Annotated in this window: 45 protein-coding genes (2 of these 45 only partly in view); 25 read left to right on the forward strand and 20 right to left on the reverse strand. The window is 48.5% G+C overall.

The annotated features are described in order from the left end of the window. Positions 1-905 carry the 3' portion of an HTH-type transcriptional regulator CysB gene (gene cysB / locus ACJJIR_RS08915; protein ID WP_282932493.1) on the forward strand. The gene continues 67 nt to the left of window position 1, outside the view, so 905 of the gene's 972 nt are visible here — the last part of the coding sequence; the start codon falls outside the window, past its left edge; it ends in the stop codon at positions 903-905. A 45-nt stretch (positions 906-950) separates the two neighbouring features. Here the strand turns inward: cysB and ACJJIR_RS08920 are convergent, their stop codons facing one another. From ACJJIR_RS08920 to ppsR, 3 genes are all read right to left on the reverse strand, one after another. Beyond that, positions 951-1244 (reverse strand): hypothetical protein, encoded by a 294-nt coding sequence (locus tag ACJJIR_RS08920; protein WP_444908068.1) that lies wholly within the window; start codon positions 1242-1244, stop codon positions 951-953. A gap of 175 nt (positions 1245-1419) precedes the next feature. Further along, complete coding sequence (gene pabB / locus ACJJIR_RS08925) at positions 1420-2751, reverse strand: aminodeoxychorismate synthase component I (protein WP_444908069.1); 1332 nt, start codon at positions 2749-2751, stop codon at positions 1420-1422. 73 nt (positions 2752-2824) lie between these two features. Beyond that, a complete protein-coding gene (gene ppsR / locus ACJJIR_RS08930; protein WP_444896986.1) occupies positions 2825-3652 on the reverse strand; it encodes a phosphoenolpyruvate synthetase regulatory kinase/phosphorylase PpsR in 828 nt (275 codons plus the stop codon). Positions 3653-3841: 189 nt separating this feature from the next. Here ppsR and ppsA point away from each other — a divergent pair, with 189 nt between their 5' ends. The 3 genes from ppsA (at position 3842) to rraA (ending at position 7820) form a co-directional block, all read left to right on the forward strand. Next, positions 3842-6205 carry a phosphoenolpyruvate synthase gene (gene ppsA / locus ACJJIR_RS08935; RefSeq protein ID WP_444896987.1) on the forward strand — a complete coding sequence of 788 codons (2364 nt, stop codon included), beginning with the start codon at positions 3842-3844 and terminating at the stop codon, positions 6203-6205. Positions 6206-6641: 436 nt separating this feature from the next. Next, entirely contained in the window at positions 6642-7205 is a 564-nt protein-coding gene (locus tag ACJJIR_RS08940; RefSeq protein ID WP_444896988.1) for a L,D-transpeptidase family protein, read from the forward strand. 135 nt (positions 7206-7340) lie between these two features. Continuing rightward, positions 7341-7820, forward strand: coding sequence for a ribonuclease E activity regulator RraA (rraA, locus tag ACJJIR_RS08945; RefSeq protein ID WP_413662263.1), 480 nt, complete (start codon positions 7341-7343; stop codon positions 7818-7820). Positions 7821-7889: 69 nt separating this feature from the next. Here rraA and ACJJIR_RS08950 read toward each other — a convergent pair whose 3' ends face one another. Beyond that, positions 7890-9329, reverse strand: coding sequence for a di-heme oxidoredictase family protein (locus tag ACJJIR_RS08950; RefSeq protein WP_444896990.1), 1440 nt, complete (start codon positions 9327-9329; stop codon positions 7890-7892). Between the two features lie 153 nt (positions 9330-9482). On the opposite strand from ACJJIR_RS08950, the gene ACJJIR_RS08955 reads away from it, so the two are divergent. From ACJJIR_RS08955 to ACJJIR_RS08965, 3 genes are read left to right on the forward strand one after another with little or no spacing between them, the layout of a single operon-like run. Further along, positions 9483-9722, forward strand: a complete 240-nt coding sequence (locus tag ACJJIR_RS08955; RefSeq protein ID WP_413662261.1) for a hypothetical protein — start codon at positions 9483-9485, stop codon at positions 9720-9722. Beyond that, positions 9670-11904, forward strand: coding sequence for an acyl-CoA dehydrogenase (locus tag ACJJIR_RS08960; protein WP_413662260.1), 2235 nt, complete (start codon positions 9670-9672; stop codon positions 11902-11904). The genes ACJJIR_RS08955 and ACJJIR_RS08960 overlap by 53 nt, the downstream gene beginning before the upstream one ends. Positions 11905-11926: 22 nt before the next feature. Beyond that, positions 11927-14134 carry an acetyl-CoA hydrolase/transferase C-terminal domain-containing protein gene (locus tag ACJJIR_RS08965; protein ID WP_444908070.1) on the forward strand — a complete coding sequence of 736 codons (2208 nt, stop codon included), beginning with the start codon at positions 11927-11929 and terminating at the stop codon, positions 14132-14134. Between the two features lie 6 nt (positions 14135-14140). Here the strand turns inward: ACJJIR_RS08965 and pta are convergent, their stop codons facing one another. The 3 genes from pta to ACJJIR_RS08980 all read right to left on the reverse strand — a co-directional run bounded on the left by pta (position 14141) and on the right by ACJJIR_RS08980 (position 19354). After that, positions 14141-16315, reverse strand: a complete 2175-nt coding sequence (gene pta, locus ACJJIR_RS08970; protein ID WP_444908071.1) for a phosphate acetyltransferase — start codon at positions 16313-16315, stop codon at positions 14141-14143. Between the two features lie 2 nt (positions 16316-16317). Further along, positions 16318-17472: an acetate/propionate family kinase gene (locus ACJJIR_RS08975; RefSeq protein ID WP_444908072.1), complete on the reverse strand. Its 1155-nt coding sequence runs from the start codon at positions 17470-17472 to the stop codon at positions 16318-16320. A 283-nt stretch (positions 17473-17755) separates the two neighbouring features. Continuing rightward, positions 17756-19354: an isocitrate lyase gene (locus tag ACJJIR_RS08980; RefSeq protein WP_282932507.1), complete on the reverse strand. Its 1599-nt coding sequence runs from the start codon at positions 19352-19354 to the stop codon at positions 17756-17758. 114 nt (positions 19355-19468) lie between these two features. On the opposite strand from ACJJIR_RS08980, the gene ACJJIR_RS08985 reads away from it, so the two are divergent. The 11 genes from ACJJIR_RS08985 (at position 19469) to ACJJIR_RS09035 (ending at position 34564) form a co-directional block, all read left to right on the forward strand. Then, positions 19469-20404, forward strand: a complete 936-nt coding sequence (locus ACJJIR_RS08985; protein WP_108733532.1) for a LysR family transcriptional regulator — start codon at positions 19469-19471, stop codon at positions 20402-20404. A 176-nt stretch (positions 20405-20580) separates the two neighbouring features. Beyond that, positions 20581-22755 carry a malate synthase G gene (locus tag ACJJIR_RS08990; protein WP_444908073.1) on the forward strand — a complete coding sequence of 725 codons (2175 nt, stop codon included), beginning with the start codon at positions 20581-20583 and terminating at the stop codon, positions 22753-22755. A 406-nt stretch (positions 22756-23161) separates the two neighbouring features. Beyond that, a complete protein-coding gene (locus ACJJIR_RS08995) occupies positions 23162-24010 on the forward strand; it encodes a right-handed parallel beta-helix repeat-containing protein (protein ID WP_444896996.1) in 849 nt (282 codons plus the stop codon). An 86-nt stretch (positions 24011-24096) separates the two neighbouring features. Beyond that, positions 24097-24945 (forward strand): NosD domain-containing protein, encoded by an 849-nt coding sequence (locus ACJJIR_RS09000; RefSeq protein WP_444896997.1) that lies wholly within the window; start codon positions 24097-24099, stop codon positions 24943-24945. 322 nt (positions 24946-25267) lie between these two features. Further along, positions 25268-27448 carry an FUSC family protein gene (locus tag ACJJIR_RS09005; RefSeq protein WP_444908074.1) on the forward strand — a complete coding sequence of 727 codons (2181 nt, stop codon included), beginning with the start codon at positions 25268-25270 and terminating at the stop codon, positions 27446-27448. A gap of 17 nt (positions 27449-27465) precedes the next feature. Continuing rightward, the gene (locus ACJJIR_RS09010) at positions 27466-27678 is read left to right on the forward strand and encodes a DUF1656 domain-containing protein (protein ID WP_353057030.1); all 213 of its coding nucleotides are present in this window, start codon (positions 27466-27468) and stop codon (positions 27676-27678) included. Positions 27679-27719: 41 nt separating this feature from the next. Then, complete coding sequence (locus ACJJIR_RS09015; RefSeq protein WP_444893662.1) at positions 27720-28802, forward strand: HlyD family secretion protein; 1083 nt, start codon at positions 27720-27722, stop codon at positions 28800-28802. A 40-nt stretch (positions 28803-28842) separates the two neighbouring features. Then, positions 28843-30303 carry an efflux transporter outer membrane subunit gene (locus ACJJIR_RS09020; RefSeq protein ID WP_444908075.1) on the forward strand — a complete coding sequence of 487 codons (1461 nt, stop codon included), beginning with the start codon at positions 28843-28845 and terminating at the stop codon, positions 30301-30303. Between the two features lie 172 nt (positions 30304-30475). Further along, positions 30476-31477 (forward strand): aspartate/ornithine carbamoyltransferase family protein, encoded by a 1002-nt coding sequence (locus ACJJIR_RS09025; RefSeq protein ID WP_444908076.1) that lies wholly within the window; start codon positions 30476-30478, stop codon positions 31475-31477. A gap of 41 nt (positions 31478-31518) precedes the next feature. Then, a complete protein-coding gene (gene asnB / locus ACJJIR_RS09030) occupies positions 31519-33558 on the forward strand; it encodes an asparagine synthase (glutamine-hydrolyzing) (protein ID WP_444908077.1) in 2040 nt (679 codons plus the stop codon). 535 nt (positions 33559-34093) lie between these two features. Continuing rightward, entirely contained in the window at positions 34094-34564 is a 471-nt protein-coding gene (locus tag ACJJIR_RS09035; RefSeq protein WP_444908078.1) for a hypothetical protein, read from the forward strand. Positions 34565-35173: 609 nt separating this feature from the next. Here the strand turns inward: ACJJIR_RS09035 and ACJJIR_RS09040 are convergent. The 5 genes from ACJJIR_RS09040 to ACJJIR_RS09060 all read right to left on the reverse strand — a co-directional run bounded on the left by ACJJIR_RS09040 (position 35174) and on the right by ACJJIR_RS09060 (position 41960). Further along, positions 35174-35623 carry a PaaI family thioesterase gene (locus tag ACJJIR_RS09040; protein ID WP_444908079.1) on the reverse strand — a complete coding sequence of 150 codons (450 nt, stop codon included), beginning with the start codon at positions 35621-35623 and terminating at the stop codon, positions 35174-35176. Between the two features lie 24 nt (positions 35624-35647). Beyond that, a complete protein-coding gene (locus ACJJIR_RS09045) occupies positions 35648-36577 on the reverse strand; it encodes a DMT family transporter (protein WP_444908080.1) in 930 nt (309 codons plus the stop codon). A gap of 82 nt (positions 36578-36659) precedes the next feature. Beyond that, complete coding sequence (locus ACJJIR_RS09050) at positions 36660-38762, reverse strand: 3-hydroxyacyl-CoA dehydrogenase NAD-binding domain-containing protein (protein ID WP_444908081.1); 2103 nt, start codon at positions 38760-38762, stop codon at positions 36660-36662. A gap of 62 nt (positions 38763-38824) precedes the next feature. Further along, positions 38825-40027 carry a 3-oxoadipyl-CoA thiolase gene (locus ACJJIR_RS09055; RefSeq protein WP_444908082.1) on the reverse strand — a complete coding sequence of 401 codons (1203 nt, stop codon included), beginning with the start codon at positions 40025-40027 and terminating at the stop codon, positions 38825-38827. A 55-nt stretch (positions 40028-40082) separates the two neighbouring features. Continuing rightward, positions 40083-41960 (reverse strand): acyl-CoA synthetase, encoded by a 1878-nt coding sequence (locus ACJJIR_RS09060; protein ID WP_444908083.1) that lies wholly within the window; start codon positions 41958-41960, stop codon positions 40083-40085. Positions 41961-42428: 468 nt separating this feature from the next. Here ACJJIR_RS09060 and ACJJIR_RS09065 point away from each other — a divergent pair, with 468 nt between their 5' ends. From ACJJIR_RS09065 to ACJJIR_RS09075, 3 genes are all read left to right on the forward strand, one after another. After that, positions 42429-43628, forward strand: a complete 1200-nt coding sequence (locus ACJJIR_RS09065) for an acyl-CoA dehydrogenase family protein (RefSeq protein ID WP_444908084.1) — start codon at positions 42429-42431, stop codon at positions 43626-43628. A 27-nt stretch (positions 43629-43655) separates the two neighbouring features. Next, complete coding sequence (locus ACJJIR_RS09070) at positions 43656-44783, forward strand: acyl-CoA dehydrogenase family protein (RefSeq protein ID WP_444908085.1); 1128 nt, start codon at positions 43656-43658, stop codon at positions 44781-44783. Between the two features lie 64 nt (positions 44784-44847). After that, the gene (locus ACJJIR_RS09075; protein ID WP_444908086.1) at positions 44848-46278 is read left to right on the forward strand and encodes a coniferyl aldehyde dehydrogenase; all 1431 of its coding nucleotides are present in this window, start codon (positions 44848-44850) and stop codon (positions 46276-46278) included. A 35-nt stretch (positions 46279-46313) separates the two neighbouring features. Here the strand turns inward: ACJJIR_RS09075 and ACJJIR_RS09080 are convergent, their stop codons facing one another. Further along, a complete protein-coding gene (locus ACJJIR_RS09080; RefSeq protein WP_444908087.1) occupies positions 46314-47114 on the reverse strand; it encodes an IclR family transcriptional regulator in 801 nt (266 codons plus the stop codon). Between the two features lie 367 nt (positions 47115-47481). Here ACJJIR_RS09080 and ACJJIR_RS09085 point away from each other — a divergent pair, with 367 nt between their 5' ends. Next, a complete protein-coding gene (locus tag ACJJIR_RS09085; protein ID WP_444908088.1) occupies positions 47482-48195 on the forward strand; it encodes a hypothetical protein in 714 nt (237 codons plus the stop codon). A 166-nt stretch (positions 48196-48361) separates the two neighbouring features. On the opposite strand, the gene ACJJIR_RS09090 is transcribed toward ACJJIR_RS09085, so the two are convergent. Continuing rightward, on the reverse strand, positions 48362-49318 hold the full coding sequence (locus ACJJIR_RS09090; protein ID WP_444908089.1) for a ribonuclease Z: 957 nt from the start codon (positions 49316-49318) through the stop codon (positions 48362-48364). A gap of 192 nt (positions 49319-49510) precedes the next feature. Here ACJJIR_RS09090 and ACJJIR_RS09095 point away from each other — a divergent pair, with 192 nt between their 5' ends. Next, positions 49511-50356: an arylamine N-acetyltransferase family protein gene (locus ACJJIR_RS09095; RefSeq protein ID WP_444908090.1), complete on the forward strand. Its 846-nt coding sequence runs from the start codon at positions 49511-49513 to the stop codon at positions 50354-50356. Next, positions 50353-50940: a flavodoxin family protein gene (locus ACJJIR_RS09100; protein WP_444908091.1), complete on the forward strand. Its 588-nt coding sequence runs from the start codon at positions 50353-50355 to the stop codon at positions 50938-50940. Before ACJJIR_RS09095 ends, ACJJIR_RS09100 begins: the two co-directional genes overlap by 4 nt. Here ACJJIR_RS09100 and ACJJIR_RS09105 read toward each other — a convergent pair. After that, on the reverse strand, positions 50902-52230 hold the full coding sequence (locus tag ACJJIR_RS09105; protein ID WP_444908092.1) for an MFS transporter: 1329 nt from the start codon (positions 52228-52230) through the stop codon (positions 50902-50904). The two genes, ACJJIR_RS09100 and ACJJIR_RS09105, sit on opposite strands and share 39 nt — an antisense overlap. 462 nt (positions 52231-52692) lie before the next feature. Between ACJJIR_RS09105 and ACJJIR_RS09110 the strand changes: the two genes are divergently transcribed. Next, positions 52693-53298, forward strand: a complete 606-nt coding sequence (locus ACJJIR_RS09110; protein WP_444908093.1) for a TMEM175 family protein — start codon at positions 52693-52695, stop codon at positions 53296-53298. A gap of 48 nt (positions 53299-53346) precedes the next feature. Here the strand turns inward: ACJJIR_RS09110 and ACJJIR_RS09115 are convergent, their stop codons facing one another. The 5 genes from ACJJIR_RS09115 to mnmA form a co-directional block, all read right to left on the reverse strand. After that, positions 53347-53769 carry a GNAT family N-acetyltransferase gene (locus ACJJIR_RS09115; RefSeq protein ID WP_444908094.1) on the reverse strand — a complete coding sequence of 141 codons (423 nt, stop codon included), beginning with the start codon at positions 53767-53769 and terminating at the stop codon, positions 53347-53349. Between the two features lies 1 nt (position 53770). Continuing rightward, complete coding sequence (locus ACJJIR_RS09120) at positions 53771-54925, reverse strand: JmjC domain-containing protein (RefSeq protein ID WP_444908095.1); 1155 nt, start codon at positions 54923-54925, stop codon at positions 53771-53773. A 128-nt stretch (positions 54926-55053) separates the two neighbouring features. After that, positions 55054-56427 (reverse strand): adenylosuccinate lyase, encoded by a 1374-nt coding sequence (purB, locus tag ACJJIR_RS09125; protein ID WP_444908096.1) that lies wholly within the window; start codon positions 56425-56427, stop codon positions 55054-55056. Positions 56428-56442: 15 nt separating this feature from the next. Continuing rightward, positions 56443-57081 (reverse strand): high frequency lysogenization protein HflD, encoded by a 639-nt coding sequence (gene hflD, locus ACJJIR_RS09130; protein ID WP_413665869.1) that lies wholly within the window; start codon positions 57079-57081, stop codon positions 56443-56445. A 6-nt stretch (positions 57082-57087) separates the two neighbouring features. Continuing rightward, positions 57088-57671, reverse strand: the 3' portion of a protein-coding gene (mnmA, locus tag ACJJIR_RS09135) for a tRNA 2-thiouridine(34) synthase MnmA (protein WP_444908097.1). The gene runs 562 nt beyond the window's last position; 584 of the gene's 1146 nt are visible here — the last part of the coding sequence; its start codon lies beyond the right edge, outside the window — the gene reads right to left on this strand; the stop codon is at positions 57088-57090.

Here is a 57671-nt window from a genome sequence, read left to right on the forward strand (position 1 = left end):
CGCAGAGCCTCTATACCTCCCAGCCGGGAATTAGTAAGCAAATCCGACTTTTGGAGGATGAGCTTGGCGTAGAAATCTTCGCACGCAGCGGCAAGCATCTCACAAGGGTGACCCCGGCAGGGGAGGCAATCTTAAAGACTGCCGGCGAAATTATGCGCAAAGTGGAGAATATCAAACAGGTTGCGCAAGAGTTCAGCAATGATAAAAAAGGTAGTCTCGCTGTAGCTACCACTCACACCCAGGCGCGCTATGCCTTGCCCCCGATTATTAAGTTGTTTATAGGCCGTTATCCTGAGGTTTCCCTGCATATGCACCAGGGAACCCCTATGCAAATTTCTGAGATGGCGGCAGATGGCACTGCAGACTTTGCTATTGCTACTGAAGCTCTGGAGCTTTTCAGCGACTTGGTGATGATGCCTGTCTACCGCTGGAACCGCTGCATCCTGGTACCGAAAGATCACCCGCTTTGCCAAGTGAGCAAGCTATCCCTTGAGGACGTGGCGAAGTACCCGATAGTTACTTATGTATTTGGGTTTACCGGCCGCTCCAAGTTAGATGAAGCTTTCTTGGAGAAAGGGTTGTCACCTAAGGTAGTCTTTACCGCCGCCGATGCTGATGTAATCAAAACTTACGTGCGTCTGGGATTGGGAATTGGCATTGTGGCTGATATGGCCGTTGATGGCGAAGATGAGGACCTTGTGGCTCTCGATGCCAGTGATCTATTTGAATCGAGTGTTACGAAAATCGGCTTCCGTAAGGGGATTTTCCTGCGGGGCTTTATGTATGAGTTTATCCAGCAATTTGCCCCCCATCTCAGCCGTGAGCTGATTGACCAGGCGGCACAGGCGACATCCCGTTCTGAGGTCGATGCGCTGTTCGCCGATATGGAGTTGCCCGTTTACTAGAGGTGCTGCTGAATGGAAGTGCCGAATAAAGCTAAGGGATGGAGGCTATGAAGCCTCCATCTCGATCAGGGGGCGCAGTACTTCTTTGGCGAACTTGAAGTAAACAGTGAAAATCTCTGCTTCCTTACCTTCGCGCTCTACGACAAAGAAGGGCGCTCGCTCTACCTTGTACTGCTGAGCCAGCAGTAAGCCCGGGCTTTGCGGGTCACGCACGTCGGCGATAAGTGTCTGGTCGATAAATTGCATTTGGCCATTTTCTTCCAGCTTTTCTTCAACGTCGCGACACTTGGCGCAGGGCGAGCCGTCGGCGAGAATTTTCTTGACCAGTGTGATCTTCACGATAATTTCCTTGATCCAGTGCAATGCTATTAAAGGCAAGATGGACTGAATCTATCAGAACCCCTAATAACTTTGAAATATCAATCGCCGATACCTTTATAACTGAAATTTGTAGTGATGCTACAAAAGGCGCCAAAATAGGCTAATTTTTAGTCGTTTTTCGGCGATTTGATGCCTACTGCAAAAATTGTTCAGTTGTTTCCAGTAGTAAGCGCACCTTGGCCAAGCACTCCTGATGTTCTGAAGTGGGATCGGAATCTGCAACGATCCCACCACCTGCCGCGCAGGTTAGATGTCCATCGTTGGCACTGAAGGTCCGGATGGCGATATTGGTGTCAGCGCGGCCACAGCTGCTGATGTAGCCAATACTGCCGCAATAAATCCCCCGGGGACTGGATTCCAGCTCCCGGATCACTTCCATTGAGCGTCGCTTTGGAGCACCTGTGATAGACCCGCCGGGGAAACAAGCTTCGAGTAATTCGCTATAAACTGACTCTTCGGGTAGCTCACCAGTTACTACGCTGACCAAGTGGTGGACATTGGCAAAACTCGCCAATTGGAATAGCTCGGGAACACGTACGGTGCCACTGCGACACAGCTTGCTCAAATCATTGCGCAGTAAATCGACGATCATCAGGTTTTCCGCCCGGTCCTTGGGGCTTCTCTGCAGCGAGAAGGCGGCACGCTGATCGGCCATCTTATCAGCGTGTCTTGCTGCAGTGCCTTTAATCGGTTCCGTGCGCAAACTGGCGCCGTCAGCTCGGATAAATCGCTCCGGCGACATACTGAGCAGGCTGCCATGGGGCAGGGCCATATAAGCAGAAAAGGGACCGGCAGCTTGAGAGCGCAATGCCAGGTAAGCTGTTAGCAGATCGCCGCTATAAGGGGCCCTGAAACGCTGGGTAAAGTTTGCCTGATAGATATCGCCAGCGGCGATATATTCCAGTATCTGCTCAATTTGTGCCCGATAATCATCTGCACTCAGTTCGTGCTCAAATGGTGAATGCAGCCGGAAGTCCCCAGGCGTAAGCGTGGTCTCCCAGTTGATAGCTTTAAATCGCTGTATCAATTCGCGAACTTGCTGGGGGGGGCAGGCGGGGTGGAAAACCAGGTGGTTGCTGCCCAGTTGGTGGTCGGCAATAAAGGCCCATGTGTAGAGACCAAAAAAGCCTGCGGGCAAGTCCGTAGGGCGCATATCTGCCGGTAGATAATTGCCCTCTACACCGAGTTCATAGCCAGCGTAACCAATAACCCCGCCGCAAAAAGGCAGTTGTGAGTCCCTGTCCTGAGGGCAGAGTTCGCACACGAGGTCATCCAGCCGGGCAAATGGCTCGGGCGTGTCGGCACTTAACTCGAGGGTATTTATCGGGTCGGCACTAATGATGTCATAGCGCCCACCCTCCGCGAGAGGTCGACCGCTGTCGAGCCAAACGGGGATAGGTAAATCCGCTATCGCCGCAAATGCGGCGGGCGTGTTTAATGAGTAGGGCAGAGAGACAATTTGCATATCAAGCTACAGCAGTCCGGAAGACGGCGCACACTACACATTTTGCGGCGGCAATTAAAGGGTGTGTGGCTCTTTAGTCAATCCTGCGCTCAATACCGGCCTGAGACATCAGGCGGGTGGCGAGTTCCTCCACCGAAAGTTGGGTTGCATTGAGGAAAGGCACCTGGGCCCGCCTCAGCATTTGCTCAACTTGGCGCACCTCGAATTCACATTGTTCCTTAGAAGCGTAGCGGCTGTTGGCGCGCCTTTCCTGTCTAATTTGCATCAGGCGCTCAGGCTCGATTGTCAGGCCAAACAGCTTGTTGCGAAACGGGCGCAGGATCTTGGGCAGGGTGGTGGAGTCCATATCCTCTTCGGTGATGGGGTAGTTTGCCGCGCGCAGGCCAAACTGGAGTGCCAGGTACAAGCAGGTAGGCGTTTTGCCGGAGCGGGAAACGCCCAGCAGGATTACATCGGCTTGCTGGAATTCGCTGACTCTGCGGCCATCGTCATTGTCCATGGCGAAATGCACTGCTTCAATCCGGTCGGTGTAGCGGCGGTTGTCGTCAATGCCGTGAGAGACGTTGACCATCTGTGCCGGATCCCGGTTAAACAGATTGGCCAGTGGCGTGAGGTAGTTCTCGAAGATATCGAGCATCAGCGCAGAGCTTTGGTGCAGCTGTTCCCGGATCTTGTCGGAAACAATGCTGGTAATAATGATTGGCTGTAAACCGGATTCATCGGCAGCTTTTTCTATGCGTTGCAGGGCCTGTTTAACTTTTTCGGTGGAGTCGATATAGGGAAGCGTGACCTGCTCAACTTGTTGATCGCGGAATTGTGCGAGTAGGCTGTGGCCAATCGCTTCGACGGTGAGACCGGTTCCGTCGGAGATAAAAAAAGCCGTGCGCTTGTCTTTTGCCATGTTTGTTCTCAGTTTGTCGGCGTGAGGGGGCTATTGTAGGGGAGGAATGGGGCAAAGGTCTTTTATTCTGGCGTTTTGCAATTTTTGTAGAAAATTTACAACATTTTGGCCAATTTTTACGGGCTATTTTTTACAAAACTCATCCTTATAATCTGCCGCCACTCAACCTGAATTTTAGAGGGCCTTCACTTGACGAACTTCACGATCGACTTCGCAAAACTGGGCATGGCCGATGTCGACAAAGTCGGCGGCAAGAACGCATCACTGGGCGAGATGATCTCCTCTCTCGCCGGTGCCGGTGTGAGCGTACCCGGTGGCTTCGCTACCACCGCAGAAGCCTTTAGGGCTTTCCTGGCTCACGAACAGCTGGAGCAGCGTATAGCCGAGCGTTTGCAAGGATTGGATGTTGGTAATGTCACCGAGCTGGCCCAGGCGGGAGATGAAATCCGCAACTGGATTTTACAGACTCCGTTCCCCGAGCAGCTGGAAAAAGAGATTCGCGAGGGCTATGAGGCCCTGGGTGGTGCGGAAACTGCTGTTGCAGTTCGCTCCTCTGCAACCGCCGAAGACTTGCCGGATGCGTCCTTCGCCGGTCAGCAGGAGACCTTCCTGAATATCCGCGGTATCGAGGCTGTATTGAAGGCAGTAAAAGAAGTTTTTGCTTCCCTCTACAACGACCGTGCTATCGCCTACCGCGTGCACACCGGTTATGCGGATGTGGGCGTTGCCCTGTCTGCCGGTATCCAGCACATGGTGCGCAGTGAGACTGGTGCAGCGGGTGTGATGTTTACCCTGGACACAGAGAGTGGCTTCCGCGATGTGATCTTTATCACCGCCGCCTTTGGTTTGGGCGAAACCGTTGTTCAAGGTGCGGTTAACCCGGACGAATTTTACCTCTACAAGCCAGCCCTGGATGCGGGCCGTCCTGCGATTCTGCGCCGCAATCGCGGCAGTAAAGCGATCAAGATGGTTTACGACGAGAGCGGTGAATGTGGTCGTTCCGTAAAAACTATCCCGGTGGCAGACGAAGACCGCCAGCGCTTTGCCCTCAACGATGAGGAGCTGACAGACCTGGCAATCCAGGCTCGCAAGATTGAAGAGCACTACGGACGCCCGATGGATATCGAGTGGGCCAAAGACGGCGACAGCGGTAAGTTGTTTATCGTACAGGCACGCCCGGAAACTGTACGCTCCCGCGATCAGGGAACCAGCATCGAGCGCTACAGCTTGCAGGAGCGCAGTGACGTATTGTGTGAAGGTCGCGCAATCGGCCAGCGCATTGGCGCGGGCCCCGTTCGCAAGCTTGAATCCGTAGAAGATATGGCGCTGATGCAGGATGGTGAAGTCCTGGTTACCGACATGACCGACCCGGATTGGGAGCCGGTCCTGAAGAAAGCGAGTGCTATTGTTACCAATCGCGGCGGCCGTACTTGTCACGCGGCAATTATCGCCCGTGAGCTGGGCATCCCCGCAGTTGTAGGTTGTGGTAATGCAACCGAGCTGCTGGAAACCGGCACCCCGGTGACAGTTTCCTGTGCGGAAGGCGATACCGGTTTTGTAATGGCTGGTGAACTGGAATTCCAGCGCGAGGAAACTGAAGTTGCAGAAATGCCGGAGCTGCCGTTCAAAATTATGTTGAACGTGGGCAACCCGGATCGAGCATTTGCTTTCAGCCATCTGCCGAACCAGGGCGTTGGCCTTGCACGCCTCGAGTTTATCCTCAACCGCATGATCGGTATTCACCCGAAAGCACTGCTCGAACTGGATAACCTGCCGGAAGATCTGCAGCAGAATATTCGCGAGCGTATCGGCGGATACGATTCTCCAGAAGACTTTATTGTCGAAAAACTGGTGGAAGGTATCGCTACCTTGGCTGCGGCCTTCGCACCGAATCGCGTCATCGTACGCTTGTCCGACTTTAAATCTAATGAGTATGCGCACCTTGTGGGTGGCCAGTTGTACGAGCCAAGCGAAGAAAACCCAATGCTTGGCTTCCGTGGTGCAGCTCGCTATCGCTCTGAAGATTTCCGCCAGTGCTTTGCCCTGGAGTGCCGTGCACTGAAGAAAGTCCGCGATGAAATGGGACTGACCAATGTGGAAATCATGGTGCCCTTCGTCCGCACCCCGGAAGAAGCTGAGGAAGTAGTCGGTCTGCTGGCTGAAAACGGCCTGCGCCGTGGAGAAGGTGGCCTTAAGGTCATTATGATGTGCGAACTGCCGTCCAACGCTTTGCTGGCGGAAGACTTCCTGCAGCACTTTGATGGTTTCTCCATCGGTTCCAATGACTTGACCCAGCTAACGCTTGGTCTGGACCGCGACTCCGGCCTGGTTGCCGATTTGTTTGATGAGCGCAACCCAGCGGTCAAGGCTCTGCTTTCCAGGGCAATCCAAGCCTGTAAGAAAGCGGGTAAATATGTAGGTATTTGTGGTCAGGGTCCTTCTGACCATAAAGACTTCGCCCGCTGGTTGATGGATGAGGGGATCGACAGTGTGTCCCTGAATCCGGATACCGCAGTAGATACCTGGCTATTCCTGGCCAACGAGGAAGGTTAATTTTCCTCTTTAAGCGGCCCAATTGTGGGCCGCTTTCCCAATTTTTCCCCCGCTATATTTAATTGTAATTTTTCTGCTGAAGCGATGTTTGCCTTGGTGGAAAATGAGTCCGTTGTTGCGGTTAAACCCGGAAACATCTGATTTTGTTCTGCTAATTGTGTTTGAAAAATTTAAACGACACATTAACCAAAAAATACAAACCTCTATCAGCTGATCCGCACAGAAGAATTCATTCTAAATCTTTCCGCTCGCCTCAATAGAATCGGAAGAGTCTTAAGGTTGCGTGTAAATCGAAAAACAGATTGCGCAATGTGCTCCGTAAAAATGTTCGCCGTGGGCCCTGGCCCCACTGGCGTGCACCTGAAAATTACCGACAGACTGTTTATCTGTTGGATTCAGGGCAGGGTACCCAGACTCGGTGAGGTGAGCTATGCAAATGAGTAGACAGTTTCAAATCCCCATACTTCATGTCTTTTTGATGGTGTGCCTTATGGCTTTAATGGCAGCGCCACCGGCAGATGCAAAGCCACGCGCATCTAATTGGTTTGATGATCGCGCTGCAGCCAGGGGTGGTAGTCCATCAATTAGAATTGATTTAAGTGAGCAGCGCGCATATCTGTATAAAGGTGGGAAATTAGTTGGTGTCTCCCGTATTTCTTCGGGGAAGCGCGGTTACAGCACACGCCCCGGACATTTTCGTGTGTTGTCCAAACACCCTTATCACCGCTCGTCTATTTATGGCAGTTTTGTTGATAGACGCACTGGCAGAGTCGTGAGATCTAATGTAAATACTCGAAAGCATCGTCGCCCTGCGGGTACTGTGTATCGCGGTGCAAAAATGAATAATTACATTCGTTTTAATGGCGGTATCGGTCTGCATGCCTCTGGCCACGTGCCCGGCTATCCCGCTTCTCATGGCTGTGTGCGTATGCCCCCACATATGGCGAGAAAGTTCTATCAGCATGTGCGTGTAGGCACGCCGGTTCGTGTAACACACTAGTTTCAATTTCGTGGCAGCGAAGGCTTGGCCGGGTATTATCCATCGTGGTGATACCCGGTATTTATTTGCCTCTTAGCTCTTCTACTTTTTTCCCGCTATTATTCTTCTCTTCCATAGATTGCTGCGAGAATATTGATGCTCAAGTCAACCCCCGATTTATGTGATGCCTACCCTGATGAGGTGCGAGTAGTTGATCCTATGTTTATCAATTACGGTGGCCGAGATCGTTTTGGTGGGCAGATTGTCACTATCAAATGTTTTGAAGATAACTCCCTGGTGCGAGAACTGGTGGCTGAACCGGGGCAGGGCAAGGTTTTGGTAGTCGATGCCGGTGGATCTATGCGGCGGGCTTGTCTTGGCGATATGCTGGCAGAAAAGGCGGTTGCTAACGGTTGGGAAGGTATCCTGATGTATGGCTGCATTCGCGATGTAGATGAAATCGCGGAACTGGATCTGGGGGTGCAGGCACTTGGTAGCCATCCAATGAAAACAGAAAAAAAGGGAATTGGTGAAAGAGGCCTGGCGGTGAGCTTTGCCGGTGTGGATTTCCGCCCGGGGGAATACCTCTACGCGGATAACAACGGTGTAATTGTGGCGGGTAAGGCACTGACCTAAAAACACCAGTAAGTCCATTAGGTCTGGAAACTGGCAGCCCAAAAGCGCTGCCAGTTGTTGAGAATCAACTCAGCGGGGATCAATTAGATCTTCAGCGGGGTTCTCCGGCATTCTCAGGGACATCAAAAATGCCAAGATCTTATTCTGATCATTTTCACTTAAATACTTGAAATTCTGTGCTGCGTTACTGGCCTCGCTTCCGGGGCTGTCGTGGAGAAAAATGGCTTCTGCCAACGTAGTGGCTCTGCCGTCGTGTAAATAGGGCGCGGTATCGGCCACTCCCCAAAGGCGTGCGGTAATAAACTCACGGTTTTGCTGGTCCGTTTGGAAGAAGGCGTTCTCAGCCAGCCCCTCGCCCATGTCGTGGCGCTTGAGATCAGAGAACATCGCGACCTCTATTCCGCCATTGCGGGTTTGGCGAAAACTTGTCGGTTGCTTGGTGAGGTCCACTTCGTAAAAAATGTCTTCAAAGGGAGTTTCTGGAGAGCCGGTAAGTTTATAAGGGAGGGTCCTTCTCTGGGTGACCATCGTTGGGCGGTGGCAGTCGGCGCAGCCAATATCGGAGAAAAGCCTCCGGCCGTCACGGTGTTCTCTGTCATCGACATCGAATGGTGGTTCCAGGGTGGTAATAAAGATACTCAGTGCGGATAAGTCCCCAACGGTGATTTCGTTGACGACTCCGTCGTTATCAGCATCTGCTGTTGCTCCGCCAAAGGCTTCCGAGGCCTGCATCCCCATATGAAATGCCAAGGCGGAGACATCGAACTCCCTGACTGAGGCGTTGTCACCTTTTCGACCAAAGGGCCTGACAACCAAATCGTGCTCGACGCCTTCGACATTGGTTGTATCCAAATTGCCGTACTCGTCCGCAATGATGCTCCCAAAACTGACTGATTTTGTTTCCAGTTCAACGATGGTGCCGGGGTTATTGAGGGCGTGTTGTTTAAGATTTTGTAATTCATGGGTCATCTCACGACCAACCAATTCAATCCCCCCAGCGCCAAATAAAAATACCGGATTAATCAGCCGCCCATCAAACTCTGCGATACCGTCAAAGTTTTCATCGATAACATCGATATTGGCGGGACGGAATAATACGCTGGTTCCGAATCCTCCACCTCCGCCAATGCCCAATCTGGGTGGCGTTGTTCGATTGCTGATAACGGTGTGGCACTCCAGGCAATTTTGCGCATCAAGGCCATTGACCCGTAAAAATGTGCCATTACCTTGCAGGGTGGGCCTGTTACCTCCGGTGGGGGAATGGTTGTCCGGTTCAGAAAAATCGTGGGGGCCATCACCAAAACCGTCGTAACGATTGAAAGGCGTGCTGAAAATAATCAGCCCCGCTTCACGTATTTCGTCGAGGTGGAGTTGTCCTTGGGAAATTTCATCCTGGCTAATCCTATCTGCAGGGTCTAAGCGCGGTGCTTCGCCGATAAGATCGGCGTAAATTAATGAAGGGAGCATCAGGCTGATGCTGGTGAGAGATATTGCCGTTAATCGCTTCATGTCAAAATCCTTGTTTATTTTTCTTTCCCTTTCAAAAAGTTATAAGGCCAAGTCCCTGGAAAAATGGTTATTTAATTGAAAGGGGGTGAGGGAGTCTCACAATACGAATTGCTGTGGACGGAGTGAGAAAAAGCTAATCTCAATAACTTTTCAATGGCCCTAAAAAAAACAACGCCGGTTTTGTTGAAAAATAAAATGTCTATCCGGGTAGGGGCATGGATTTCTTCTGTGAATTCTTACCTGCAATCAAACGTCTCCTATTATTGTGCATTGATGACTCTCTCGACCCTGCGGGAATTGGCAGTGTTTGTTGCAACGGCTGCCGCTATGGAAGGTGAAAATGAGCGAATTGCGCAAAAAATTCTTTACCGCGCCTCTTTTAAAAATTATTAAACGGGTACTTCCGCCAATTTCTGAAACAGAAAGGGAGGCGATGGAAGCGGGTGAGGTTTGGTGGGACGCTGAGTTATTGTCAGGTAAACCACATTGGGATCAATTGTTGGGGATGGGTCCACCTGCGCTCAATGAAGAGGAGCAGGCTTTCCTGGAGGGGCCAGTCGAAGAGCTGTGCCGAATGATCAACGATTGGCAAATTAGCTATGTGGATCGCAATATTCCGGAGCATGTTTGGGATTTCCTTCGGAAAAATCGCTTTTTTGGCATTATTATTCCCAAGAAATATGGCGGCCTTGGCTTTTCCCCGACAGCTCATGCGGAGATAGTGACCAAAATTACCACCCGCAGTACCTGTGTGGGTGTCACAGTAATGGTGCCTAACTCATTGGGCCCGGGAGAGCTGCTACTGGCTCACGGTACGCAAGAGCAAAAGGACTACTATTTGCCACGTCTGGCAGATGGCACTGATATTCCCTGCTTTGCGCTGACCAGTCCGGAGGCCGGATCTGATGCGGCATCCATGATTGACCGTGGCGTAGTCTGTTACGGCGAATATCAAGGCGAAAAGGTCCTTGGTATGCGTGTTAATTGGCACAAGCGCTATATCACCTTGGGCCCGATAGCCACGGTGTTAGGTTTGGCCTTCAAGCTCTATGATCCCGACCATATTCTCGGCGATGAAGAAGAGCTGGGTATTACGGTTGCCCTGGTGCCCACAGATACACCGGGAGTTTCCATTGGTCAGAGGCATCTCCCAGCGCTGCAAGCATTTCAGAACGGGCCCAACTGGGGAAAAGATGTTTTTATGCCGATGGATTGGATTATTGGCGGCGAGGAGAATGTCGGCAAAGGTTGGGAGATGCTGATGAGTGCCCTTGCCGCAGGCCGAGGAATTTCTCTGCCATCCCTGTCTACCGGTGGGGCAAAAATGGCCGCGCGCATGACCGGCGCTTACGCCCGGGTTCGAGAGCAATTTAATGTGCCTGTTGGCCGCTTTGAAGGCGTGCAACGCCGCTTGGCTGAAATTGCTTCTATCGCATTTGTATTGGACAGCGCCCATAAAACGACTACCCGTGCTCTGGATGAGGGGCGAAAACCAGCGGTGATCACCGCAATTATGAAAGCCAATGCTACTTGTGGTCTACGCCAGGCCATTATTGATGCAATGGATATTCATGCGGGCAAGGCAATTATGGATGGTCCATTAAATTACCTGGGTAATGTTTATCGAGCGATACCGGTAGCAATTACGGTAGAGGGGGCCAATCTTCTCACTCGCAGTTTGATGATCTTTGGTCAGGGCGCAATTCGCTGTCACCCCTATATCTTGCAGGAAATGTTGGCGGCAGAAAATCCGGATCATGAAGCGGGTTTGGATGAATTGGATAAGTTGCTGCCCAAACATATGTGGTTTCAATTCAAAACCCTCTGTCGGGGTATTTTTCACGGCTGGACGGTGGGCTTGTTTGCCAGCAGCCCTCGCAACGTAGGGCACGCTGCCAAGTACTATCGGCAATTGAATCGGTATTCGGCGGTGCTATCTCTGGTCACCGAATTTTCCTTGATGACTCTGGGAGGAGAACTCAAGCGAAAAGAATTAATTTCTTCCCGATTGGGCGATGTCTTGAGTCAGCTGTATCTGCTCAGCTGCACCCTGAAGCGCTTTTATGATGATGGCAACCCTAAGGATGACCTCCCTCTGCTGGAATTTGCCATGCGAGATGGATTGCATAAGATCGAAGTCAACTTGTTGGAGGTGTTTCAAAATTTCCCCCGGCCATTTATTGGCCAAGTAATGCACTTCCTCACCATGCCTTGGGGCCACAGTGTCCACACCGCATCGGATCGGCAAGCCAAAGCCTGCGCGGAATTACTGTTGACGCCGTCGGCGACTCGCGACCGGCTGACCAGTGGAGTTTTTCTCGGAACTCCCGGGGATGGAGTGGATATTGTTGAGCAGGCGTTTGATCGGGTATGCGCTTCCGAGCGGGCTCGAGAAAAATTAAAAAAAGGCGGTATTCGCAACCTGAGCAGGGATAGCGTGGAAGAAGGGTTAAAGAAAAATCTAATCAGCGATGAAGAGGCTGAGATACTCTACGATGCAGCGGATGCTGTGGAGAAGGCAATTCAGGTGGATCACTTCGAGCACTTGGGTGGGTGTGCGGGCACAGTCCAATAGGGTTTGAGGAAAGCTACCTCCGATGGAATCTGCGCACAAGAATTCTCCAGAGAGCTTTACCAGTGCCGAGGAATGTGTCGATAAGCTTTTAGAAGTCGTCGGCAAGAAAATAGTTCTGGCATTACCGCTGGGGCTTGGTAAGGCAAACCATTTCGCTAATACGCTATACGCTCGAGCGGCAGAAGATCATACGATTTCTCTGACGATATTTACGGCCCTGACGCTGGAGCGCCCCCGTGGGGATAGTGATATTTCCCGGCGCTTTATCCAGCCACTTCTGGATACCCATTACAGTCAATACCAAGACCTTGCTTATGTTCCCGCGAGGAGGAAAGGGCACCTGCCAGGTAATATCCAGGTTATTGAATTCTTTATGGAGCCCGGTTCGCTGCTCGGCAACAACTATGCGCAGCAACACTACGTGAGTGCAAATTATACCCAGGTACCCGGTGAGCTGATCAGTCGGGGGGTTAACGTTATTGCGCAAATGGTGGCGCCTTCAGAGTGTGGAGGTAAGTTCAGTTTAAGTTGCAACCCAGACCTGACACTGCCTGTTCTAAAGCTGGCTGCTCAGCGCAAGGACTACCCCCTGTTTTTATTGGGTGAAGTAAATACACAGCTGCCCTATATCCATGGAAGCAGTGAGCTACCGGCCAGTGCTTTTGACTTTTTGCTGAAAGGCGAAACTTTTGATACGCCGCTGTTTGCGGCTCCGGCCCTGCCAGTAACCTTTACCGAATACAGCATCGCCTACCATATCGCCAGTCTGGTTGAAGATGGAGGAACCCTTCAAGTAGGTATCGGCGCCCTGGGAGATGCGGTTTGCCATGTACTGCGCTTGAGGCATAAGGAAAACGCCCTCTTTTGCCGGATTCTGGATGACTTGGTGGAAGAGGATGCTAAGCGCTACCGAGAGGAACTGCCTTTATGCACTGGCACCTTTAAGCGGGGCCTTTATGGGGCCAGTGAAATGGTGCCCCACGGTTTTCTCCATCTGCGCAGAGCGGGGGTTCTGACCCGCAAAGTCTACGCTGATGCGACAATTCAACATCTGCTCGATAGCGATCAGATTACTGATACTGTGCAGGAAGAAACGCTGCTGGCATTAAAGAATGCTGGCCGTATCAGTTGCCCTTTAACCGTGGCAGATACAAATTTTTTACAGCAGCTTGGCATTGTGGACCCCAGCTACAGTTGGCGGGGCCATAAGTTGCTGACTCCTGATGGTGAAGAAGAGGAGTGTGATCTTCACAGTGAACATGGGCGCCGCCGTCTAATTGGTAGTTGCCTGAATAAAAAGATCGCTGGGGGGATCTGGTTACATGGCGGCTTCTATCTGGGGCCGGAACTTATGTATCGAGAGTTGCGGGATCTGGATCCTAAGGAGGGTGCAGGTCTCGATATGATTGACATCAGTTTTACCAATGACCTCCAATCCCAAAGAGACCTAAAGCTGGCGCAGCGACAGCATGCGCGCTTTGTAAATTCGGCCATGATGGTGACTCTTGGGGGAGCGGTTGTCTCGGATGCCTTGGTGGATAACCACGTGGTGAGTGGGGTGGGAGGGCAATATAACTTTGTCGCCCAGGCTTGGGACTTGCCTGGGGCCCGATCCATTATTGCACTCCCAAGTGTGCGAATGCGCGATGGTATCTGCGAGAGTAATATTGTGTGGGAATATCCTCACACGACAATTCCCCGGCATTTGCGCGATGTGGTTGTGACGGAATATGGCGCAGTCGATTTGCGTGGTAAAACAGACCGGGATGTAATGGTGGCTATACTCAGTATCTGTGATACCCGCTTTCAAGCTGTATTGCTAGAGCAGGCCAAGCACGCGGGGAAGATAGAAAAAAGCTTTTCGATTCCCGAGAGTTTTAATAACAACACACCTGAACATCTCGCCAGTGTATTCAATGACGAAAAATGCCTGGCGGAACTGCCTCACTATCCACTGGGTACTGATTTCTCTGATGAGGAAGCCCTGCTAGCGGTGGCCCTACAGTACTTGCGCTCTGCTGATAAAAGCTGGTGGAAAGTGTTGGCCAATATTTTTAAAGGCCGCCGGGTCTGGCACGATAAATCCTCAAGTGCCGACTATATCCAACGCTGCTTACAGCGAATGGGGTACGATCATACAGAGACCTATGAGCACAGGCTGGAAGCCTATACCGTTGCGGCCGCGTTACAAGAGTATATCGACCAGCGAAGGCCCCTGCGCCGTGAGTAAATAAAATCAGTGAAGTTTGCCCTGGGCCTGGATGGCGGTGAGGGCAATGGTATACACAATATCATCCACGAGTGCGCCCCGTGATAGGTCGTTAACCGGCTTGCGCAATCCCTGCAACATTGGCCCAATACTCACTAAGTCAGCGCTGCGTTGAACGGCTTTGTAGGTAGTGTTGCCGGTATTCAGGTCGGGAAAGATAAAAACTGTGGCCCTGCCGGCCACGGGACTGTGCGGGGCTTTTTGGGCAGCGACATTGCGGATTAAGGCGGCATCGTATTGAAGGGGGCCATCAATATTTAGCTGCGGTCTCTTCTGTTTGGCCAGCTGGGTGGCCTCGCGGACTTTATCGACATCGCTGCCGCTGCCGGATGTGCCGGTGGAGTAACTGATCATTGCGACTCGGGGTTCTATACCAAATGCCGCTGCGGAATCTGCTGATTGAATGGCTATAGCGGCGAGTTGCTGTGCATCGGGATCGGGATTGATCGCGCAATCTCCGTAGACCAGTACCTGTTCAGGGAGCAGCATAAAAAATATCGAGGAAACCAGCTCTTCATCCGGGGCGGTTTTGATCAGTTGCAGGGCGGGCCGAATGGTATTGGCTGTTGTGTGAATAGCTCCGGACACCAGTCCATCCACTTCACCCAATGCCAACATCATGGTTCCGAGAACCACATTATCCTGTAGCTGCTCAAGTGCCACTACTTGAGTAAGTCCCTTGTTTTTACGCAGGGCAACCATGGGCTCCACATAGTGTGCCCTCACCGCCTTGGGATCGACAATTTCCAACTTTTTATTGAGCTTTAACCCCTGCTGCTCAGCAATTTTGAAAATATCTTTTTCTTCGCCCAGTAAAACCGGGTGTGCAATCTCTCTATCCAGGCAGAGCTGGGCGGCGCGAATGGTGCGGGGTTCGGTTCCTTCGGGTAGGACAATCCGCATAGTGCGGCGCCGGGCCAGTTCCGTGAGGTGGTAGCGGAATGCCGGGGGTGAAAGGCGTTTGGGGATTTCACTTTGTTGGCTCAGTGATTCCACCCACTCCTCATCCAGGCGACTGGCGAAAAATTCCTGCACCCGGTCCACGCGATTTCTGTCATCTGATGGGGTGCGCAAATTAAAAGTCTGCAGTGACATCACCGTGTGCCAGGTATTGGAAGGCACCAGTAAAATGGGTAGGCCTGTTTCCATGGCCGGGGTGCACAGCTTCAAAATGGCTTTGTCCAAATGGTAGCCGCCGGTTAATAGCAGGCATCCAATTTTGACTCCATTCATCACGGCTAAACATGCGCCCACAACCACATCGGGCCTATCGGCAGAAGTTACCAGCATGGCCCCGGGCTTAAATCTTCTCAACATATTGGGCAGTGAGCGGGAGCAGAAAGTGACGGTATGCAACCTGCGAGTTTCCAGCTCCCCTTTATTGAGTACCTTTGCATTAAAGTGCCGCGCCAGGTCGAGTGCACGGGGGGAAAGCAGTTCTGCATTCCAGGGAATAAAACCGACAATACGCAGTGGAATCTGCTTTGAAAGTATCTCAGGGGTCAGGCTAGGGGGGCTTTCTTTGCTAGATTCCAGTTGTGAATGCAGTCCAATTAAATGAGCTCCGGGAGTATCCATAATTTCCGCTGGCAGACCCACTTTATTGATGATGCAGCCCACTACGCGCTTTGCATCCTCGCCGCCATAAAGACGAACGGCAAATTCCAGTCTCTCGCGAAGTTGCTTGATTGAATCGCTGGCACCGGGAGATGGACAGGCGACGAGTACCACTTCCGCATCTAGGGTTTTGGCAATTTGATAATTCAGTTGGTTAGTCACGGGATTGTCGCGGCTGGGTAGTACACCTTCGATCACGTTAACCTCAGCCTTCGCCGAGATTCGTCTGAAGCGGGCGAGAATCTCTTCCAGTAAATCCGCCATTTTTCCGGTAGATACCATCGAGTCCGCATATTCGGCACTCAGTGAGCTGGGGATGGCTAGGTTGGATGTTTGTCGCAAGATTTCAGTGGTGCGCTCTATAGTGCCGTCTGGGGGTGGGGGCTCGGCAACAGGTTTAAAAAATTGAAGCTCAATACTTTTTCGGTCTAACGCCCGAATTAAACCCAGGCTTACAGAGGTGATGCCGGCTCCCGCTTCCAGGGGAACCAGCATCAGGGTTCTGGCGTTGCTGTGTCGCAGCATGTTTAAGACTGCACCAAGCGCGATGTATCCCGGGCAATAATCCAGTCTTCCTTAGTGGGGATTACCAGGATGTTGGGAGTTTCCTGGGCAGAGATTAACCCCTCTACTTGCGACTTGGTTTTCTGATTGGCTTCAGGGTTGAGCTGGTAGCCTAAGGGTTTGAGCCATTCGATGGTCCGGCTTCGCACCCCGGAGGAGTTCTCCCCGATACCGCCGGTGAATACCAAAGCATCGACGCTACCCAAGGGGATGGTGTAGGCAGCGACATATTTGGCCAGGCGGTAACAGAATATTTCCAGGGCGAGTTTGGCTCCCTGATGATCTTTCTCGGCAGCTTGCTCCAGTGCGCGGCAATCACTGCTCAGGGTGGATATGCCCAACATACCGCTTTCTCTATTTAGCAGCTGCTCTAGTGAGGCTTGGGTATATCCTAGCGATTGCTGTAAGTAGAGGAGTATTCCCGGGTCCAGATCACCGCAGCGACTCCCCATTACCAGTCCTTCAAGAGGTGTAAGCCCCATGCTTGTATCTACACTGCGCCCCTGTTTGATGGCGCAAATAGAGGCGCCGCCACCGAGGTGGGCAGCAATGATATTGAGTTCAGCCGTCTGTTTTCCCAGTAGTTCGGCGCACCGCTCGCCAATGTACTGATAGCTACTGCCATGCATGCCATAGCGGCGGATCTTGTGCTCTTCGTACAGTGGGTAGGGGAGCCCGTATAGATACGCATACTTCGGCATTTGCTGATGAAAGGCGGTATCAAAAACGGCGACTTGGGGTAGTTGGGGGAAGGCATCGAGGGAGGCGTAGATCCCCTTGAGAGCAGCGGGGTTATGCAAGGGGGCCAAGTCACAGCACTCTTCGATACAGGCCATCACTTTCTGATTGATCAAAACGGAGCTGGAGAAATGCTCGCCGCCATGGACGACTCGGTGACCTATCGCTTTTAACCCATCCTGTAACTGTGACCAGGATCGGTCAAACTGTGTTACCAGCTCATTAATTACCGCCGCATGGTCGCTATCCAGCGCAAGTCGGTGGGAATCAGCCGTCCCTTGGTATTGCCACTTAAGCTTGGCCTTGGGGGTGCCCAAAGCCTCGGCGATACCAGCAAGATGTTCTGCACCCGAATCTGGGTCCAGCACGGAAAACTTCACTGACGAGCTGCCGCAATTGAATATCAGAATTAAATTTTGATCGCTCATGGTGCGCGAATTTCAACGAGGGTGCTTTAAGGCTAGCCGAGGAGTTGTCTTTGCGAGGGAAAGAACCGGGGTAGTTCAGTTTCGGAATAAAAAAGGGCCGCAGTAGCGGCCCAAGTAATAAAAATTGCAGAGATCAAAGCGTAGGCAAGCTTGCGGTGCTTTGAGATGAACCCAATGGGTTCAAAAAAAGAGGCGGCAAGTGCCGCCTCAAATTTACTGAAACCGTACCGGTCGATTAACCGAACTGGTTCATGGTGTTGTCTTTACCACCAGCCTTCAGGGCAGCATCACCAGCAAAGTATTCTTTGTGGTCGTCGCCGATGTCGGAACCAGCCATGTTCTGGTGCTTAACGCAGGCGATGCTCTGACGGATCTCTTTGCGCTGTACGCCTTTCACATAGCCCAGCATACCTTGCTCACCGAAGTACTCTTTGGCCAGGTTGTCGGTAGACAGGGCCGCAGTGTGGTAAGTCGGCAGAGTGATCAGGTGGTGGAAGATACCAGCTTCGCGAGCCGCGTCGGCCTGGAAGGTACGGATCTTCTCGTCGGCCGCTGCAGACAGCTCAGAGTCGTCGTATTCGGCGCTCATCAGGTTGGCGCGGTCGTATGCGGATACGTCTTTACCCTCTTCAGACCAAGCATCGAATACCTGCTGACGGAAGTTCAGGGTCCAGTTGAAGGACGGGCTGTTGTTGTAAACCAGCTTCGCATCGGGAACGACTTTGCGGATTTCGTCCATCATGCCGCCGATCTGGCGAACGTGAGGCTTCTCGGTTTCGATCCAGATCAGGTCTGCACCGTTCTGCAAAGAGGTGATGCTGTCCAGGATGCAGCGCGCTTCGCCAGTGCCCTTGCGGAACTGGAACAGGTTGGAAGCCAGACGCTTAGGACGCAGCAGCTTGCCTTCGCGGTTGATGATTACGTCGCCGTTGGCCAGCTCGGAAGCATCGATTTCTTCGCAATCCAGGAAGGAGTTGTACTGGTCACCCAGGTCACCCGGCTTATTGGTTACAGCGATTTGCTTGGTCAGGCCAGCGCCCAGGGAGTCGGTACGGGCAACGATAACACCGTTGTCTACGCCCAGTTCCAGGAACGCGTAGCGAACTGCGCGGATCTTGGCCAGGAAGTCTTCGTGAGGAACGGTTACTTTACCGTCCTGGTGACCACACTGCTTCTCGTCAGAAACCTGGTTTTCGATTTGGATACAGCAAGCACCCGCTTCGATCATTTTCTTGGCCAGCAGGTAAGTTGCTTCGGCGTTACCAAAACCTGCATCGATGTCGGCGATGATCGGTACAATGTGAGTCTTGTGGTTGTCGATCTTGTCCTGGGCAGCTTTCTCAGCTTCTTTATCGCCAGCTTCGCGAGCGGCGTCCACTTCGCGGAACAGGTCGTTCAATTCGCGGGCATCAGCCTGGCGCAGGAAGGTGTAGAGCTCTTCGATCAGAGCAGCTACGGAAGTTTTTTCGTGCATGGACTGGTCGGGCAGAGGACCGAATTCGCTGCGCAGAGCGGCGACCATCCAGCCGGACAGGTACAGGTAGCGGCGGTCAGTGTTGCCTTCGAAGTGCTTCTTAATAGAAATCATCTTCTGCTGACCGATGAAACCGTGCCAGCAACCCAGGGACTGGGTGTACTTGGACGTGTCCTTGTCGTAGTTTTCCATGTCGGCGCGCATGATATCAGCGGTGTACTTGGCGATATCCAGGCCGTGCTTGAATTTGTTCTGGGCACGCATACGGGCAACAGATTCGGGATCGATGGCGTCCCAGGAGCTGCCATGACTTTCACGGAGCTTTGCTACCGCGTCGATGTCTTGAGTGTAAGTGGACATGACTGTAAATCCTTAAACGGTGACTGCGATTAGGTGTTGAGTATCTTAGGAGGAGTGGCATAATTTGCCTAATTTATTGATTTTATTTTCACTATCGATTTGGCGAATAGATGTATGCAACTGGAAAGAGCTGACCTGAACCTGCTGGTTTACCTCGATGTGCTACTGCGCGAACGCAATGTGACCCGTGCAGCCAATTACCTGGGACTGTCCCAGCCGGCCATGAGTAATGGCCTGAAGCGTCTGCGGGAACTGTTTGACGATCCGTTGCTGGTGCGCACCCGTGAGGGCATGATGCCCACGGAAAGGGCTTTGGAATTGCAGCCGATGGTGCGCGAAGCACTCTCTTCCATTGATCGGGTTATCCAGCCAAATCGGGATTTTGACCCCGCCAATACCCGCCGCACCTTCCGCATCATGGCCAGTGACTACGCCGAGTCCACCCTGATACCGCCGCTGTTAAAGCAGCTGCGGGATGACGCCCCGGGTATCAGTCTGGATATCATGACGCCCAGTGATGTGAGCTTTGTGGATGTAGAGCAGGGCAAAGTGGATATGGTGATCAACCGCTTTGACAGTATGCCGCAGAGCTTTCACCAGGCCACCGTATGGCGCGATAGCTTCTCCTGTGTGATGCGCGCTGATAACCCGATACTCCGGGATTACAATCTGCAGAGTTATCTGGAAGCCCAGCATATCTGGGTGAGCAAGACCGGTATGGGGGTGGGTGTCGGGGTTAACCCGGAAGATGTACAGCGCTTGGGCTGGGTAGATGAGGCCATAGGTCGTTTGGGAGAGAAGCGGGATATCTCCGTTTTCACCCGTCACTACCAGGTAGCTATGCTGCTGGCTGAACAGAGCGATCTGATCGTAACGGTGCCCACTCGCCTGGCTCAATTGGCCAGTGATAATCCCCGCGTGGTGAGGCGTGACCCGCCCCTGGATATTCCCAATTTGGAGTTGAAAATGGCTTGGAGCCCACTGTTGCAACAGAGCGCCCCGCACCGCTGGCTGCGCCGTTTAATTCTCGATATTGGCCGCGCTTTGTAACGATGTTGCAGGTGGGCGCTGTGTCTGCGCGGTTCTGTCCGGGCAAACACACATCAACTGCTTTGTCATAAAAATTCGATCTATGAATAGTGGGAATTGTGTCTATAAATTAGCGGTATGTGGAAATGGCTGTTTAGAATGCCGCTATTCCAACAATCTGATGAGAGGCCCTGGGTATGACGGAACGAGTCCAAATCGGCGATCTGCAAATCGCACCAGAACTTTACAACCTGGTTTGCGAGGAGGTGATTCCAGGAACTGGAGTTAGCGCCGAAGCTTTCTGGGCCAAATTGGAATCTATTGTCCACGATCTGGCCCCGGTAAATCGCGCCTTGCTGGAAAAACGCGATGAACTGCAGGAGACCCTGGATCGCTGGCACACGGACAACCCCGAGGGTTTCCGCGATCTGGAAGGCTACCAGACTTTCCTGCGAGAGATCGGCTACCTCGCCGACGAGCCTGCTGAATTTAGCGCAACTACCGAAAATGTCGATGAAGAGATCGCCATCCTGGCGGGACCTCAGCTGGTTGTGCCGGTAATGAACGCACGCTACGCCCTCAATGCGGCAAACGCGCGCTGGGGCAGCCTTTACGACGCACTCTACGGTACAGATGTGATCAGTGAAGAGGGTGGCGCGGAAAAAGGTACGGAATACAACCCGGTTCGCGGCGCTAAAGTGATCGAATATGCACGCAACTTCCTCGATCAGTCAGCCCCGCTTACCTGCGGTAGTCACGCTGAGGCGGTGCAATACCGCATCAATGGTTCACTGCTGGAAGTGGTACAGGCCAGTGGCGACATCGCCACCTTAAAAGATGCCAAGCAGTTTGTTGGTTATTTGGGTGACAGTGAAGAGCCCTCCAGCATCCTGCTGAAGCAGCACGGTTTGCACTTTGAGATCCAGGTGGATCGCGAGAGCCCCATCGGCAAAACCGATGATGCCGGTGTGAAAGATGTGCTAATGGAATCCGCGCTGACCACCATTATGGATTGCGAGGATTCGGTAGCCGCTGTCGATGCTGAAGATAAGGTAGTGGTTTACCGCAACTGGCTCGGTCTGATGAAGGGCGACCTGAAGGAAACCATTAGCAAAGGCGGCAAGTCCTTTGAACGAAAGCTCAATGCAGATCGTGAGTACACCTCCCCGAACGGCAACCAGGTTACCTTACCGGGGCGCAGCCTGATGTTTGTGCGCAACGTCGGCCACCTGATGACCAACGATGCAGTGCTGTTCGGCGATGGCCAGGAAATCCCCGAAGGGATTCTCGACGGCATGATCACCAGCTTGATCGCTTTGCATGACCTCCGTGGTGAGAGCCCGATCAAGAATTCCCGTGAAGGCAGCATCTATATCGTAAAACCGAAGATGCACGGCCCAGAGGAAGTGGCTTTCGCCAATACTCTGTTTAACCGAATCGAAGATGCGCTCGATCTGCCCCGTTACACAGTAAAAATGGGCATTATGGACGAAGAGCGTCGTACCACTGTGAACCTCAAAGCCTGTATTGCCGAAGCGAAAGAGCGTGTAGTCTTTATTAATACTGGCTTCCTCGATCGCACCGGTGACGAGATCCATACTTCCATGCTTGCGGGCCCCATGATTCGCAAGGGTGATATGAAGCAATCCACATGGATTAACGCCTACGAAGAATGGAATGTGGATGTTGGCCTGAACAGTGGCCTGAAGGGCAGAGCGCAAATTGGTAAAGGCATGTGGCCAATTCCAGACCAGATGTCAGCCATGATGCACGCTAAGTTGGCCCACCCAATGGCCGGTGCCAATACGGCGTGGGTACCGTCGCCCACGGCTGCTACCTTGCACGCCTTGCACTACCACAAAGTGGATGTGAATCGCCGCCAGGAAGAGATTCAACATCGCCATCACGCTAAGCTGGAAGATATTTTAACGGTTCCGGTAGCGGCTGAAACCAACTGGAGTGCTAAAGATATCCAGCTTGAGTTGGACAACAATGCCCAAGGTATTCTCGGCTATGTAGTACGCTGGGTAGAGCAGGGCGTGGGTTGCTCCAAGGTGCCGGATATCAATGATGTCGGCCTGATGGAAGACCGTGCAACCCTGAGAATTTCCTCTCAGCATATCGCCAACTGGCTCAAGCACGGTATCGTTAGCGAAAAGCAAGTGCGTGAAACCATGGAGCGTATGGCTGCTGTGGTAGACCGCCAGAATGCCGGCGACTTCAATTATAACGATATGGCACCGAACTTTGATAAGAGCGTTGCCTTCCAGGCTGCTTGTGAGCTGGTATTCGAAGGTTGTGCCCAGCCGAATGGTTATACCGAGCCGGTTCTGCACCGCCGTAGACGCGAGTTTAAAGCTCTAAATGCATAATTGCTGAGCTAGTTGAGTTCGAGAAGGCCCCATTTGGGGCCTTTTTTATTTTGGGGGTCATTGGATTATTAATTAATTGGCACGAGCTTGATTGTTCCGCGTTAACCCACTTTGCTGCGGGTAATCCTGTAGCTTCTCTATTGGCTCTTAAGTTAAATTATGGAACTCTAACTTGCAGAGTTTTTCATCTTTGTTATTCGTTATTGGGTTGGGTGACCAAGGCAAAATAAGCAGTGCACCTTAGAGGGGTTGATGAAGAAGGAAGAATTCTTCTTATGTGTGGTTGGGGATTGGTCTGTGCAGGCATGTTATTTTCTATGGATTGAGATGATGTTCCTATGGCAGGGTAATACGGACAGGCGATACTGAGGTGATATTTTTTTACATTCTTACTAGGGCTCAATCCATGTTTAATTACCCAAAGGATATCTACGCGACTGGATTAGTGATGCTGTTTTCATGTGTTTATTCTACCGATAGTTTGGCTGTCCAGTGCGGAGATATTATTGCCAATTCTCAAGTCCTCACTGACGCATTATCTTGCAGTGATGATCCAGCGCTAATTATTGAGGGGCCGGAGGGTTTCCTTGTGATAGAAGGTGAGGGTTCTATTGAGTGCACTACTAATGGCATAGGAATCCATATGCTGGGGAGATCTGGAGTTGTCATGGGCGGGGTTGTCACTAATTGTGATTTAGGGTTGTTGTTGGATGGAGATGGTTCCCATAAAGTGATTGGTGTAACAGTTGAAGAATCCTCTAGCGCAGCAATTTTTGCACAAAGTGACGGCAATCTAATTCGTCAAAGCACGATGTCGAACACTACTAACGTAATAGCATCTGGTTTGGAGCTAGATGGTGAGAGAAATGTTGCCGTTGGTAATAATGTGTCCGGATTTTTAGAATATGGAATAGCTGGCTTTGGTTTCTATTCATATATTGGAAATAATTATGTAGAGAATAGTGAGTTGGGGATTATATTGGGTGCATTAGTAGTTGATGGAGAGAGTATAGGTGCTTCGTATTGCGTAATTGAAAGTAATACAGTGGTAGGCAGTCTACGTACGGGAATTGGAATAGGCGCACCCTATACATATCCTAACATGGATAATTTAGTGACAGGGAATACTGTAACTGGAAGTGGTAATGATGATATTTTGGATGATAATGAAGAGTCAGATTGTAGTGATGGCTTAAATGTGTGGTCTAACAATACTGCTGACACATCATTTCCATCCTGCCTTAAAAATCTTTAGAAGTTAAGAAAAGATTCCTATAGTGGGTTGATCGTAAAGAGGCGACACTTTGGTGAAGCTATATTCTACTTGCTGAGGTTCCATCAATGTCCTTCTCTCCAAAAACACTCCTTGCTCCTGGGGTGATGATGTCAACTCTATGTTTTTCTTCAGTCTGCATTGCGGATGTTGAATGTGGCGATACTATTACTGACGCGCAGACTCTTACTGGTGAGCTTTCTTGCAGCGAAGATCCAGCAATAACGGTTGAAGGTCCTGACGGTAGTCTTGTAATGTCTGGTGAAGGCGCAATTGAATGCACTACCGATGGGGTTGGGATACTTATGTTAGGAACTTCAGGAGTTGTGACGGGTGGAGTTGTTAGTAATTGTGAAACTGGATTGGAGTTGGCGGGGAGTGGCCTACATAAAGTATTCAGTGTAACCGTCGAGGAATCCAGTGGCGCAGGCGTTTTTGCAGAAAGTGATAGTAACCTTATCCGACAGAATACCTTGTCAAACACCACTAATGTTCAGGCATCGGGTATTGTGCTGGAAGGGGTTGCTAATGTTGCTATTGGAAATAGTGTCTCTGGTTTTTTTGAAAATGGAATAGGTGGCTTTGGTTTCTTTTCTTATATTGGGAATAATTATTTAGAAGGTAATGCTGTTGCTATAAGCCTGGGAGCAAGAATAATTGATGGTGTGACTGTAGGTGCTTCTTTTTGTGTTATTGCCAGTAATAATGTCCAGAATAATGAAATTTGGGGCATAGCGATTGGAGGTCCATATGTCATTCAGAATATGGACAATGTAGTTAGTGGAAATACAGTAGCAAGCAGTGGTTTTGATGACCTTTTAGATGACAACGAGGCTTCAGATTGTAGTTCTGGGACCAATATTTGGTCTGGCAATACAGCAAATACTTCGTTCCCTTCATGCCTTAAAGATTTATAAGTAGTGTATTTGGGGTGTGGCTCAGTTAGTCATAATCTTGATCTTTAGGCTTGCAGAAAGGAAAAGTCTATAAAGATGTACCTGCATGTTTGGGGGGTAGGCGTTTATTTTTATTGTTTGTCAGCTTTTATATTTATTATTATTTGGATTGATTCTTAGATCTGGGGTTGGTTTAGATAAGCTCGCGATAGCGAATTTCTTTAGCTCTTGGTATGCCATACTTCCTTTTGGTTATCCGGTATATATTCGGGGTGAATATATATTGCTGTGTCATAGATCAAAATGACGAATTAATAGTATGTAGAAATGGTCGGAGAAAGCTTTGCAGTTGTCTCGTAATGTTAAAGAGTCGATTAAGCTAGCAACAGCTTTAGTGATCGTTTATGCCATTGCCTTGGGCCTGAATTGGGAGAAGCCTTTTTGGGGTGGATTTGCTGTTATTGTCTGCAGTCAGGCGAATCTGGGGCAGTCTCTTAATCGAGCCATTTTGTGGATTTTAGGGACGCTATTTGCCTTGCTGGCTGGCTGGTTAATCGTCGCATTATTTCCACAGGATCGCTGGTTGTTTATGATCGCCCTATCTATCTGGGTATCTATCTGCGTTTATTTTTTGCAGAGATCAAACTATCAGTATTTTTGGCTTACAAGTGGGTATGTCATCTTTTTGTTGTGGGATGTGACTGGTGGCGACTTCTCTATCTCCTACAAGGCTGGGGTTTTACGTATTCAGGAGTCCTTGCTCGGAATAATTGTCTACGGATTGGTAGCCGTTTTGATCTGGCCTAACTGTAGTCGTGGTGAGTTAAGAAGAGCATCTCTGGATTTATTGAGAGAACATCGGCGATTTGTGGATAATTGTTTTTCTCGGGTTAGAAGTGGCGAGAAAATAAAGATTAGGCGTAAAAAGCGTGTTGCTCTTTTAGAGCTTGATACACGCTTACAAACAGCCATTGGCGATGCGAGCTCAGATAGTTATGAGGTGTGGGAATGTCGAAAGCAGTGGGGTCACTTTGGTCAATCTGCGACAGCCGTCACGCAATCCCTCTTGAAGTTGGAAGAAAGCTTAGCCCTCTCTGGTGATCTGGGTATATCAAAATTCCTTATTGGTGTCGACGAATACATGCCCGACATTGAGGGGCGTCTCGCGCAAGTGGAAACTGCCCTTTCAGAGGAAATGCCTGTAGATAGTGCCAATGGGAGAGTGGTTCGAGGAAATATTGAAGAAGTAAAGAGGTTGTCAACCTTTGAAACCGCTGCTTTAGCCGTTACTAGAAAATCCTTAAATGACTTGGAGGTAGAAACCCGATCTCTGATTGATTCAGTAAATGATATACAAACCCGGGGTGACTCCTATTCGAGACAGGTAAGTAGTGATGGTATAGGGTGGCTTGGAGCTTTGATGCCCGACCCAGACAGGTTGACTAATATTGTCCGTGTTCAGATGGGAATGTGGATCGCTTATCTGGCATATCTTTTTATCCCTGACATGATTGGTGGATTGCTGGTTATATTACTGATAACAGTAATAGGTATTCTCGCCTCAATGACCCCCAAAATTCAATTGTTTGAAACCTGTGTTTTTACGATTTTAGTGTGCATATTGTCGGCACCTATATATTTCTTTTTAATGCCGAAATTGCACGGATTTTATTCGTTGGCTGTCGTGATCTTTGTATGGACGTTTGTAGTAAGCTTTTCTTCAAATAAGGTCTTTGGACCCCAGTCGATGATTCGAACCTTGGTCCTTATCTTTCCCCAGATCATTTTCAATTTCAACAACTCTCAAGAGTATAGTTTTGTGGTTTACACAAATTATCTATTTGTGTTGGCAATAATTTTTTGTATTTTGGCCGTTTCAAGAAATATTCCCTTCACTGCCCACCCAGAAATAAACCTGAAGAGAAGTATTGATAGGGTTCTCAATAGTGCCGCATGGCTGGTGGTGGAGGGTGATATTCCGAAAAAGAAGAGAAAGTCATTGTTTTTCCGGTTATATATATTGTACCACCTGAATATTATTATGATCTCAAGAAAGAGAGTTTTCTATTGGGTGGAGGGTATTTCTGATAAAAAAATGCGGGGTATGACCAGAAGTCAGATGCAAAGTCTTATAGGTTTGGCTATGTTGATATCCAACCAGGTTAAGCTGTTATATAAGATAGATAAGAAGAAAATCAATTTTGTGGCTCCTAAAAGATTACTTCGCGAGGCATTCATATGGAGGCGGCTTGCAAGCAAAATACTTATCTATTTTTCTGGTGGCAACCAAAAGGTTGATATTGAATCCCTGCGAAGAGGTTATAGGAGGATATTTGAAAGGGCAAATATTGATGTCGGTGAGTTGATGGAGCTAAGGGAATGTAGTGAAAAATCCAGAGAGGGTGTAACAAACTTTCTTTATTTCTTGGGTGTTACCCACTGCATCAATAACTATCTGGTAGAGTTTCGTCGCGTTTCAGAAACTGTGGATTGGAAGGCTTTCTGTGAGGAAAGGTGTCTTTAATGTCTGTAGGGTTTTAAATGGAAAGAGTACCGCACGATATATCAATAGGCAGTTTCTATCTATCACCAATATTGGTGATAGCTTTGTTTGGTGTTGTTGCGGCCTTGTTAACCGCTAGGCTCTTGGATCGGTATCGTTTATCCCGATATTTTGCCAATCCACCGGTTGTTATTATCTCCCTCAGTGTAATTTATTCAATTTTCATAGGAAGGATATTCTTGGGAATATAGTAGTGGCTAGGTATAGAAAATATATTTTTACTGGAACAATAGTGCTTGTAGCACTGCTGTTACTTATTATCCAGTTCTGGAGATATCTCAATAATCCCTGGACCAGGGATGGAAAAGTGCAGGCGGACATTATTCAAGTGACTCCCAGGGTAACTGGACAGGTAGTTGAGTTGCCTATTAAGAATAATCAGTTTATTAAAGCAGGGGAACTACTGTTTCAGATTGATCCGAGAATATATGAAGCAGCCTTGGAAGAGGCCAAGGCAGAGTACGAGGAAGCTCTCGATACATACCGAGCGCAAAACAAGAATGTTCTCGCTTATGAGGCTAGGATTAGGGAGTCAATAGCAAATATTGATCTGGCAAAAAGTAATATCGGCGCGCTTGATGCGGAAATTGCAAGAACCAAAGCTGAATATGATCGGCAGAGAGAACTGCTACCCCAGAGAGCGACATCAGTAAGGGCATTGCAAGCGGCTCAGGCTGAGTATGAATCCACAATTGAGTATCGAGCGGGTGCAGAAGCCAGCTTGGTGGAATCTATGGCTGCTTTGGAGCAATCCCAAGCGGAGCTGGAGCAGGTTAGAGCACAATTGGGAGCGCTTGGAGCCGATAACCCGGGCGTTCGTGCGGCTTTTGCGCTGCTGGAGCAGGCGCGGCTTAATCTCGAATACACAACAGTTGTTGCTCCGGTTACTGGTTATGTTACCAATATAGATTTTCGTTACGGTGATCAGGCTGTCGCCAACCAACCTGCACTTTCTGTAGTTGATATAAGCACTTTTCGCATTGATGGTTTTTTTCGCGAAACTTTTGTTCGTCGGATCGCTCCGGGGGATAAAGCGTTTATGAAGTTGATGGCTTATCCTCATCTAGAATTGGAAGGATATGTTGAAAGTATTGGCTGGGGTATTGCTCGCAAAGATGGAACTGCAGGTAATGACTTATTGCCAATGGTAGATCCCACATTTGACTGGATTCGCCTTGCACAGCGTATTCCTGTCAGGATTCATCTGACAGAAGTCCCCGAATCTGTGAAGCTTCGTGTTGGATTTACCAGCTCAGTGCTAGTAATGAGCAATTCTGCGGGCACCGAGCAAGATGAACCGGTGCAATCCCAATAGTTTCAGGAAAGGGTTAATACGGAGCCTACAGGGGTGTCTGTTGGCATTGCTGCTCATCTTCGGCAGTAGTTGTATGCTGGGGCCAGATTACCATCCCCCGCCGGTAGAGGTCGAAAGTGAGTGGATCTATCAAACCAGCTCAAAACTGGATACCTTGGAAGCCGTTAACCCCCTGTGGTGGCAGTGGGCATTTTCAGATGTGACGCTGGACGAGTTAGTCTCACTTGCGATTGAAAATAACCTGGAGCTGCGTTCTGCGGCTCTCAGGGCTCTCCAGGCCCAGCAACAACTAGCTATTGCAATAGGTAACCAGTATCCCCAAACACAGCAGCTTGAGGGGCTTATTGATCGCTCAAAGTATGTTCGATCGGGGATCACTGGCAATCTGCAGACTGAATATTACCCGAACTTTAATTTAACCTGGGAATTAGATACCTGGGGGCAGTTAAGAAGGCTGGTTAATTCGGCCGCAGCAGATTTTGAAGCCAGCATAGCGGACTATGATGGTGTGCTGGTTTCTATTATTGCCCAGGTGGCGCAAACCTATATCAATATTCGCACAACGAAACGCAGACTGGAAGTTGCCCGGGAAAACATTCGTGTGCAGCGTGAAGGTTTAAGGATCGCTAGAGTCAAATTTCTCGCAGGTGAAGTCAGCGCATTGGATGCAGAGCAAGCACTGGCATTGCTAAGCAACACAGAAGCCAGCGTGCCGGGACTGGAGATAAGCTTACAGCAGTTTGAAAATGCCCTGGCAGTCCTTCTGGGAATACCTCCTTATAGTTTGAGGTACATCGTCTCTTTTCCCTCATCCATACCTATGATTCCCAAAGTCGTTACTGTTGGGATGCCACAGGATCTCTTAAGGCAACGCCCCGATATTCGTGCAGCAGAACGACGGCTGGCAGCTCAAGGTGAGTTAATAGGTGTTGCGAGGGCGGAACTCTATCCAAATTTTAGTATCGGTGGAGAAATAGGGGCTATAGATATTAATGGCGGTCAACTCAATGGCAGTAGTAGCGCCTGGGACCTTTTTATTGAATTTGACTGGAATCTCTTTAACTACGGAAGGCTCCGTAGCAATGTCAGGCTACAGGATGCGATTTTTCAGCAGTTAGTATCAGACTATCAGCAAGTGGTTCTGTTAGCGCAAGCTGATGTGGAGAACGCTATTGTCGCTTACATAAAATCTCAAAGGCAATTGGTTCACTATGAGGTGGCTGCTCAGGCCTCCCAGAGATCTGTCGATATTTCCCTGTCTCAATATACTAATGGTCAGGTTGAATTTGATACTGTGATAACTACTCTGGTATCAGATGTTCAACAGCAGGATATTTTGGCGGTAGCGCGAGGTGCCGTGGCAGCGAATCTGGTGCAGGTGTATCTATCGCTCGGAGGTGGATGGCAGATACAGCAGGGAATTCCACCATTTCAACTTCTTCCAGAAGACATTCAGCAGGAAATGCTAGAAAGAACACCGTATTGGAATAAGGTTGAATAAAATTGGTTGAAGATTCTTAGTTTGATGGTGGTACTAGATATATGAATTTAAGTAACCGTATTGTAAGTGCTTTATCTGCACACAGATTATTCAAGCGATAATTGTCCCGTCAAATTCTATTTAGGTTTTGGTTATGGTGGCTAACACTTCGTTCGACAAAGATACAAATTTGATGGCAAAAGCTCTGGTAGAGACTATCCCAGAGCGGGGTAGATACTTAGAGTCCCTAACTGGTAAAAGTCTTATATCGAGCAGTCAGCTTAATAGAGATGGGATATTGCAGTTACTCAGACTTGCCGCTCGTTGTGAGCTAGATAACAGAAAATTCTCATGTCATTTAAACAATAAAATCTTAATCAGCGCATTCTTTGAGTCGAGCACAAGGACGAGACTATCTTTTGAAAGCGCTTGGCTGCGACTTGGAGGGTGCACCGTTTCAATTACAGATAAAGGGACAACACGTATTGGTGTCGGAGAGAGCTTAAGAGACGTTGCAGAGATGGTAAGTAATTATGGTGACTGTGTTGTTTTGAGGGATTCTTGTGAAGATTCAGTGAAAATTATGTCCAATAATTTAAGTATACCAATCATCAATGCTGGTAACGGGATAGATGAGCACCCCACGCAATCCCTTATCGATCTATATGCACTTCTAAAGTGGAATCCCAACCTTCTATCAGGAAAAGGGCGAAAATTCTCCATTGGCTTAATTGGAGCGCCAGCTCGAATGCGAGCGGCGAGAAGCCTATTGATACTCATGAGCTGTTTCCCTGAGTTTTTCTCAGAGGTTTTTGTGCTTTGTGATGAGGAGGAGCAAGAACCGTTTCGGCAAGCGCAATTATCAATGCTTCAGGAAAAAGGTCTAAAAATAAGGTTAACGGATAAGGTTGGAGATATTCTTCCCCGACTCGATGTGGTCTATATGAATGCTATATCCCTAAAAACAATGGGGCATAGAGATTTTGGGTCTGGATATTTTATAGATAATAATTCTCCTTTGAAAAAACAAGCCATCGTGCTGCATCCTTTACCCCGAATGGGGGAGCTTGATAGTGATCTGGATGATACATCCCATAATTGGTATTTTATACAGGCAAAAGGTGGTGTGTACGTCAGGATGGCGCTGGCAATGGCTATCTGTGGTCGCCCTGGTGAGGCTCTAGACATTATCTAGCCTCTCCAGTTTCGAAATTATCCCAATAAAGGGGGCCGTCTATGTGCGGAATAGCTGGAATTCTTCATAGTGCGCGTGCCATGCCTGTCGATGGTCAACTCCTTCTGAATATGGCTGCTATCCAGTTCCACCGTGGCCCGGATGGTGTAGGTTTTACAAACCCTCCAGATCTAGGATTTGGGATGAGTCATGTGCGTTTATCGATCAATGACCTGAGTGAAGAGCGTGCTTCTCAGCCTTATGTGTCAGAAGATGGTCGCTACTATTTGGTTCATAATGGTGAAATCTATGATTATCAGCGAATAAGAGCCAGACTGAGGGTCTCTGGAGTTTCTTTTTTAGGTAAAAGTGATTCCGAAATTATCTTGCACCTTATTGCAGAGTTAGGTCTTATTCGGGCTATTAAACATCTTCGAGGAGAATTTGCATTTACCGTTTACGATCAAATGGAGGATTGCCTTTACTTGGTTAGAGATCGGTTTGGAGTGAAGCCACTTTATTGGGCAAGAATCAAAAAAGGTTTAGTATTTGGTTCTGAAATTAAAAGCTTGTTTGCCCACCCTGATGTCCACAGAAGACTGACAGCGCATGGAGTGTATCACCAGCTTATTCAGGTATCGATTCCTGGAACAACTGCTTTTGAAGGGGTTTTCCAGGTTGAACCTGGGTGCATTACAAAAGTTAAACGAGACAACACTGAACTGGCTGTTACTCAACATAAATATTGGGACATCGATTTTTTGGTTTCAGATGAGTATGCTCGTGACAAGCCTGATGAGTATTACATTGAGGGTTTGCGGGAACAAATAATAGACTCCGTGTCTTTGAGGCTTCAAGCTGATGTCCCAGTAACCTATTATCTTTCAGGTGGTGTTGATTCGGGTAGCTTGCTTGGAGTAGGGCAGTCGCTTTCGCAGCAGGATCTCACCGCCTTTACGATAGCGTTTGAAAATCCGGATTACGATGAGTCTCATATCGCAAAGGAAGCCGCGAGTGAGATTGGTGTCAACCAGTTCATAGTAAAGGTAACTGATGAAGAAATATATGAAAATTATTCAGAAACCATCTGGCATACCGAAAGGACATTTTACAATACATTATCAGTAGCTAAATTTTTGCTCAGTAAAGCTGTTAGGTCTAATGGCTACAAGGTTGCAATAACTGGGGAAGGGGCAGATGAGCTATTTTCTGGGTATCCTGCATTTAAAAAAGATTTTTACTTGTATGGCACATCTGAAACTGAGTTGAAGAAACGAAGAACCTGGCAGCAACATCTAGAAAGGAGCAATAGCTTATTTAAGGGAGCTATGCTGCCAATTGATAGTTATCGATCAGAGGGAATGGAACGGACTTTAGGATTCACCCCTACATGCTTGCAATCTTGGTTAAGCTATCATCATCAAGCAGAAAAATTGCTTAACAAAGAGTGGCGTAAAGAAATATCTGGTTATGATGCTGGGAAGGCAATTGTTGACACGCTAGATTTATCACAACTCGAAGATAGACATCCGCTGGATGTTGCTCAGTATGTTTGGATTAAAACTATGTTTGAGACCCAGATATTGGGCTGGGTAAGTGATCGAGTGGATATGGCGCACTCCATTGAAACCCGTCCGGCCTTTCTTGATCATCACCTGGCTGCGTTTGCTATACAAATCCCACCATCGGTCAGGATTAGCGGAACTACAGAAAAGTATGTTCTTCGCGAAGCGATGAAAGGAGTGCTTCCGGATGTTCTATATAAAAAGCAAAAATTTGCATTCATGGCTCCTCCGGTAGAGACAGTTACCGGAGCTTGGACTTGGGTGCAACGAGTTATTGAGAAATTTCTCAGCCCAAAGGAGGTTAATTTAGCTGGATTACTGCGATACTCGGAAATAGATACTTTAATTGAAGAGTATAAGTTACCGACCCTGCATCGATCAAAAAAGGTTCAACTGGATGCGATGCTTAATCATATCTTGGGAGTGCAAATATTATATAAGCGTTTTATTGAGGCTGATCTGCCATTGTTGGCGCAAGAAAAATCTTCTCTTCTTGGTTGGAGTTTAGATCGTATGGATAAGTATCGTAAAAGTTAGAGGGTATTAGGTGTGAGGTAAATCTCACTACTAACGCAGTATTCTATTATTCAGGATATCCATAGATAAGAGTAGGGGGCGAGATGAGGCACAAGTATCTCCCTTGGCGACTGGTGCCGTGGCAGCGAATCTGGTGCGGGTATATCTATCGCTCGGAGGTGGATGGCAGATACAACAGGTACTTTCTGCACACAAGAAAAACTTGAATTGATAGTGTAGATATCTATCAATATTTTCATAGTATTAGGGAAAATAAAAATTTGTATATGTATTGGTCGGTGAAGAAAACCTTCCTCTACCTAAGTTGCATATCTAACAATTCATAGAGCCTCGTGGTCAGATTAATAATTGCACACTGATCCGGGCGTTTCTAAGGAATACTGAGCGACTCGTAGTGTCAACGATATCTTAAGGGATGGAAATGACCAGAACAATTAAGGATGGAGCTAATTTGATGACTATTGCAGCACAAATTGGGATGAGAATAGAGAATTCTGGTGGTCCCTATGTTATGACGTATAAAGGCAATTAACTTATGAAATATTCTTTGTTTTTAATGGCAATGTTGGTTTTGACTGGGCCAGTTTATGCAGAAGATAAGGAGTTTCGAGATTTGATAACCTCACATGAAAACAATCTCGCTTTTATGTACGACCTGCTTGAAAAAGGAATAGATCCAAATAGAGAGGCTCAGTTATACACTAACTTACTGGTTGGTTGGGTTACTTTTTCATCTGTTGCTGTTAAATACAACATTAAATCAGATATGCTAACACCTCGCAGAGTGTGCGAAATGGCTCAGCTGATGGATGTGACGTATCCAAAGTTATTGAATTCCCCCAAAGGCGTATATCCGATACAAATGGTTTCTTACGCACATAAATCCGCTATTTCTGCGATGAAGTTGATCGCTTTAGAATACCGAATCGATTGCGAGGAGTACTTCAAAGCAAAAAAAGATTTTAAAGGACGATTGGGAGATCTTAAAGAGCATGGAGATTCTTGAATGGGCTTTAATTCGAATAACGTGCAAAAAAGGGAAATTTAAGAGAAATAGAGGCACAGAGAGAGCTTCGTTTGGCTGGTGATGTTGAGCGTTACTACAAAGCACGAGCTGCTGCCGCCTATGCAGCCAGAGTGTTAATGCTGTACAAAATGAGTATGGATGTTGTTCAGCGGAGGAGCTAGACAAAAGTGTAATGGCTTTAGCTAATTTTGGCTTACATGGAAGGGCTCTTATTAACGTTGTTGAAGTTTCTACACGGGATGCACAGCTGCGGTTAATGAATGCCCATTCAGGCTTTACTGCTAACGACAATTAAAGTGTCCAAGGTCTTCTTAATCCTCGACAAATTGCAGTGTATCACCATCAGGTTTTTGGGCAGCTGGGATAGGTTACGCCTTCAACGATAGCAATTGGAGCTCCCTGTAGAACAGAGGCCTGATTGGGGCAAAATCTACCTACTGAACGATAGCCTGAAATAGATCACCATTCATTGCTTTAGCCGCACAGGCCGTAAAAGCCGCTGTAAATATCGGTGACGCTGAAGAATAGAGTTAAATCAAGAAGAGAGTGGTGTGAAATTAGATTTGATCGCAACAATGCTTTCAATACCTACTCAGAAACTTCGAAAGCGTTTTCATCAATCAGTTCACCATCCAATGTTTCACTGCCACCACGATAGCGCATAGTCATTTGGCCGGTAGCAATTAAATTTCCTTCACTGTCGTATACCTCTGTATATGAATAGAATATCTTTCGTCCAGTGCTCGTTAGCTTACCTATCGCAGTGAGTTGATTAGTCTTGGCCTGACCGGTGAAATTTGCTGTTAAAGACAGTGTAAAGGCTCTACGACGGCGGTTGGGGTGGGGGCAGTAGAGGCCGCAGTAAGAGCCAGCGATATCGATTAATGTTGTAATAAAACCACCGTGGGGTACACCGTGGGTATTCAGGTGTTCCGGTTGTACTTCTACGCTGATTGCAACATGGCCTTCCTGCCAATTATCTATGGTTATACCTAGATGGTCATTGAACGGGGGTTGTTTCTTGTTCTGCCAATTCATCCAATTTCACCTTAGAAAGTAAGTTTATGATGGGTCGCTACAATTTGTTTTCTGAGTTGAAAGGTAGACTGTGAGCAATCCTGCACTGATAACGATCAGCGTCCCCACCAGTGCAATAGTATTAGGTAAGTGCTGCCAAATGAGCCAACCTAGAAGTCCGGCAATAACCACACCAAAGTAACTGATTGGCGACACCACACTGGGTTTTGCATAGCTATATGCTTTGGTGTACAGCCAGATAGCCAAGAGTACAGAGACACCGTTAAAAAAAAGATAGGGGAGTGTCCATAAAGGTATTGGTTCCCAATAATAGATACCCAGGGGCAGGCTGCACGCGAACGAGATTAATACGTAGTAAAACAATATAAGGCTGGGCCGGTCGGTACGGGACAAAATTCGTGTTCCGACCATAGAGGCAGCCAGGGTAAGCCCTGAAATCAGGCCGAAGGCATGGCCGCTACTAATACCGTCCACGTTGGGTTGAAGAATCAAGGTGATCCCCAGTAAGCCCAGTAAGATTGGTAGCCAGTGGGCTATGGGGATTTTTGCTCGAGACCAAAGCCAGGCAATAAGGGGAACAAAAATGGGAGCTGCATTACGCAATAGTCCCGCTTCCATTAGTGAAATTTTGCTTAGGGCAGAAAAATATGTGAAAAAGCATAACCACCCTGCAAAACCGCGTATTAGGTGGGTTTTCCAGTGTTGGGTGGTAAGGTGTCGAGGCGTTTGTCGCACTAGCCATGGGGTTAGCAGTATCAGGCAGATACTATATTGGCTGAGCGTAATTAATGGCACGGGTACAGCGGTAGACACCCATTTGCTGGCTGCAGCCGCTGTACTTGCTACCAGCGCGGTAGCCAATGCAAAACCAATGCCCTTCCAGTTTTGGATATCCGTACGGAGTGGCTGACTTGATGGAGATTGTACTTCGACTAAGGCATCAGGCCTACTCATGGTGACACAACTTCGTTATTTGGCTGCAGCGGGTAAAGTGGGAAGCCAGTAGTCATAATGGCTTCCCCTATAGTTTACAAGCTTAGATTTTGCCATCAGCCCATTGCGCAAATGTTTTTCCCTCTTGGGCTAGCCGTTCCAGTAAAGGGGCTGGTGTCCAGTAGGTATCTCCATGCTGCTGGCGGAAAGTACATATTTTTTCGTAGATTTCCTTCAAGCCAATACTGTCGGCATAGTGCATGGGTCCTCCACGATGGGGCGGAAAACCATAACCGTAAACATATACAACGTCTATATCGCTCGGACGTTGGGCTATGCCTTCCTCCAGGATTTTGGCTCCTTCATTAATCAGCGCGAAAGTTAGGCGGTTTAGAATCTCCTCGTCGGAAATTTCCCGCCTTACAACCCCTTGGCTTTTAGCTTGGGCCTCAATGACCTCCAGAACTTCCGGGTCGCTGCTGCGAGCGCGAGTTTCGGGATCGTAGCGATAGTAGCCGGCTCCACTTTTCTGGCCCAGGCGGCCCATTTCAACCAGGGCATCTGCAATACAGTAGGTTTTTGGGCCTCCTCTTTCTGATTCGCTCAGGCCCTGGCGCGCCTTGTAGCCGATATCCAGTCCTGCTAGATCTCCAACGGCGATAGGGCCCATAGCCATCCCCCAAGACTGCATAACCGAATCAATCTGCTCCGGGGTTGAGCCCTCGATTAAACACAGCTGCGACTCTCTGCCATAGGGGCGCAACATACGATTGCCAATAAAGCCGTAACAGTTTCCCGCTAGTACGGGTACTTTCTTGATTGTTTTAGCGAGCTGCATGGCAGTGGCAATTACATCGTCAGCACTTTGCGAGCCGCGAACCACTTCGAGCAGTTTCATTACATTGGCTGGGCTGAAAAAATGCATCCCTATAACGTCTTGAGGCCTGTTGGTTGCAGCCGCGATTTGATCAATATCCTGGTAGGAAGTGTTGGTTGCAAGGATGGTACCGGGTTTGCAGGAGTGATCCAATTTGGCAAAAATTTCCTGTTTGAGCTCCATATTTTCAAATACGGCCTCAATGACCAGGTCTACGTCAGCCAGGTCTGCGTAGTCAGTTGTGCCGGAAATCAATGAGAGACAATGAGTTTTTTGACCTTCGGTGAGTTTCCCTTTCTGCATGCTGATGGTGTAATTCTTGTCGATCACTGCTAGCCCTCGATTTATCGCAGTTTGATCGACTTCTACCAGCTTGACTGGAATACCGACATTGGCAAAGTTCATGGCGATGCCTCCGCCCATAGTGCCTCCACCGATAATGCCCACGCTCTTTATCTCCCTGGTGGGTAGGTCTTTTGGTAAGCCTGTGACTTTGCTTGCAGTGCGCTCGGCAAAAAATAAATGCCTGAGGGCGGCCGATTGGCTGGAGAGCAGGCATTCGATAAACAGGTCGAGCTCTTTAGCAAGTCCTTGATCAAAAGGCTGGTGAACTGCGGCCTCTATACAGGTAACAATATGTTGCGGTGCAAGCTGACCTCGTGATCTCTTTTCAAGGCGCTTGCGGAAATCATCAAATAACCCCTCAGGAATGCTGTCAGGATCTATTGCGATGTCTCTGACTCGGCGTAGAGGAGCTTCATTTGTTATCAATTCACGGGTAAAGGCTAGGGCTCCCTCTAACAAGTCATCATCGATAACCCGGTCTATTAACTTCATACTTTTGGCTTTAGAGGCCGGTATTGGACTGCCTTTTGTGATTAATTCCAGTGCAGCGGCAACACCAGCCAAGCGTGGGGTGCGCTGGGTGCCACCGGCCCCTGGCAGTAATCCCAGTTTGACTTCTGGAAGCCCCACTTTGGCCGATGCTATTGCACAGCGGTAATGGCAGGCTAGCGCGACTTCGAATCCACCGCCGAGTGCCGTGCCGTGAATGGCGGCGATCACTGGTTTACTGGAGTTTTCTATTTCCTCAATCACTTCTGATAGGGCGGGCGCCTGTGGTGGCTTGCCAAATTCCGTAATGTCCGCACCAGCGATAAAAGTTCGGCCTTCACACACTAGCACCAGGGCTTTTGATACATCGTCTTGAGCGTTCTTAATCGCTCCCCAAATGCCCTCACGCAAGCCGTGAGAAAGGGCGTTCACAGGGGGATTGTTCAATCGAATTACACCGATATCGCCAATGAGTTCATAACTTACACTAGACATTGCTATCTCCAGATCTTAAGTGACAACTGTTCGGTCTCGGTTTTATTTACATCTAATCAGGTTTATATGCGTTCTATGATTACAGCGATCCCCTGGCCAATCCCGATACACATGGTGGCTAGTGCATAGCGCCCACCCGTACGTTCCAGCTGGCGCAATGCTGTCAGCAAAATACGGGCACCACTGGCCCCCAGGGGGTGACCAACGGCGATGGCACCACCATTGGGATTTACCCGTGGGTCCGCATAATCAATTTCGAGCATTTTGAGGCAGCCCATAGCCTGTACCGCAAAAGCTTCGTTGAACTCCATTACATCCATATCCCCAAGCTCCAAGCCCGCACGGGCAAGGGCTTTACGGGTAGCCGGTACTGGGCCCAACCCCATCACTCGCGGCTCTACTCCTGCAATGGCGCTGGCGAGAATACGTGCCCTTGGCTTTAGATCTGCTGCTTGGCCTGCTTCGGCACTACCAACAATGAGTGCCGCCGCACCATCGTTGATGCCGGAAGCGTTGCCGGCAGTAACCACTCCATCTTCGAAAAGCGCGGGTAGGGCTTGAAGTCGCTCCAATGTTGCATTGGGACGGGGATGTTCATCCGTATCGATAAGACGCGCTGGCTTCTTGCGGCCTTGGGGTACTTCGATGGGAATAATTTCATCGACAAAGAAGCCATCGGTACGTGCCGACTCGTATTTAGTTTGTGATGCCAATGCAAATGTATCGCACTCTTCCCGGCAAATATTCAGGTCTGATGCAATATTGTCTGCGGTCTGAGGCATGCTGTGGCTTCCATACTCAGCAACAATGTCTGGGTTGGTGAAGCGGGGGCCTAGGGTCGTATCTGCCAATACCTGATTGCGATCAAAAGCACTGTTGGCTTTGGAGAGAACCAGGGGGGCGCGACTCATTGATTCGACACCTCCCGCGATAAATAGCTCTCCTTCTGCGGCGCGAATGCAGCGAGCGGCATCTGCTATAGCGGATAAGCCGGAACCACAAAGGCGATTTACCGTTATGCCGCCAGTGGATATGGGCAATCCTGCTAGCAGGCCTGAAAATCGGGCAACGTTGCGACTGTCTTCTCCCGCCTGATTGGTATTGCCCGCAATAACGTCCTCAAAATGTTGAGGGTTAAAATTATTTCTTTCAGTCAGGGTCCTGATGACATGGGCAAGCAGGTTGTCGGGCCGGATACTGGAAAGGCTGCCCCCATGGCGGCCAAAAACACTGCGGCCGCCGTCATAAATATAGGCATGTGACATAGTGAGATTTCCGATATTGGAGTTCTAAGTGCATTGAGTCATGCGGTAATTTCTTTTATTCAAACTCCAAAGCCACGGGTAAATTTTCCAGGGCTTCCTCTACAGCGGCTTTGCTGGAGGCTTGCTCAAGTTGAACTTTTGCTACCTGGCCAAGGGATGCATCAAAGTGGGCGGAAAACTTAGCGGTAATACTTTTTTCCTCTAATGCCTGGCCTACGACATATTCGGTAGCGCGATTGCGCAGAGCCGGTTTGAATACTTTGGCTACAGCAGTGAGTGGAATCTCATCAATAATTTCCACGCGCTTAGGAATGGCTGCACGCTCAGAAATTTGGCTGCGGCAATAGTCAATGAGTTGTTCTTCTGTGGGCGGGTTAGTGGATGGAAACAGGGTAACGTAAGCTACTGGAACTTCTCCGGCATAAGCATCTGGTTGACCCACTGCAACGGCAATAGCAACGGCAGGGTGACGGGATAATGGTTCTTCGATCAGAGCCGGATCTATATTGTGGCCGCCGCGAATGATTAAATCCTTGGCCCGCCCAGTTAAGAACAGGTTACCATCTCCATCGAGATATCCCATATCGCCGGTATTAAACCAGGACTTATCGACCCAGGCTTTAGCATTATCCTCTTCTGATAAGTAGCCAGAAAAAATATGTGGCCCGCGCGCGAGTACTATGCCCACCTCTCCTGTATTGCAGGTTCTAACCAGTCGGGTACCGTCTACTTCGGCAATTTTCATTTCCATATAAGGCAATCGCCGGCCGACGCTGCCTTCAGGGGCTTGCATATCGGTAGGAGGGCGAGCTAAAAGGCAGCTGGACTCCGTCATGCCGTAGCCATTACTGACAAGGACATTGAACTTCTCCTCAAAGCTATTCTTCAACCCCGTTGGCAGGGTGGAGGCTCCACAGCCAATATCTGTCAGACAGCTGATGTCATTGTCACCCACGGGAATTTGTAGCAATACACCGAGGATGGTGGGGACGGCGGCAAAGCCCTTCACCTGAAAACGCGCAACATGATGCCACCAATTTGGTAGGACATTGGGTGAGCGAAAACCAGAGGGCGTCATGATAACAATTGTGCGTCCGGCCAATAGGGTGCCAATACCCGCAACAACCGTACCGAAAATATGAAATAGTGGAAGTCCGCTCAGGGTAGCGAAGCGCCCTTTACTGGATGACGTATCAGCACTTAATTGAGCGACGAAGGCAATATTGCTGTGAGTTAAGCGGGCTATTTTAGGTCTTCCAGTAGTGCCCCCGGTGTGGAAATAACTAGCGGTTTCATTCCCCTGGATATAACGTTCACTCTTTAGATGATCGTCCGGCTGTTGGGATATAGCCGAGACAAAATTATCTGCGTGAATACCCGCTGGGACTGGAGTATTGCTAATTGGCTTTTTACTGATTAGTAACAGAGTTTTTAATGTGGGAACTTGCTCGAGAATTTGCGTTACTTTATCCCATATTTCCCCGCTAAGATCTTGGCCAAGAGTGACCAGGACTTTAGCCCTGGTGGTATTCATGATTTCGATTATATGTTCGGGTTCCAGCAACGGATTAATAGGGCTGGTAATACCTGCTGCCTGGCCTCCCCAAAGTGCAAAATGGGTTTCTGGCAAATTGGGTAGTAGTAAAGTCACTGTATCGGTCGGCTCAACACCGATGGAGTGAAGAAGATTGGCAGTCTGGTGCACTCGCTGGGATAACTCTAAGAAACTTACTTTAACCGTGTCTTCGTCAGGTGCGGCCGTTGGCAGGAATTCGATGGCCGAGTCATGTTGGTAGAGGCGGGCAGATTGCCGGATTAAATCAAAAGTGCTTTCCCAGGGGTATCGCTGCGAAAGGGGGACTTTTTCATACTCCTGAATTTCAGCAAGTGACTGCAACATTGTATCGGAGGATTGAATGGGCGTGATCGACATGGGGGCTTCTCTCACTTTGGTTATTATGGTGACGACCATAGCAAAAGTGAATACAGCATTCCACTCTGCGGAATAAGGTGTTAGTGTTTTACCTATTAAGAAGTGCCTAATGCATTTTTTAATGGAAAATGGCGCAAAAAAACTTATCAAAAATAAAAAGGCGCCATGTTATTGAGGTTTTTCCAGTTTTATTTTTCGAGCGGTCGATTTGTGTGCCTATCTGGAGTTGATTGGCGCTAGAAATGATCGGTTTTTTATTTCGATAAAGGCATTTTGCGCCAATAATTTAAATCGTTGGGATCGATTCAAAGGCAATTAAGTAATTTGTCGAGGTGAAGCTGTTAAACACTAGTTCCGCCTGTACCGGGGATCTTTCAAAAGATTGCGTATTTTTGCTGCGCAAGATTGTGATAGAAGCAGTTTGTAGGAGCTGCTGTTCAATGCGCCGACTAATAAAGGAGCAGGCGAATGAATATAGATTTTTCTCCCGAAGAGTTAGCTTTTCAGCAGGAGGTCCAGCAGTTTCTCCAAGAGAAACTTCCTGAAGATATTAGAGAGAAAACCCTGAAGGAAATCCCCCTGGAGAAAGAGGATTTTATTCGCTGGCAAAAAATACTCTATGAGCAAGGGTGGGCAGCTACGAATTGGCCGGTTGAATATGGAGGTACCGGTTGGACACCTACTCAGAAACACATTTGGGCAGACGAATGTGCTAACTATGGTGTACCAGAGTTGATTCCTTTCGGCTTAAAAATGGTTGCTCCAGTGATCTTTACCTACGGTAGTGAAGAACAAAAGCAACGATTTCTACCTGACATCCTGGCAAGTAATGTCTGGTGGTGTCAGGGCTATTCGGAACCAAATGCTGGTTCAGATTTAGCTTCCTTAAAAACAACAGCCGTCCGTGATGGCGATGAGTATATTGTCAACGGCACCAAGACCTGGAATACCTTGGGTCACTTTGCAGACTGGATATTTTGTTTGGTTCGTACTGGTGGGCCTCAAGTAAAGAACCAGGCTGCTATCAGCTTCTTGCTAATTGATATGAAACACCCGGGTATTACGGTTTCGCCAATTATGACCTTGGGTGGTCACCATGAAGTAAATGAAGTCCATTTCAATAATGTGAGGGTGCCGGTAGAAAACCGTATTGGCGAGGAGGGGCAAGGGTGGACTTACGCCAAGGTTTTGCTAACCCATGAACGCACCGGTATTGCGCGGGTGGCAAAATCCAAGAAACGCTTACAAATGTTAAAGGATTTAGCCAAAGAGACCTGCGATGGAGAAAATAGTCTGCTTGAGAACCCGGCTTTTGCCCAAAAACTGGCCGAAGTTGAAATTGATCTCTTGGCCCTGGAGTTTACTGAACTTCGTACGCTTGCGGCGGTAAGTACAGGTGGTGCCCCAGGAGCGGAATCTTCCATCCTTAAAATCAAAGGAACCGAAGTCGCTCAACTTATCGATGAACTGTATATGGAGACTGCGGGTTACTACGGAATGCCGTTTGTGAGAGAGCAGTTTAGGAGCGGGTTTGACGGAGAATGGGTGGGCCCCGGTGTTATTGCCAGCAGTGTGCCTCGTTACTTAAATAACCGTAAATCCTCAATTTATGGCGGAAGTAATGAGATCCAGAAAAATATTATCAGTAAATGGGTACTTGGCCTGTAAGTGCAGCATCTAAAGAGGACTTGAGCGATGGATTTTTCCTACAGCGAAGAGCAGCGGATGCTGCAAAGCAGTGTGAGCAAGTTTATCCAGCAGGATTATGACTTTGACCGTCGTTGTAAAATAGTGAGTAACGATATTGGCTTCAGTAAGGAAAATTGGAAGCTATTTGCGGAACTCGGCTGGTTAATGGTGCCGTTTGGAAAGGATGATGGAGGCCTAGGAGGCTCCGCCGTAGACTTGATGGTGGTTATGGAGGAGTTCGGCCGAGGTTTAGTGGTTGAGCCTTTCCTGGCCAGTGTTGTTCTCAGTGGTGGTCTTATCGCTGACTGCGCTAGTGAGGTGCAAAAGCGAGAACTCCTGGGAATGTTAATGGAAGGCCAATTGCAATTGGCATTTGCTTTTACTGAGTCACAGAGTCGCTATAACCTTACTGATATAGCCATGACTGCGGTAAAGGATGGAGACAATTACCTCCTGAATGGACATAAAGCTGTCGTTCTAAATGGTGACGTAGCAGATAAATTCTTAGTTGCTGTGCGGACGAGCGGAGCACAGCGAGATCGTGAGGGGATCACCTTACTACTGGTCGATCCTAATACAGAAGGGCTTCAGCGGCATGGATATGCCACTGTGGATGCACACCGTGCCGCCGAAATTAAATTCAATAACGTGAAAGTACCCATAGCTAATCTGATAGGGGAAGAGGGGGCGGCTTTAGGAGCTATAGAAAAGGCTGTTGATAGAGCGACGTTGGCATTGTGTGCAGAAGCTGTTGGAGCTATGGAAAGGATCTATAAGAAGACAGTTGAGTACACTAAGACGCGGGAGCAGTTTGGTGTTCCTATTGGCAAGTTCCAGGCACTACAGCACCGCATGGTGGATATGTTTACTGAGTATGAGCAAGCGCGCTCAATATTGTTGATGGCTGCGCTACAGCTTGATAGCAATAACGGAGTTGCGCCTAAGGCGATATCCGCTGCAAAAAGCCGTATTGGTAAAGCTGCGCGGTTTATCGGTCAAGAGGCGATACAGTTACATGGCGGTATAGGGGTTACTGAGGAGTTGGATGTAAGTCACTACTTTAAGCGTCTAACAACAATTCAGTACCTATTTGGCAGTACTGATTACCACACTTTACGATTTGCCAAGCTGTAAATCATAAAGCACTGACTATACGGCCAAACTCACTCTCTACTTGCCACTTTGCGAGGGCACACACATGGAAAAAGTTGTCGAGCACACCAGATCTGTGAGCATAGGTAAAGTAGAGAGTGTTTTTAAACTTCAAAAGGATGCATTTAATAGGAACCCCTACCCGAGTCTTCAGGAGCGTCTGGAAAGTTTAAAAAAATTAGAGCAATTGATCCTGGAAAACCAGAAATCCATAGCAAAGGCAATAAGCGAGGATTTTGGTAATCGTGCCATCCAAGAAACTAAAATTGCAGAGATCTATGGGTGTATCGAGGAGATTCGTTACACTCGTAAGCGCTTAAAAAAGTGGATGAAAATTCAGAAACGTCATGTGCCTTTGCTACTTCGAGGAGTAAAAAATCGCGTATTACCTCAACCAAAAGGGGTGGTTGCTATTGTTACCCCCTGGAATTACCCACTACTTCTATCTGTTGGGCCCTTGGTGAGTGCGATATCCGCAGGGAATCGCTGTATGATCAAGATGGCTGCTAACTCGCGTGCCCTTTCTGCATTATTACATCAGTTATTTAATAGATTCTTTTCAGAGGATCTGGTAGCTATTCTTCCTGGAGTGAGCGCTATGGAGTTTACAGCCCAGGCATATGATCACATGATCTTTACTGGATCTGGCAAAGTAGGAAAAGTGGTAATGCGGAGAGCTTCGGATCACCTAACTCCTGTGACACTAGAACTGGGAGGTAAGTCTCCAGCCATAATATGTGGCGACTTTGATGAAAATATTGCTGCGGAACGTATTTTGAGCTCAAAATTCTTCAATGCGGGCCAAACTTGTGTAGCTCCAGATTATTTATTGATTCCTGAAGAAAAACTTTCAGGATTCTTGGAATCGGCTAAGAGACTTGTACCCAAATGGTATCCATCTTTAAATTCAGAAGATTATACTTCGATTGTTGATGAAAAGGCGTTTAATAGGCTGAATACTTGTCTAACGGATGCTCTGGAGAAAGGGGCTACAGTTCTGCCGTTATTAGATGTTGAAAACAATAAGGGTTTGCAAAAAATTGCTCCCACCTTAGTGTTAAACCCGACAGAAGACATGAGTCTGCTACGCGAGGAGATATTTGGCCCTATTTTACCTATTCTTACGTATAGGAATCTGTCTGATACGATAGATTACATAAATAGTAAAGATAGGCCTTTAGCATTATATATTTTCAGTTCTTGCGGAGATGTTCAGGAAAAGATTATCAAAAGCACAATGTCTGGAGGTGTTTGTATCAATGACTGCGCGATGCATGTCTCCCAGGCAGACTTGCCCTTTGGTGGTATTGGGGCGAGTGGCATGGGGCAATATCACGCTTATGAGGGTTTTTTGGAATTCTCAAAATTACGACCGATCTTTACACAAGCCAAAAAGTCAGCGGCGGTGCCTTTACGACCACCTTATGGCCAAAGATTTGATAAAATTTTCAACTTTCTACTGCGTTTCAAACTGTAGCTGTACTGATTGAGAAGATCTGGAGTTTGAGTCGACTAATATCGGATTAACATAGCTTCGATATTGCCTACCAGGTTTTTCAACAGAGGAGCTACTTCATTTTCTAAGTATTCCGGGTTAAGTCTAAAAGCAGGTCCGCCAGCATTAAAAGTGTAAATATGACCTTGGCTTAAAGAGAGAGGTACTGCGATACCGTTGACATCGCGATTCCACTCGCCAAAAGAGCAGCAGAAGCCGCGCTGCTGGTAGCTGTTGACCGCTTCTTCAATACCGGCTTTGATCGTTGGCCATTGATCACCAGCTTTTTTCTCCAGGTAGCCATAAAAATATTCCCGTTCTTCTTGAGGGAGTGCTGCCAAAAAAGCTCGCCCGGAGCCGCTGGAAGCTATGGGTACGCGATTACCGATTTCATGGCGAAAAGTTGTGACATTTGCTGGAGCACAGAACTCAACAAAAATCATATCCAGCCGGTCCCGATCAGAGAGACCAACAGCGGTACCGGTAGAATTGGCCAGATCCTGCATTAAAGGCTTGGCTACCTGTCTGACTGTGAGATTTGAGACAAAAGCATAACCAAGAGCCAGGACGCCACTACCCAGCTGATATTTCTCCATTCGATCAGAGTAGGTCAGATAGCCTAATTTGGTCAGAGTATAAGTCAGTCTGGAAACACTGGAGCGGGGCAGGCCAGTACGCTGGGCGATCTCCAAATTACCCAGAAAGCCATCACCAGGTTGAAAAGCTCGGAGCACATCCAATCCACGAGCTAGTGCCTCAATAAATTTTCGATCTGGTTCGGTATCTTTTTTTCTGGGAAGGTCACTTAGGGAAACCATTGGCTTAGTCCTACTTATTAATTAATAAGTATACAGATGTTCCCTTGCAAGCTGAAGGGAGATATATGAATTCTATATGAGTAAATCTATTTTACTGGAACATGTTGGGGAAGGTGATAGTAAAAGTGGATGAGTAAATATCGCCTGGTTAAACAGTTTGTGGGGTATAGTCTTATATTTAATATATGCCAAGCTGTATGGTGAAGGGTATATATAATTATAATTGGTGGGCAGTTTCTCAACCAAATAGTGCCTAGTGTATTATTAGTCACTATATTGATTTTCTGAATTTTGGAGGAGCTATAATTTCAAGCTAGTTTCAGTGGAGTAGGGTAGCTCCCCTTCTAATAAACCCCAGGAAATTACTATGAAAACGCATTATTCTATAGGGAATGATAAGCTAGCGAAAGGTTTCCTGCGTACGGTTAAAAATGGCAGTTCAAAAATCAAACAGTATTTACTCAATCGTGTAGGGTTGGCATCTCATGAAATAAGAGTAGGTATTAACTCTGATTCTCCTTTCGCATTTGGAAAATTAGTTTGGAATAAAGATCATAGAGATTATCAGTATTACGATAGGTCCTTTGGATCTTCGTTTATATATATGTTAAATACATCGAAGACGGTTCCGGCAATCACTTCGTTTGGTATTATTGTTGTTCTTCCTAAGGATTCTCCTCTCAGGTTTCGAGATCCCCGCATTGCGGATGATAGTGATGACCTTTCAATGTTTTGGCAGCATGACTTCATTGATACTGAAGATGAAAAGGAAATTGCTTTACGTGAAATACCAACTTTGCCTCAGGGGCGTTACCTCAATTTTCCAGAGCATAAATTTCTCACTAATGTCTGGTGGCCCGACATTATCGAAACTTATGGCTACCATGAGTGGATAGATAAGCAAGATATACCTAAAAGTCTTGGCGAGGAGATGGAGGCAAATATTAAACGTACTATTAAAAATATGGAAGTGTGGCTTTATGTTATTTTAGATAGTGATGAGCTTCTGCCTTTTAAATGGAGTTATCAAGATAAGACCTTTATGCCAGGATTTTGGACCGATGGCACTGTGGTAAAATAATTGTTCTGGCGATATGGTTAAAGGTGTTAATCAAGTGAACCCTGTTATCTCCTCTAGTGTTTAATAGTCTATTCGGCAGATCTGAGTACATATACTATGTAAAAAAATGAAATATGCTCTCAAAGGATCCGTTTATGAATGTTATCTGTTCTTTGGGTATAGTTGCCTACTGTTTTTGGACGAGTTGCCCAGATTTTTCTAGAAAAAGATGCATAAAATCCTCAGCTAAATATAGTTGTCCCTTATAAATCAACTGCGCTTCCTTTCTGATAGTATCAATTGAGCAGCTCGCCTTGCTATCTTTTTGGTAGCGTGTGCTGAAATGTGTGAGAACCAGGTTGGGAATTGAAAGGCTCTCGGCAAAAGAGGCTATTTGGGTGGAATAGCTGTGCCCTACATGCCCCGCTTTCTGAGCCAAATCTTTTGCATAAGTCGATTCATGCACTAAGACATTGCAGTTGGCACAGGTATCTTTTAAAAGCTCAGGGTTATCATTGTCTCCACAAATTATAATATTACGTGGAGGCCTCGGCTTTAGAATAAAGTCCGTTGCAGTGTATATTTTACCGTGATGAACGACATCGATACCGTTCTTTATCTTTCCCCATTGCGGTCCTTTAGGGATACCGGTGGCAAGTAAACTTTGTGTATCTAATATAACCTCAACATATCTTTCCGTAAAACTGTACGCATAAGAGGGGACCCTGTGGGAAAGTTGTATAGTGGTTATGGTGAACTGTCCCATTTCTATTTGGGGTAAATCTTCAACAGGAATGAAGTTGAGTTCAAATGGAAAATAGAGTTCTGTGATTGTTTGAGTTGATAGAAGCCAATCATAGACGGCCCTAGGAGCAACAAGTGTCAGTGGTCTTGTCCTTCGTTGCATTCCTGAGCTACCAAGTAGACCAGGGAGTCCGTAGCAGTGATCGCCATGCTTATGGGTGATAAAGATTGCACTTAGCCTATTTAGTGATAAGTTTGTATGTAGAATCTGCTGCTGGGTACCTTCCCCACAGTCGATCAAATACCAGTTCTTTCCCAGGTTTTCTAATAGCCCAATACCAGAAACATTCCTCTGCTTGGTCGGAGTGCCTGATGATGTCCCCAAAAACAGTATTTCCACTTAGTCGCTACCTGATTGTTTAGCAATATTGAAGATTACGGTGGCTAGGGGTCTTCCTGAGCTTTGGCTGTGATTAACTTCTGATTGATAAGCAGTGTAGAAGATGAAAAAAAGCTATTGACCTCAAGTTAGGTTTAGGTATTAAGCTTCCGTCTATTGTTTATGAGGCCGGGTTTTGAGGAGACAATCGAGATGGGTACCCCTGGTATTAACTTGCAGCAATATTTAGACCGTATTAATTTTGATGGAGCCCCGGGTGCTAACTTGCAGTGTCTACAGCAGTTGTTGACCCAGCACGTCCGTACGATTCCATTCGAGAACGTCACTTCATTTTTGGGAAGCCCCGTGGATATTGAGTTGGAATCTATTGAGGCCAAGTTGGTACAACAAAAACGTGGAGGTTATTGTTACGAGCAAAATGCCTTATTAGGGGCAGTGTTAGGGCAAATCGGTTTTAAAGTTACGAACCTCGCCGCACGGATACTGTGGCAAATGCTGATAGGGCATCAACCCGCTCAGTCGCATATGATTCTGATGGTGGAGCTTGAGGGTACACGCTTCCTGATAGATGCGGGATTTGGAAGTAACACTTTGACTGCACCACTCAATTTAGACTCCAGTGATCGTCAGAGCACACCGCACGGTGTTTACCGCTTTACTTTAATAGATGATGAGTACCTGTTAGAGGTTACAACCGATAGTGGTTGGCAACCTATGTACAGCTTTGACTTGAAACCTAAAACTCATGGCGATTATAAAATTGGTAGTTGGTATTGTTCAACACACCCTAAATCCAGGTTTGTAGAGCACTTGATTGTTGCTCGGTCTTTCCCAGAGGGGCGGCATACACTTTTCAATAGACAGTTAAGCTATCAACCACTTTTAGGCTCCAAGAGTGTTGTCATGTTAGCGGATGTTGATGAGCTTCGGGCTACTTTACTGGATATCTTTGGGATAGAAGTGCCGTTTGGCAGAGAAATTGATCAAAAGTTAGGCCGGATATTTGAGTCAGACGGCATAGCGGAGCGAGTCATATGAAGAGGGTAGGTGTTGTTTACCATTCTGTATCTGGTTGCAGTAAAGTTCTTGCGGAGTCCGTGGTGGAGGGGGTTAACACGCTAGAGAAGTGTATTGGTGTTGCCCTTGAGATTCAGGGAGAGAGCATTCTTCACGGACGTTATGAAGATCAGTCATTATTAGCTCAGTTGGATCAATGTGAAGCCATAGTAATGGGTTCGCCGACCTTTATGGGTACTGTCTCCGCTCAATTCAAAGCATTTATGGATGCAGCAAGTGAGCGCTATGGAGATCGGTGCTGGCTGGATAAGTTAGCTGCAGGATTTACTGTTGGTAGTAATTTTAGTGGTGATCAGCTAGGTACCATCAGGACTCTACAGGTCTTTGCTGCACAAATGGGCATGTTGTGGGTTCCCCTGGATATTCTACCGAGTCAAGATTCCCTGGGTAGAAACCGGGGTGGTTGTCAGTCGGGCTTGGTAGCTGTCGCTGAGGGAGCTGGTGAAATTCATGAGTTGGATCGACTTACAGCCGTACATTTAGGACGTCGAATCGCAGGCTTAGCACTACGAACTTCCGATTTTAGGACCACGTTTCTTGACTAGCTTTTTGCTGCTCAAAAGTAGGCTGCTGATGCAGCCTACGATGACGATAATCCCGATTAGCTGAAATCCCGCTTGGTAATTGTAGAATTTCTGTGTTGGTTGTGGAGCAAAGTCAAAAAGTCTGGCTAATAAATCGCTGAGGGAGCGGATATAAGCGAACTCTATATCTTGATCAAGTGAGAGCCCTATGAGGGTTTGAATTACCCCTCCTAAAACAAAGCCCCCAGTTACAATAAGGGCAGAGGCAATGGCGTGCGCCTTTTCAGGAAGTTCAGATTGTACTATCGAGAGAGATAGAATTGAGCTGCTGAGGCCAAATCCTAAGAGAAAATTTGCCGTCAAAGTCCAGGAGTCCGACAAGTGAATACTCAGTAAAGCTGTGACAGCAATAATTGAGAAGAAACTAAAAGTTCTCGCTGGAATTACATAATCTCCCCGATAATGAGACCAAGCACCGACAATAAAGCTGCCGATAATGATACCCGTTGAAATCATCGCATTGAGTAGGGCACTTTCTCTGGATGTTTCACGAAAAAAATCAACTTGGAACTGTATATTCCATAAATCAGAGTAGGCGATAATTACGCCGAAAAGGCAGGAGTAGAAGGTGAGGGCCAGCCAAAAAGCTCTTGATTTGAAGCATGAATTTAGCTTGTCAAATTGAGTGGCTTTTTTGGCAGAGAGTTCATGGGAAGAGTTTTGATTGCTGCCAATAAAAATAAATATCAGCACAGCAATGCAAATAAAAAATAGCGCTGCGATGAAGTAGGGCTCCCGGAATGAGACTTCGGTATCGAACAAACCGATAAGTAATGAGAGTGAAGCTGCTGCGAAGTTAGCTAGTCCTTGGCTAACAGCGGCCATCAGTGAAAACTTATTAGGTAAATCCCGCCCGATAACATAGATAACTCCCAAAAAGCTACTGGATAATCCAAGTGCGACTAAGAGCTGCCCTGTAAGGGCTGTTCCGAAAGAATGACTGCTGGCAAAAATTACACAGCCGCTAGCGGCGAGGGTGGCTGAGATACTCAGTAAATACCGTGGACTTATAGGGCCCAATAGTGAGCCAAGTGTCAGTTGACCAATAGAATAGGCGACAAAGTAATATCCTCCCAGCATCCCTAAGCTTTGATGGTTGAGATTGAGTTCTTGAGTGAGGCTAGGTGATAGTAGGGCAAATAGGATTGAGTTGGTTACGCTGGCGCTGAAAAATATGACTGCAACTGTCCAAGACGCGTAGCGGAAGTGTTTCTGCCCCATAGGCTTTTCTTTATCGGTGTTTATTGCCATGTCTCGGCCTTGGGCTTCACTCCTCAGCTCCTGCTTATGATTGCAGCGACCAATAGGGATAAAGCGCTAGGGTTTTAAATGGATATGAAACAAGTCGCATTAGATAGATCTTAGAGCAATTAGGAGCCGTAGCCCGAACACAAGTAGTTGATAGTAAGCAGGATTGAAATCGATCGGGCAGCTAGGTTTGATCAAAGTATCGCCAACGGCTGTTGAAGTTGAATGCTATTTACTAGGCGGTGCCGTATTGAGGAGCTTCAATAGACCCTTATTTAAAAGAATACACTTACAAAGTCGTTATCATATGATTTCATCTCCCCAATAGAAACATTCCGTGGCTCGTTATCAGGTGGAAGGGATGTGAGTGGTGTGAACGCTGTGGGCATATTGAAACTAGAGGTGAGATCCTGCTTCGGGACTGGGCTTTAATGAGTATGCAACCTTGGCAATCGATGGTGGCCCATGCGTCGAAAGTCTTTCTTGGCTAGCCGTATTAATGCCGTCAGTGATGGCGTTTTTGCCATTGCTATGACGCTGTTGGTTTTTAATATCCAGATTCCCGATCTGGAGGATATAAAGCCGGGCGAGGATTTCCACAGCAATATTCTTCAGCAGTTGCCCCATTTTTTTTCCTGGATACTGAGCTTTGCAATTCTCTGCCGGCTGTGGCTTACCCACAATCATCTGATGTCGGACCATCAATTTAAATCGGTAGCCTTTACCAGTTTTAACTTTTTGCTATTGGGGGCGGTGGCGTTTATTCCTTTTCCAGCAAGTTTGATGGGGGAATATCCTGACCAGGTTTGGTCAGTGATCTTATTATCAGCAAGCTATGCGGTGGCCGCTATAGCAATTGCGGGTATGTGGTGTGTCGCTGCGAATCGAACGAACGTATCCGCGCACCGTGTACTAGTGGTCAGCATGGTGATGTTGTGTACCAGTATCCTGGCGTGCTTGTTGACCCTTTTCAATCCCTATTGGGGGCTCGGGCTCTGGATAGTGTATGTGTTGGGGATAGCGCCTCTGGCTCACTTTGTCGAAAAGCGCTATGTCCCTGCAGAGAGTTGAGATGGGACTGGGCCTGCCATATGGGTGCTGGTGGCAGGCCTCAAAAGATTAAATCAGGCTGCGTACCATTTTAATATGGGGGATTCCCGCTTCGTAAAACACGTCGCCTTCAGCTTCAAATCCAGCCTGCAAGTAGAACCCCTCAGCATGTCGCTGTGCATGTAAATGGACTTGCTGAAAGTTTTGCTCCTTCGCCTGCTCGCAGATGGCCTGTAATAGCTGGGCCCCGATGCCGCATCCGCGTGAAGATTTCTGTACAGCCATACGACCAATTTTTCCGCCTTGGGTGAGGCGCCCGGTGGCAACTGGGATTGTTTCGCGGAAGACGAGGAAGTGCTGGGATGTCTCCTCTTGATCATCCCATTCCAAGTCCGCAGGTACCTGTTGTTCCTGTACAAAAACTGCTTCGCGAATTGAACGAATTGCGTCCCGGTCAGTGTTCCAATCCGCTAGGCGTATAGCTACTGGCATCTCAGAAATCCTCAGGAGGGTAGATCAAGGTGCCCTGTGCAACCAGCTGATCGAGAAGGCCGCTGTCTTCGGCTATTTCCGGGAAGGCTTCGATATCATCCCAGGAAATTTCATGGGACTCAGTAAACTGCTCGGCAAACGCCAGGGGGCAGGGGAAGGCTTCACCATCAACAAACAAAGTGGCTGGCTCGCGGCAAAAGGCGGTGCGGGAAGCGGGATTTAAAACCAGTTGTGCTCCCTGGGGCATTTGTTCGCGCCAGTCTGCAGCATCGTCAGCATCCAGGGCGACAGTATCCGGGTATTTTGCTTCGGTCATAACCGCACCAAACCACTGGGCGATTTTCTCCGGCTGCTGCAGCCATTCGCCGAGTTGTTGTTGCAGGCGGGCAACAGAGGCGGGGTCAATTTCCGCTGGGTTTTTCGCCACTTCAGCACCGGCATCGGTGTATCGCTGGCTGTCCGGCAAATCCATAGCGACTTCAGCGGCGAGATCTTCGAGGATCGCCGCGGCGGAAGGCGCGCGGAAACCAATAGAGATCGTGGTGCACCCACCTTCGGCTATTCCCCAATGGCTGAATTGGGGCGGCAAGTAAAGCATATCGCCGGGCTCTAGTACCCAGCTGTTTTCTGCTTCGAAATCTTTCAGGATATTGAGGGGCGTTCCTTCCAGGCGGGGATTGCTTTCATCCACCTTGGGGCCTTGTTGCCACAAACGCTTGCCTTCGGCCTGGAGAAGAAACACATCGTAGTGATCGTAGTGGGGACCAACGCTGCCCTTATCGGCGGCGTAACTGATCATCACATCATCCAGCCGCCAGTCGGGGATAAAGCGGAAGAAATCTTTTAGTTCAGCAATTTCTGACATCCACTGATCGACAGCTTGTACCAGCAGGGTCCAGTGGGTTTTAGGGAGGGAGAGAAAATCTTCTTCAGTGAATGGACCTGTACGCAGCTCCCAGGGGCCGCTTTCACCATTTTCCAATACCAAGCGAGACTCGACCGCTTCCTCCAGGGCCATACCCGCGAGTTCTTCACCCGAGATGGGTGATTCAAAGTTGGCGAAAGCATTGCGTATCAGCAGGGGTTTCTGCTGCCAGTAGTCACGCATAAAAACTTCGATGGGCATGTCGCCAAGATGGGTAAGGGGGCTGGCCACGGTAACTCTCACTGTCAGAAGGCTGGGGTTGTATCTGGATATTCTGAGGTTCAGAAACTATCCAGCGTACTTTTGTATTTTTTAAAAGATGACCAGCCGCACTGGGTGCGGCTGGTAGCTGGGCTCGGTTAAATTTTGCGAGCCTGTTCCACGGCATTACCGATATAGGATGCCGGAGTCATTTCCAGCAGATCGCTCTTGGCTTCTGCGGGAATCTCCAGGTTTTCGATAAATACTTTCAGGGTTTCACGGGTGATACCCTGACCGCGGGTGAGGGCCTTCAGTTTCTCGTAAGGCTCTTCAATGTTGTAGCGACGCATAACCGTTTGGATCGGCTCTGCCAACACTTCCCATGAATTATCCAGGTCTTCCGCCAGGCGCTCGCGGTTGATTTCCAGTTTGCCCAGGCCTTTCATGGTGGCGGCATAGGCAATGGCAGAGTAGCCCGCACCCACCCCCATATTGCGCAGCACGGTGGAGTCTGTCAGGTCGCGCTGCCAGCGGGATACTGGAAGTTTGGCGGCCAGGTGCTGGAATACGGCGTTGGCAATACCCAGATTGCCTTCGGAGTTTTCGAAGTCAATGGGGTTAACTTTGTGCGGCATGGTGGAGGAGCCAACTTCACCGGCTACGACTTTTTGCTTGAAGTAACCCATGGAGATGTAGCCCCATACATCGCGGTCAAAATCGATCAGGATGGTGTTAAAGCGGGCAACAGCGTCGAACAGCTCAGCAATGTAGTCGTGGGGCTCGATCTGGGTGGTGTAGGGGTTCCAGCTAAGGCCCAGAGAAGAAATGAATTCTTCAGCATTTTGCTCCCAGTCAATATTGGGATAGGCGGACAGGTGAGCGTTGTAATTACCTACCGCACCGTTAATTTTACCTAGCAGCGGCACCGCTTTAATCTGGGCTACCTGGCGGCGCAGGCGCGCGGCCACGTTGGCAAGTTCTTTACCAACAGTAGACGGGCTGGCAGTCTGGCCGTGAGTACGGGACAGCATGGGTACGTCGGCAAAGTCCTGGGCCAGGCCTACGATAGCGTCAATCAGTGCTTCCATCGCAGGCAACATGACGTTGTCGCGGCCGGCGCGAAGCATCAGGGCGTGGGACAGGTTGTTGATGTCCTCAGAGGTGCAGGCAAAGTGTACGAATTCACTCACTTTCGCCAGCTGGGCATTGCTGCTGATTTTATCCTTGAGGAAGTATTCAACCGCTTTTACATCGTGGTTGGTGGTGCGCTCGATTTCCTTGATGCGCTCAGCATCTTCCAGGGAGAAGTCGGCCACAATGCTGTCGAGCAGCTTGTTGGCAGCTTCGTCGAACTGCTCAACTTCGGCGATCTCTTTATGTGCGGAAAGTTTTTGCAGCCAGCGTACTTCCACTTCAACGCGGGCGCGGATCAGGCCGTATTCACTGAAAATTTCACGCAGGGGGGCAGTCTTGCTCTCGTAGCGACCATCAATAGGGGATACCGCTGTGAGGGCGGAAAGCTCAACTGTCATAGTAAATCTCCGGGATTAGTGTTCTATAGATTCGATATGTGCGATCAATTCGTTGGTCGCATTCAAAAGCTTTTTGCGCTGGAACAGAAGGTGCAGGCGACGCCCACCCAGCTGTCGCCATAGGGTTGCCGAGCGGATGCCGGCAAATAGCATGGAGCGAATTTGATTGGCGATACGCTGCTGTTGCAGGTAATTGAAGTCACCCAGTACTTGAATCCGGAAGCGGAAGGTACCTAGCGTATCGCTGTAGATGCTGGCGAGGTTGGAAAATACATTCTCGTGAGTCAGCTCGAAGTGCTCTGCTTGAGTCTTGGCCTTATCCAATCGGCTGCCAATGATTGATAGCAGGTCATTATTCTTACTGAGTTGTCGCTGCAGGTAGATCACCGAGAGGGCGTAGCGCAGACCGTCGGTATATTCCGGGTGTTGCCGGGTCTTTAGTATTTGCTGCGATACTTTTAAGCCGGGCAGCAGCTTGTCTGCACCGGCGAATATATCTTCAGTGCGATCAGGGTTTAGTTGGAAGAGGCTATATACCCCGGTTTCCAGCTGTTCCTGCGGTGCAGAGCCTGTTTTGGCCAGGCGCTCCACCAGTGTTGCGGATTGGAATATTCCTGCCAGTGCCAGTGCCTGATCCCGCCAGTTATTCAAAATTACTCCTTAATCTTTCTTGTATTTTTCCGGTACTGCGGCGCCAACTCCCGTGGCTTTCTCGATCACCGCACCACCGAGACAGGTTTCTCCATCGTACAGTACCAGAGATTGTCCCGGTGTGATTGCGCGTTGTGGCTCGTCGAACTCTACAACCAAATCGCCATTGCCCTGCAGGTGCACGGTGCAATCCTGATCTGGTTGGCGATAGCGGGTCTTGGCCTGGCAACGGAAGGTTTTGCCCGGTGCTGCGCCATTAATCCAGTGGGTCTGTGTTGCTTCCAGACCCGTTGCATAAAGCAGGGGGTGGTGTGCACCCTGGGCCACAATCAAGACATTGCGCTCCAGGTTTTTTCCGACAACATACCAGGGCTGTTCGCCTGCACCTTTGACGCCACCAATACCGAGCCCCTGGCGCTGGCCAATGGTGTGGTACATCAGGCCCGCGTGGCGCCCCATGACTTCACCCTCTGGGGTTTCCATATCGCCGGGCTGGGCGGGCAGGTACTGCTCGAGGAAGTCCTTGAAGCGGCGCTCGCCGATAAAGCAGATGCCGGTGCTGTCTTTTTTGTTGTGGGTGATAAAGCCATTTT

This window comes from Microbulbifer maximicatervae (SeqCode) (assembly GCF_052467385.1).

Excerpts from the sequence above, each read along its gene's own strand:
- pabB (WP_444908069.1), bottom strand. The coding sequence starts at position 2,751 with ATGCAAATTGTCTCTCTGCCCTACTCATTAAACACGCCCGCCGCATTT.
- ppsR (WP_444896986.1), bottom strand. The coding sequence starts at position 3,652 with ATGGCAAAAGACAAGCGCACGGCTTTTTTTATCTCCGACGGAACCGGT.
- ACJJIR_RS08940 (WP_444896988.1), top strand. The coding sequence starts at position 6,642 with ATGAGTAGACAGTTTCAAATCCCCATACTTCATGTCTTTTTGATGGTG.
- rraA (WP_413662263.1), top strand. The coding sequence starts at position 7,341 with ATGCTCAAGTCAACCCCCGATTTATGTGATGCCTACCCTGATGAGGTG.
- ACJJIR_RS08950 (WP_444896990.1), bottom strand. The coding sequence starts at position 9,329 with ATGAAGCGATTAACGGCAATATCTCTCACCAGCATCAGCCTGATGCTC.
- ACJJIR_RS08955 (WP_413662261.1), top strand. The coding sequence starts at position 9,483 with ATGGCCCTAAAAAAAACAACGCCGGTTTTGTTGAAAAATAAAATGTCT.
- ACJJIR_RS08960 (WP_413662260.1), top strand. The coding sequence starts at position 9,670 with ATGAGCGAATTGCGCAAAAAATTCTTTACCGCGCCTCTTTTAAAAATT.
- ACJJIR_RS08965 (WP_444908070.1), top strand. The coding sequence starts at position 11,927 with ATGGAATCTGCGCACAAGAATTCTCCAGAGAGCTTTACCAGTGCCGAG.
- pta (WP_444908071.1), bottom strand. The coding sequence starts at position 16,315 with ATGCTGCGACACAGCAACGCCAGAACCCTGATGCTGGTTCCCCTGGAA.
- ACJJIR_RS08980 (WP_282932507.1), bottom strand. The coding sequence starts at position 19,354 with ATGTCCACTTACACTCAAGACATCGACGCGGTAGCAAAGCTCCGTGAA.
- ACJJIR_RS08985 (WP_108733532.1), top strand. The coding sequence starts at position 19,469 with ATGCAACTGGAAAGAGCTGACCTGAACCTGCTGGTTTACCTCGATGTG.
- ACJJIR_RS08990 (WP_444908073.1), top strand. The coding sequence starts at position 20,581 with ATGACGGAACGAGTCCAAATCGGCGATCTGCAAATCGCACCAGAACTT.
- ACJJIR_RS08995 (WP_444896996.1), top strand. The coding sequence starts at position 23,162 with ATGTTTAATTACCCAAAGGATATCTACGCGACTGGATTAGTGATGCTG.
- ACJJIR_RS09000 (WP_444896997.1), top strand. The coding sequence starts at position 24,097 with ATGTCCTTCTCTCCAAAAACACTCCTTGCTCCTGGGGTGATGATGTCA.
- ACJJIR_RS09010 (WP_353057030.1), top strand. The coding sequence starts at position 27,466 with ATGGAAAGAGTACCGCACGATATATCAATAGGCAGTTTCTATCTATCA.
- ACJJIR_RS09025 (WP_444908076.1), top strand. The coding sequence starts at position 30,476 with ATGGCAAAAGCTCTGGTAGAGACTATCCCAGAGCGGGGTAGATACTTA.
- asnB (WP_444908077.1), top strand. The coding sequence starts at position 31,519 with ATGTGCGGAATAGCTGGAATTCTTCATAGTGCGCGTGCCATGCCTGTC.
- ACJJIR_RS09035 (WP_444908078.1), top strand. The coding sequence starts at position 34,094 with ATGAAATATTCTTTGTTTTTAATGGCAATGTTGGTTTTGACTGGGCCA.
- ACJJIR_RS09040 (WP_444908079.1), bottom strand. The coding sequence starts at position 35,623 with ATGAATTGGCAGAACAAGAAACAACCCCCGTTCAATGACCATCTAGGT.
- ACJJIR_RS09045 (WP_444908080.1), bottom strand. The coding sequence starts at position 36,577 with ATGAGTAGGCCTGATGCCTTAGTCGAAGTACAATCTCCATCAAGTCAG.
- ACJJIR_RS09050 (WP_444908081.1), bottom strand. The coding sequence starts at position 38,762 with ATGTCTAGTGTAAGTTATGAACTCATTGGCGATATCGGTGTAATTCGA.
- ACJJIR_RS09055 (WP_444908082.1), bottom strand. The coding sequence starts at position 40,027 with ATGTCACATGCCTATATTTATGACGGCGGCCGCAGTGTTTTTGGCCGC.
- ACJJIR_RS09060 (WP_444908083.1), bottom strand. The coding sequence starts at position 41,960 with ATGTCGATCACGCCCATTCAATCCTCCGATACAATGTTGCAGTCACTT.
- ACJJIR_RS09065 (WP_444908084.1), top strand. The coding sequence starts at position 42,429 with ATGAATATAGATTTTTCTCCCGAAGAGTTAGCTTTTCAGCAGGAGGTC.
- ACJJIR_RS09070 (WP_444908085.1), top strand. The coding sequence starts at position 43,656 with ATGGATTTTTCCTACAGCGAAGAGCAGCGGATGCTGCAAAGCAGTGTG.
- ACJJIR_RS09075 (WP_444908086.1), top strand. The coding sequence starts at position 44,848 with ATGGAAAAAGTTGTCGAGCACACCAGATCTGTGAGCATAGGTAAAGTA.
- ACJJIR_RS09080 (WP_444908087.1), bottom strand. The coding sequence starts at position 47,114 with ATGGTTTCCCTAAGTGACCTTCCCAGAAAAAAAGATACCGAACCAGAT.
- ACJJIR_RS09085 (WP_444908088.1), top strand. The coding sequence starts at position 47,482 with ATGAAAACGCATTATTCTATAGGGAATGATAAGCTAGCGAAAGGTTTC.
- ACJJIR_RS09095 (WP_444908090.1), top strand. The coding sequence starts at position 49,511 with ATGGGTACCCCTGGTATTAACTTGCAGCAATATTTAGACCGTATTAAT.
- ACJJIR_RS09100 (WP_444908091.1), top strand. The coding sequence starts at position 50,353 with ATGAAGAGGGTAGGTGTTGTTTACCATTCTGTATCTGGTTGCAGTAAA.
- ACJJIR_RS09105 (WP_444908092.1), bottom strand. The coding sequence starts at position 52,230 with ATGGCAATAAACACCGATAAAGAAAAGCCTATGGGGCAGAAACACTTC.
- ACJJIR_RS09110 (WP_444908093.1), top strand. The coding sequence starts at position 52,693 with ATGCGTCGAAAGTCTTTCTTGGCTAGCCGTATTAATGCCGTCAGTGAT.
- ACJJIR_RS09115 (WP_444908094.1), bottom strand. The coding sequence starts at position 53,769 with ATGCCAGTAGCTATACGCCTAGCGGATTGGAACACTGACCGGGACGCA.
- purB (WP_444908096.1), bottom strand. The coding sequence starts at position 56,427 with ATGACAGTTGAGCTTTCCGCCCTCACAGCGGTATCCCCTATTGATGGT.